The organism is Fibrobacter sp. UWOV1 (assembly GCF_900142495.1).
Taxonomy (GTDB): domain Bacteria; phylum Fibrobacterota; class Fibrobacteria; order Fibrobacterales; family Fibrobacteraceae; genus Fibrobacter.
Genome location: NZ_FRBA01000003.1, coordinates 115,343 through 173,013, shown reverse-complemented (window position 1 = coordinate 173,013; position 57,671 = coordinate 115,343). Strand labels below are relative to the sequence as shown.

Below are 57,671 nucleotides of genomic sequence, written 5' to 3'. Positions count from 1 at the left end.
AGGATACCGCCAAAAGGCAAATCAAAGCAATCAGTGAAACATTTTTCATACGCATATAAAATACAAAAATTAGTTAGAAGAACTTAGTTGGTAGAACTTAGAGATTTCATCCTAAGCCTTAAACTCTAAGTTCTAAGCTCAAAGATCTAAGTTCTAATATATGCGGAATATGGTAATCCACATAGGGAGCGCTATCGGTGGTCGGATTCACGAAAACCGTAGTCCAGCCGCGGCGGTGCGCAGGTTCCAGGTTGCGAAGACCATCATCCAGCAACACAATGTCGCGTTTGTTCTCGGGCATTTCTAACCCCATGGTAGGGAGCTTTTGCGCAAGCCACCTTTCCATTTTGTCGTAAGCACTTTCGTGGGGTTTTCCTTCCCAGCCGAGTAACTTCAAGTCAAACACGCCGTCAATCGCCGAATCAATCCCCATGTGCGACATGCCCGCCTCACTCCAGTCGTGGCGGCCATTGGTAAATACAAAATGCGGACCCTCCAGGCTTTTCAACAGGGCCAGTTTTTCAGGAGCCTTCTTGGGGTAAATCAAGTATTCCGGCTCATGGATGAAGTCGAAAAATTCGTCGGGATCGGTACCGTGCATCGCCATCAGCCCAGCAAGCGTCGTTCCGAACCGTTCCAGGTAATCGGTACGCACCTTATGGGCCATTTCAAAATCGCAGCCGACCGTTTTCTGCACAAACAGTGAAATGCGGTGGTCCAGGGAATTCAGCACGCACCGTTCTTCGGCTCCGTATAAGGTCAAGTCGTAGTCGAACAGCCAAACCATAGGGAACTAGTAACCCATGGCAAGGCCGCCAATCTGACGCGCCAGATACGTTGCGTAGTTATCTGTCATGCCGCTCACGAAGTCGAGCACCTGGTGGTACGCTTCGGCAACGGTCACACTCTGGCCAATTTTCGCTTGACCGATGAGTCGTACAATGCGGTCGGCGCGGTAGGAATTGTTGCCGTTCAAGCGAAAATCGTAAACGCCGTTAATAAAGGCATCGAGCACCGTTGCAAGCGTGGTGTAACTACCGACTTCGAGTTCAGTCTTGCGGCGGTCCGGGTAAATGCGTTCCACGCCCAAGCGCTTTGCAATGCGGATACCTTCCATTACGTCGGAACGGGACAAATTCGTCAAATGCTTGACACGTTCGCCGCTCATGATCGCTTCGTAGTTATTCACGAAAGTCACGGCCACATCGTCAATCAGATTCTGAATGGCAAGCCCGCGCACGCTGCTCAGAAAATCGCGGAAGTTCTGACCATTTTCGCGGTATTCGCGGTCAATGTCTACATCTGGTCCGCACAAGTAGCTGAACATGCCGCGTACATCGCCGTAGCTCAAAATGCCAAGTTCAATGGCATCTTCCACATCCAAAATGCTGTAGCAAATATCGTCGGCGGCTTCCATCAGGTATACCAGCGGATGGCGCACCCACTTGCCCGTTTCCACTTCGGGAATGCCAAGCGTGTAAGCGGTAACGCGGTAAAGGTCTGCCTCTGTCGCGAACAAACTTGTAGGCGAACCGAACTTGGCAAGCTGCGGATACTTGATCATGGCACCGAGTGTTGCATAAGTCAAACGCATACCACCGTCCAAAAAGTGATATTCCAGCTTGCTCAAAATGCGATGGCCTTGAGCATTGCCATCAAAGTTTTCGAAATCAGCCATTTCGGTATCATTCAGGTCGCGCATTGGGGCAGAATTGCGGTTTTTGCGGAACCATTCGCGAATGGCGGCTTCGCCGGCGTGGCCAAAAGGCGGGTTGCCAATATCGTGGGCCAAGCATGCCGACTGAACAATCGTTCCGAAGTGGTATTCGTTGATGTACTTGGGCAGATACTTTTTAATCAGGTGATACACCGTAATGGCAAGGCTTCTGCCCACGCTCGATACTTCGATGCTGTGAGTCAAACGGCTATGCACATGGTCATTCACCGAGAACGGGTGCACCTGGGTCTTGCGGCCAAGACGCCTAAAAGCCGTCGAAAAAACAATGCGGTCGTAATCGCGGTGAAAGTCAGAACGGTTCGGGTCCAAATCGGCAGGGTGCCCGTAACGCGTCGCAGAAAGCAGAGTATCCCATTGAAGCATGGGTAAAAGATAGAAAAAAGAAGTAGACAGTAGGAAGTAGGAAGTAGACAGTAGACTGTGGGCAGTAGGCAGAATGATGAGCGATTAGGATTTTCGTAAGCCGAGATACGCAATTACCATCGAATCAACCACCACAAACACAGCGAGCCAAATCGCCGACCCATTCTGGAATCCATAACTATGCAAGCCCACACCAAGCAAGTTCACCCCGAACCAACAGAGGAACGTGACAATCACATTGAGCGCATTCAACAAAGCAAACACCCGCGGCGAGATAATCTTGCCCGCCCACAAATGGAGCGAGAGCAGCGCCCAGAGAATCACAAATAGCGCACCGCATTCCTTCGGGTCAAAACCCCAGAAACGGCCCCACGCAAAATCGGCCCATACGCCCCCAAGAAGCGTTCCAAGAACCGTAAACACCATGCCAAAAACGAGCGTTCCATACATCAGCGAAAAAATCGGAGTCTGCTTTGCTTTTCGGTAAAGCACCAAATGGGCAACCACCCCCGACAAAATCATCGAAGCAAAGCCAAGCGCAATCGCAAACACATGAACCGTCAGGAACACCGAAGAGTTCAACACATTCGGAATCGGTTGGAATGTATCGCCCGGTTCCAGCACGAACTTGGCAAAGAACAAAAGAGCTGCAGCCATAAACGTCACGGGAATCATCAAGGTATAAGTGCGACGCTTACAGAAAATAAACGCTCCCGATTCAAAAACCATCAGCATCAACGCCACCAGCATCACAATTTCGTACAAACTAGACATTGGAGGACGGGCAGCAACATAAGCGCGCATCGTAAACAACGCCGTCAAAATGACTGCTGTAACGATACACACTATATTGGCTACAGCATCTAGCTTTAAAGAACGGAATACCACATTCAGCGAAGAAAGAATACATGCCAGCAAAGCGCCCACAAAGGCAAATAAGGCAAGATTCAGCCAGTGGTACAAAACTTCAGCCTTTAACCGGCGAGGGTATACATTGGAATGCGTCAGGGAATGCTTAGCGATAATCGAAAACGCTGTACGATCCGCAACCGATTCATACAGAAGTACATTTGAATAAAGACGCCGCATTTCGGCAGTCGCCGGCAAGTCATCGTTGCGCGTCGCATAAAGTTTGAGGATATCTTTCAACGGGGCCAGCTCCGCATAGCTCACGTAACGTTTTTGATGCGGCAAGCGAAGAATCACGGACACATCGCTACGGAGTACCTTGAACAAGTCATAATTTCTGGCCGTTCCGGGTGTGACAAGAATATGGCGAACCACATTTGCCGCCGTATGTTTCTTATAGGTCACACGGCCGCTCAAGTCGTCAAGAAAGCCTCGCGCAAAAGAATCAAAGGGACGCACCGCGTTTTCAACCAAAATCGGAGTATCCGAATGCAAAGCCTCCCAAATCGGGACCGGGCGCTCCGAAGCATGAGCGTCCATGGGGAAAGCCGCAAGAATGGCCACAAAGGACAAAGCCTTAAGCACTTCTAGCTTTTTTGACGTCTGCTTACAACGGACCTTTATCGCATAATGAACAAGCGCCCCTAAAAGGAACAACGCCATAAACGCATAAGGCACAAAACGCAAGGGGTCGTAGGTTGCCTTGTACAAATCCACCGACGTTCCCATTACATCGTCTACCCTGCCATGATAATGAACCGAGTAAGCATATTCTTTTTCATTTACCTCGACCGGAGTCACTCTCAAGCTGTCATCGACGGCGAAAAAAGAAACCGTCGCGTTGGAAATAGACACATCTCGATACCCGTTGTATTCCCGCTTGATTTCACTTTCGGCAATTCCGCCAACAAGCAAAACCAGCAGCGCGACATGCATTATCCACAGTCCCACATTCTTCAGTCCGCGAGGCATGCGGAACAAGAGCGACGCGAGGACATTCACGGCAGACAATACCACAAGGCCTTTAAATGCCGGCAGCGGAATGACACCTAAAATCCAAATGAAATAGCTACCAAAAAAGCGATCCACCGCGAAAGATGCCGGAAGTCCGGCAGACTCGGCATGGGCCTGCGCCAATACGCCCCAAAAAGTCAGCAGCAAAAACGCCACCAACAGCACGGCCGTAAACTTCAAGGATGCCAATTTCTTTATAACGACGAGGCTTCTACCCATACGAACTTACTTTCATCCAGTTTCTGTTCGCCATCAAAGCGATAGGCCACCAATCGACCATTTCCGCGGTATCCGGCTACACTAAAATCGAGACAGCACACATTATCACGAATCAATTTCGGGAGTCCCGTCAACCAATAATGTCCAAAGAATACGGGGCGTTCGCTTTCGCCGTAAAAATTCCGCTGACGTACTTGCGGCAAGACTTCCGCCTGCACATCCATCGAAACTCCGGGCTGGAAACTCAGCTCGCCGAAGCTTACCTTTGCCGGGTTCACCCACCAGGCAATACGAGTCTTGACCCGGCGTACCCCTTCGGCATCGGTAAAGTATTCGCCTACGGGCAAGGGCATTTCGGGACCCTTCAAAAGCGTACTCATGGGCACAAAAAGGCTGTCTTCATATTCAAAATCTTCGTCATTGGCGCGGGCAATGAGTTCATCAAAATTGCAGTCGGCAAAGCAGGTAATGCCTTCACGCCTTAACGCCGCAACGGCATTGACGTCAAAACAGGCATGTTGCGCCCTGAAAGATTCTGTTTCCAAATAAATCGGCAGCGTTTTCACGAAATCAAGCGCATCCAAGAATTCCTGCTTACGCCCCACAAAAGAGGTCACCGTCCGCGAATGGATTGCAATCTTGTTAAAGCTGTGTTCGCGTAAAAAGCCGTCTTTAAAGCGGTGCAGAAAATGCCCACCACCAGCGCCATTCTTTTGCCAGAACGAAAGCATATTGAATTCGTGGTTGCCCATTAACGCAATCGCCGACCCGGCATCGCGCATGGCACGCACCAAGTTCAACGTTTCGCGCACCTTGGGCCCGCGGTCTACATAATCGCCCAAGAAAACCGCCGACCGTTCGCCGCCCGGATACCGGAACGCACCTTCGGACTCCACATAGCCAAGCTTTTGCAGCAGGGCGCGGAGTTCATCGCAGTGTCCGTGAACATCGCCGATAAAATCAAGGGAATTATTCATGCCTTGCAATATAACTAAATTCAAAAAAGGTATCTTTGCAAACATGAATTTCTGGGACCTGCTCACCTCTACCAAGATCCAAGGCTTCATCGAAGAAGCCTTTTCCAAGCGGCTAGATGCGTTGCAAGTTTCCACCTACCTGAATAAAGATGGTTTCAGCAACGAAGAGCGAGCCGCCATTATGGACTACATGGCACTTGTTCCCAAGTTCCGCGAAAAATTTTTCGGCGACGCCAAACAAAAAAACGCATTCTTGCTATGTGACAAGCTTGCCCTGGAACAAAGTACCGCGAAGGATATCGGCCGCTGGAAGGCAAACCTTTGGCCAAGCGAAGGCTCCGTTAACGACCTCTGCTGCGGCATGGGCGGCGATAGCCTCTTCTTGCCCGAAACCCTTAAGGTTACCGGCTTCGACCTCGACGAAGACCGCCTTTCCATGTACCGCTACAACATGCAGGCACTCGGCAAGACCGTAGGCACCCAGTGCTGCGACGTGCGCTCGGTCGAAAACGGGGCCGACTACTTCACCATCGACCCAGCCCGTCGCGCCATCGAAGGCGAAAACCAGCGTGACTTGCGCAATCTGACCCCCACGCTCGAAGAAGTCGTTGAAATCAGCAAACATTACAAGGGCGGCATGGCCAAGCTCCCGCCCGGATACCCGCCGGCCGAAATCCCCGACGGCACCGAGATTATATATATAGGCGGCCACAGCGACTGCCGCGAATGCCTAGTGCTGTTCGGCGCTCTCGCCAAGAATCCAGACGCCGTACGCGCCGTTATCGTGGACAAATCGGGCAAACTCCTTGCTGAATGGAGCCGGCCCCGCAACCGCGCCGACGAAACGCTGGACGACGACCTTCAAGAAAAACTTGACAAAAATGATTCCCTCGAAGGCAAAGACCGTACTTACCGCACCGCCACAAGCAAAAGCGATTTGCCCCTCGGCGACATCAGCCAGTACATTTCGGAGCCGGCGCCGGTTCTCATTCGAAGCCATCTCTTTAACCAGGCAGTTCTCACCTGCGACCCAAGCGCGCACCTGATTTCAGAAGGAATCGCCTACGTTGCAAGCGCCGCGCCGCTACCGGTCCCCGGGTTTGCCTGCTACGAAGTACTCGCCCACACCGAAATTGCAACAGGTGCCGTGCGCGCCATGCTTAAAGAGCACGACATCGGCAAGATTACGCTCAAGCTCCGCGGCGTAAAACTCGACCCTGATGCCGAAATCAAGCGTTTAAAACCCAAGGGCAAAGAATCTGCCATATTATTCTATACCCGCGCTTATGGTGAGAAGGTTGCTATACTTGCAAGGAGAACCGAGCCATGAGCACACTCGTGTACACTCGCTCCAAATTTTTAAACCACTTCTAACCGTCTACTTCCTACTGTCTACTTCATTATGTCCGTTAAACTCGAAGAATCCTGGCTGAACCTGCTCGCAGACCAATTTGAGCAGCCCTATTTCAAACAAATTAAAGAAAAACTCATGCAAGAAAAGGCTGAACACCACGTGGTTTACCCGCCGGGATCCCAAATTTTTGCAGCACTCGATTTTTGCCCGGTCGACAAGGTCAAGGCGGTCATCATCGGCCAAGACCCCTACCACAACCCAGGCCAAGCTCACGGACTTTGCTTCTCTGTACCTATGGGAATCCAACCGCCGCCCTCGCTCATCAACATTTTCCAGGAACTGCACGACGACCTGGGGATCAATCCGCCCCCGCACGGGAACCTGGAAAGCTGGGCACACCAGGGAATCCTTTTGCTGAACGCATCGCTCACGGTTCGCGCGCACATGGCGGCAAGCCACGCCGGAATCGGTTGGCAGCAATTCACCGACACGATCATCAAGCGCCTGTCCGAAACTCGCGAGAACCTGGTATTTTTACTTTGGGGTAGCTTCGCCATCAAAAAGCAGGAACTCGTCGCCAAGAACCGCGGCCATCTGATTTTAACCGCCCCGCACCCGAGCCCTCTTTCGGCTTACCGCGGGTTCTTCGGTTGCAAGCATTTCAGCAAGGCAAATGAATATTTAAAGAGCAAAGGTCTCGAGCCCATCGACTGGAGCATCAAGTAGATGTGGAATGAGTAATGTGAGATGAGTAATTAAGCATACAGAAATGTAAAATTAAATTTTTCATTCTACATCACACATTACACATCACACATTATACGCATCCCGCTGTCTTCTATTTTTCTATATTACCAGCCATGAATCGAAATAATACTTTTGGCCGTTTATTGGTTTTTATCGTACTTGGCCTGATCATCGGCGGTATCCTTGGCGAATGCCTCGGTATGCTGTTCGGTCAGCTTGGCGAACTGATGAATGCTGGTGGATACAACAACGTCGTCCACAACTTCTTCGTTTCGTCCTTTAACCTCAACATCGGTTTTGCCGACAGGCCCGAACCGGTGATCCTTGACCTGTATCTCGTCAGGTTTGCCTTTGGTGTTGGCATCAAGCTGAACGTGGTAAGCGTTATCGGCATGATCCTCGGCATCTACATCATGAAATGGTCCGGAGGAAAGTAATGGAGACCATCCAAGAATTGAGCGACAAGCTCGCAAACGGCAGCAAGACTGCCGTGGCCCTCGCTGAAGAATCCCTCGCAAAGATTGAATCTACCAAGAATTTAAATGCATACATTAGCGTATTGAACGAACGCGCCCTTCAAAAGGCTGCTGAATCCGACAAGCGTCGTGCAGAAGGCAAAACTTTGGGCGCCCTCGACGGTATCCCCGTCGCCGTGAAGGACAATATGTGCATCGAAGGTACGCGCACTACGGCAGCCTCCAAGATTCTTGAAAACTTTGTTGCCCCCTACACCGCTACCGCTATCGAAAAGCTCGAAGCCGCCGGCGCCGTGATCGTCGGCAAGACGAACATGGACGAATTCGCCATGGGTTCCAGCAACGAAACTTCTTATTTCGGCAAGGTCGTGAACCCCCTCGACGAGTCCCGCGTTCCGGGTGGCTCCAGTGGCGGTTCGGCCGTAGCCGTGGCCAGTGGCACGGTCGCCTGTGCGCTCGGCTCCGACACCGGTGGTTCCATTCGTCAGCCCGCCGCCTGCACAGGCGTTGTGGGCCTCAAGCCCACCTACGGCCGCGTATCCCGTTACGGCCTGTTGGCTTACGCAAGCTCTTTGGACCAGATCGGTCCCTTCGGTGCAACCGTTAAAGATGCCGCCACCCTCCTCGGCGCTATCTGCGGCATTGACCCGCACGATAACACCACCAGCACTCGCCCGACCGAAGACTTTACCGCAAAGCTTGATGCCGGCGTGAAGGGCAAGGTGATTGGCGTTCCCAAGGAATACTTTGGCGAAGGTCTCGATGCTGAATGTAAGGCGGCCATTGAAGGCATGCTGAAGAAACTCGAAGCCGAAGGCGCTACCCTCAAGGAAATCAGCCTCCCGCACATCAGCTACGCCGTGTCCAGCTACTACATCATCGCAACCGCCGAAGCAAGCTCGAACCTTAGCCGCTACGACGGCGTTCGCTACGGCTACCGCAGCAAAGAAGCCCGCAAGCTCTTTGACCTGTACGCCAAGTCCCGCAGCGAAGGTTTCGGCAAGGAAGTCCAGCGTCGCATTCTCCTCGGAAGCTACGTTCTTTCTGCAGGCTTCTACGACGCCTACTACGTGCAGGCCCAGAAGGTCCGTCGCCTGATTACCGACGACTTCAACAAGGCATTCGAAAGCTGCGACGTAATCGCAAGCCCCACCATGCCGGGTCTCCCGCTCAAGTGCGGCATGAACGAATCCGACCCGATGGCCGTTTACCTCAGCGACATCTACACCGTGAGCCTGAACCTTTCCGGTCTCCCGGGCGTAAGCGTGCCGTGCGGCATGGCCGGCGGACTCCCCGTGGGTCTCCAGTGGATCGGCAAGCCGTTTATGGAAGCCGACCTGCTCAGCGTCGCCGCTGCAACGGAGCGCTTGAACAAGTAATTGCGACGTAATAAAATTTAAAGACCTGTTCTTCGGAACAGGTCTTTTTCGTCTGCTAAAAAACGATCTTAAATCTCGCAATCTTTAATTGCTGAAAGCGAACCTGCCGAATACGCCTTCCGGATGCATTCGGCAACGGATTCTGCAAGATCAATAACTTCTTGCGGGATAGCAATGGAGTCTCCATCGCTACCGCTGCTATCAACAGTATTCGCCTTGACAATAGAATCAGCTACAGCTTGGGCAATTGAATCGGCGACCGCCTTTTCTTTGGCTCTGCGTTCTTCGGCCGCTTCATAGACTTTCGCCGGAACACGATTCAATGCGACACCATTCTTGCTCACGACTCTGACAAGGCCGTCGTGGACGCCGTAATAGAACGCCGAAATATTGCACAAGTTATACGAACTGTCAGTCGCATTGAAAACTACAATATCGTAATACGTGGAATCCCCCACTTTGAGGGAATCCTTGAAACTCAGCTTATAGCCATTCTCTGTCGCCGGGAAAACAGGGTCGTTGAAGACGAGTCTTTCGCTCTGCGCCGGATTACAAGTAACGACGATGGAACCATCACCCAGGCCCGGATACACCTGCAGTCGCACATCAATAGCAGACGCAAGAGCCTTGGCGACATAGTTCATCTCAGGATTGACTTCGGTACCGAAATCAACATACTGACTGATCTTGTCGACAAAGTTGACAGTATCCGCCAAATAGATGACAGAATCTTCGCTAAAGCCGTTCTTGGAATCCAGCAACATCTGCACATCCTTGGAAAGTTCCGAAGAACTATCATCATCACCACAGGCCCAAAGGAGCGACAAAAAAGCAAGGAAAAGCACCTTTTTCATTAGTCGTCCTCCTCGTTGATTGCGATGTAGCTACCGTCTTCCATCTCAATTTTCAGAATGCCCGTCTTCGTCTGGTAATACAACTTGGCACTTGATTCAACAGTCTTTGTCTGATAATCACTCTTATACGGCTGTTCGTATTTGCGCCCCTTGGCAACAGCGACATCGGCATACGCGACTCCATTTATTTCCATCTTTTCGATATACGACGAATCACGTACATAGGCCAGAGAATCCTTGCCATCAGCATTGATCAAAGCCAACTCTTTTTCTAGTCTCTCGGGATTCCTGAGCGAAAAGATATACTGTCCGAACTTCACCGTTATAGATTGATTCAATTTATCATCTTCATTGTAGTAGAAAGTCGTCGTTTCTGCAGAAAGAGAAATGGAATAGATGGGATACGCCGATTCCAAAGTTGTATTCAAATGCTTTTGGCACGCATCGTCAATAAAGTTGTCCCTATCGGTAACCGCGAACGAAAACAGATAACCGTCCGAATGCTTAAACGGGATGGTCTTTCCTTCTTTATAGCCACCAAAATCTGCCTGATATCCCTTGATTTTTGAAGTGTCGCTACACTTTTGAAAATTAGGTTCCGTAGTTGATTTTTCGGAGCATGCACATAAAAGTCCAAGCGTAGAACAAATCAAAAGCAATGATTTAGTACAAAATTTCATCATATCACAATTATATATTATTTTCGACAATGTATGTACAAAAAATGCCCCCGGATTTTCTCCGGAGGCATTTTCTAAACGCTCATCGAAAGCGGAACTAGTCTCCCGTACGGTAGTTCGGGGCTTCCTTCGTAATCGTCACATCGTGCGGATGAGATTCGCGGAGGCCTGCGCCCGTAATACGGACGAACGTTGCCTTCTTGTAGAGTTCTTCGAGGTTTGCTGCACCGGCATAACCCATAGCAGAATGGATACCGCCAATCAGCTGGTAAACGGTGTCACGGAGCGGTCCCTTGTACGGAACGCGGCCTTCGATGCCTTCGGGAACAAACTTGCGCGGCTCCTGAACGCCACCCTGGAAATAACGGTCGGCAGAACCGGCCTTCATCGCACCGAGGGAACCCATGCCGCGGTAGCTCTTGTAGCTACGGCCATCGGCGAGAATCACTTCGCCCGGAGCTTCTTCGGTACCGGCAAAGAGCGAACCCACCATCACAGCGTGACCGCCAGCAGCGAGAGCCTTCACGATGTCGCCAGAGAACTTGAGGCCACCGTCAGCGATAATCTTCACGCCGACCTTGCGGGCCATCTTGCCGCATTCCACGACAGCGGAGAACTGCGGGTAACCGACACCAGCCACGATACGGGTCGTGCAGATAGAACCCGGACCGATACCCACCTTGACGATGTTCGCACCGCACTTGGCGAGTTCTTCGACAGCTTCCGGCGTGCAAACGTTACCGGCGCAAATCGTGAGCTTTGGATATTTCTTACGAACGGTCTTCACCATGTTACGCACACCGATGTGGTGGCCGTGAGCCGTATCGATAATGAGCAGGTCAACACCGGCATCCACGAGAGCAGCGACGCGTTCAAGAGTATTTGCAGAAGTGCTGACAGCGGCACCGACGAGCAACTGGCCGTTCTTGTCAAGGCTAGCGTTCGGGTTGTTTTCGCGCTTCAAGATGTCAGTCATCGTAATGAGGCCCTTCAAGGCACCGGAAGCATCCACCAGCGGGAGCTTTTCAATGCGCTTTTCGGCGAGAATTTCCTTCGCCTTGGCGAGGCTCACCTTCGGGCTTGCCGTTACCGGATTCTTCGTCATCACGGTGCGAATCTTTGCGTTCATGTCGCTCACGGTGCGCAGGTCGCGGCTCGTGAGCATACCAACGAGCTTACCCTTCGAAAGAATCGGGAAACCGCTCACCTTGTTGCGGGCGCGGAGTTCAAAAGCGGCGGACACCGGTTCGTCGGCATCGAGCGTCACCGGATTGGTGACGATACCGGATTGCCAACGCTTGACCTTGCGGACTTCTTCGGCCTGGTCTTCGATAGACATGTTCTTGTGGATAATGCCGAGACCACCCTGCAAAGCAAGGGAAATAGCGAGCGGAGCCGTCGTCACGGTATCCATAGCGGCACTGATTATAGGAATGTTCAGCTTGATATTGGGGGCGAGCTGGGTGCTCACATCCGTCTGAGCCGGAAGAACAGAAGATTCAGCGGGAACAAGGAGGACGTCGTCAAACGTCAAAGCTTCTGGCAAAAGTTTCATATAGTACCTCTTTTGCGCATAGAATATAGTAATTTTCAAGCGCAAATCCTAGCTCAAAAGCGCTATAAATATGTAAAAAAGAGCGTTTTAGCGATGAGCAGCGTCAAAGTCCCCCTATTTGCCGTTATAGCGTTCCATGCACTTTTCGATGCCGAGCTTGAAGTAGCATTCCACAAGCGCGGGCACTTTTGCAATGGCCTCTTCGAATATGGGGCGGTCTTCGGGCGAGAACTTCGCAAGCACCCAGTTGCTGAGGTCAAATTTCGGAGGACACTTGCCCACGCCGAAGCGGATACGCGGGAACTTGTCGCCCACGTGCTCAATAATGTTGCGGAGCCCGTTCTGGCCACCGTGACTGCCGTCCTTGCGGCAACGGATACGGCCTACATCCAAATTAATGTCGTCGCTGAATACGAGCAGGTGGTCCGTTTTCACCTTGTACCATGTCATCAAGGCCTGCACGGCTTCGCCCGAGAGGTTCATGTACGTCTGCGGCTTAGCGAGCAGGCATTCCTCGCCCGCGATATTCACCTTCATAGTGAGCGCCTTGTGCTCGCTTTTCCAGTCCTTGTTCGGGTCGGCCAGCTTTTCGACAGCCATAAAGCCCGCATTGTGGTGAGTGTTAGAGTACTGAGTACCAGGATTTCCGAGACCGACTATAATGTACATGCCCCAAATATAAAAAAAAGACGCGGTTTTACCCGCGCCTTTTTTTGCTTCACAACATAAGACTCTAATTAAATCGTCTCGAAACTCTTTACGTCGGCGCTGTAATCCACGCCTTCGATGTCAAAGCCGTTCGTCGCCAAGAAGTCGTGGCGGTAGCCTTCGAGGTCACCCACCTGCGCCAAGTTTTCTTGCGTGATGGTCGCCATGCGTTTGTTCACTTCTTCTTGCACCTTCGGGTCGAGTTCCCAATCGTCAATGCGAATCAGGTGATTTTCGTCCGTCGGAACGGCGCAGCCCGTATACAGACGTTCGTTCATCAGGCGTTCCATCTGCTCGATGCAACCTTCGTGGCACCCCTGTTCCTTCATCACCTTGAAAAGCACCGAAAGGTACAGCGGGATAATCGGAATCACGGCGCTCGAACGCGTCACCAGCCCCTTGTTCACAGACACATAAGCTCCGCCCTTCAAGTCGCGTTCAAGTTCTGCGTTCAATTCGCGCGCGGTTGCTTCCAAGTGCTTCTTGGCACCGCCAATGGTACCGTCGCGGTAAATCGCATGAGAAAGTTTCGGACCGATGTAGGAATATGCCACCGTCTTCACACCTTCGGCAAGCACGCCGGCATCCTTGAGCTGACGCACCCAAAGCGCCCAATCTTCGCCGCCCATCACCTTCACGGTGTTCGCCATTTCTTCTTCGTTGGCGGGTTCTGCGCTAATCGTGCTAATTTTGCCCGTCATGCAGTCAATCGTTGCACCCGAGAAAGTTTCGCCAATCGGCTTCAAAACGCTGCGGTAAAGGGTTCCGTTATCCGGATCCACACGCACGCTCGATGCCACGCTGTACACCAACAAGTCTACCTTGCGGCCCATCTTGTTGAGCGTATTGATCACGTTCCTTCGCATTTCATGGGAGAATGCATCGCCATTAAAAGTCACCGATTCAAGCCCCGCTTCATGAGCGAACTTGTCAAAGGCCATGTTGTTGTACCAGCCGGGAGTTCCCGTTTTCTGTCGTTCGTCGGAACCTTCTTTTTCAAAAGACACGCCAATCGTTGCAGCACCGAATTCAAAGGCTGCAGAAATGCGACTAGCAAGTCCATAACCGGTCGAGCATCCCAATACCAGAACCGTCTTCGGAGCTTCTTTCGGAGTTCCGCGTTCAGCGCGCTTCTTTTGTACGTATTCAATCTGGCGCTTCACATCCATGGCGCAGCCTTGGGGGTGGGCATTCACGCACATATTGCTGCGGATCATCGGCTCAATCACCATAAACATTTCCTTTTGTTTACATTTTTCGCGGCCAAATCTAGAAAAGAATGGATTTTTTTGTACCCTTTTGGAGCCCTTCCCTTGTTTTTCGCAAGGAAAAGATATTTTTGTAAGCTTTTTGACAGATTCAACAATCGAAAAGGCCGCTATAGAAAAATTTTATTATTTTACAGGCCTATGAAATTCCTGATTCAACGCGTTTTGAACGCCCAAGTCGATATCGACGGCGAGACCGTCGGAAAAATCGGCAAGGGCTACATGATCCTTATCGGAGTGGGCGAAGGTGACTCCAAAGAGGTCGCCGACCGCTACATCCGCAAAATGCTTGCGCTGCGTATCTTCGCCGACGAAAACGGAAAGACCAATCTTTCAATCAAAGATGTCGGCGGCGAACTCCTGCTGGTTTCACAATTTACTTTATACGCAAATTGCAACAAAGGAAACCGCCCCACGTTCAACGGAGCCGGAAACCCCACCCTAGCAAGCGAGCTATATGATTATATTATAGCGGAATGCAAAAAGGAGATTCCAAACGTGCAAACAGGGCGCTTCGGCGCCGATATGCAAGTGAGTTTAACCAACGACGGACCGTTTACGATTATGTTGGAATAAGCTATATTTATGCATATGAGTGAATTTTTGCATAAATATAGCGTCGGCCCAGTGGTGCCCCAAACCTTTACGAAGGATTACGGGGACGAGGGTTTTAAGCTCGAAAGTGGCAAGACCCTTCCGGCGCTGACCATCCGTTACGAAACGTACGGAACGCTAAACGCCGACAAGAGCAATGTTGTCTGGGTGTGTTCTCCACTTACAGCTGACGCACACGTTGCCGGCTACTATACCGAAAACGACAAGAAGCCCGGTTGGTGGGATGCCCTGATTGGCCCCGGAAAACCGGTCGATACAGACAAGTTCTTTGTCGTGTGCAGCAACATTTTAGGTGGTTGTAAAGGCACCACAGGCCCGGCAAGCATCAACCCGCGCACCGGCAAGCCTTACGGCAGCACCTTCCCCATGATTACCATCGGCGACATGGTGAACGCCCAGCGAGAACTCGCCAAGGGACTCGGCATCGATCAGCTCTGCTGCGTGATCGGCGGTTCCATGGGTGGTTTCCAGGCCATGAAATGGGCCATTTACTACCCGGACCTTGTTCGCCGTTGCATCGTGATTGCAAGCTCTCCGCGATTCAGCAGCCAGGCGCTCGGTTTTGAAATCGTCGCCCGCGACGTGATTACCCAAGACCCGAATTTTAACGGCGGCGACTACTACGAATCGACTCACCCCGATGTCGGCCTTTCGAACGCCCGCAAGCTCGCCCACATTACCTACCTCAGCGCCGTGGGCATGGAACAAAAATTCAAACGCGCCCAAGACCAAGAAAGCCGTAACCACGCCGTCACCTACAGCACACCTTTCGATTTGAACCTTCCGCTCGAAAGCTACCTGCGTTATCAGGGTGCGAAGTTCGTGGATCGTTTTGATGCCAATAGTTACTTGCACATCGCTCACGCCACCGACAGTTTTGATCTCGAAACGGAATACGGCTCATTAGAGTCCGCATTCAAAGGCGTGAAGGCGGAATTCCTGAACGTGAACCTGAGTACAGACTGGCTTTTCCCGCCGCACGAATCGCGCCGTATTACAAGCGCTCTCTTGAATGCAGGTAAAACGGTTACAAGCCTTGAGCTCGACACTCAATTCGGCCACGACGGTTTCCTTATCGAAGTCGGCGACCTCGGCAAGGCTGTTGGCCGTTTCCTCGACAGTAAGATTATTCCGACCAAAACCGAAACGCAGGTCATGCCTGTTTTCCACGACACCGAAGATTTCGACTACATCGGAAGCCTGATCAAGGAAAACAGCAAGGTGCTCGACCTCGGCTGCGGTAACGGCGAACTTCTCGATTTCTTGAACAAGAAAAAGCATGTTGAAGTTCTCGGTATCGAGCGCAACTTCAAGAGCATCATGGATTGCCTCGAAAACGATGTGCCCGTGATCCAGCGCGACCTTGACGAAAGCGGCATTCGCGATTTCAAGGACGGCAGCTTCGATTACGCCATCATCAACCGCACCATTCAAGAAATCCGCGACCCGGTGGCTCTCTTGAACGAACTTCTGCGTGTAGCCAAGCGCGCCATCGTGACCTTCCCGAATTTCGGTCACTGGACAACCCGCGGAAGTCTGATGCTGCACGGACGCATGCCGAAATCCAAGGAATTACCGTACGAATGGTATGACACGCCGAATATCCGCCTCTTGACGGTGAAGGATTTCCACACCCTTTGCGACAAGGAAGGTTTGAAGATTGAGACCATCAGCTACCAGAACGAACACAAGCTCAGTAAGTTCCTGACCGCGATCGGTTTCGCAAACTTCGGCGCAGAACATGTAATTGCAATGGTGACCAAGAAATAGTTGCAACGTCATTGCGAGGAACGCAGTGACGAAGCAATCTATTAATGAATGCAAAAGGATCGAATATGGCTATTTTATCGATGACGGGGTTTGGAAAAAGCGAGTCCATGTACCAGGGCGCAAGCTGCGTGATTGAAGTCCGCAGCGTAAACAACCGCTTCTTGGACATCTCCTGCAAGTTGCCCAAGAACCTTGCCTACCTCGAAAACAGCTTCAAGAACCAAATCAAGGACAAACTGGTTCGCGGTTCGGTTATCTTTAGCGTGACGCTCGGTGCAGGCACCGGCGGAAACATTCCGGTTTCCTATAACGAAGCTGCCATCGCCAAGTTCGTCGACATCACGCGCACCATGCAAAAGAAGTTCGGCATTACGGGCGAAATCAAGCTGGAACATGTGCTGGCACTCCCCGAAGTGCTGCAGTTTACCGATGCCGACGCCGATTCCGACGCTCTCGAAAAGCACTTGGCCGCAGAACTCGACAAGGCTCTTGACCAGGTAAACGAAATGCGTGCCAAGGAAGGTGCCAATCTCGCTCGCGATCTCGAAGGCCGAGTGAATCACCTGAACAATGTTCTCGACAAGATCGAAGTGCTTGATCCGCAGCGCATCGAAGTCTGGAAAGACAAGTTCAAGGAACGCATCAACGTGCTCTTGAAGGATTCCGAAATCGACGACGTCCGCCTGCTGCAGGAAGCCTGCATCATGGCCGACAAACTCGACATTCACGAAGAAATCACGCGTTTCCGCAGCCACAATAAGTTGTTCCTGAACGCTCTCAAGGAAGGCGGTGCCCAGGGCAAGAACCTCGGATTTATTCTGCAAGAAATGGGCCGCGAAGCCAACACCCTCGGCACCAAGTGCCAGAGTGCCGACATCGCCGCCCTTGCCATCGAGCTCAAGAACGAAGTCGAATGCATCCGCGAGCAATCGCTTAACATTGCTTAATCGCGATTCATTTCAAACCATTAAAAAAGGCGCCATTCGGAGCGCCTTTCTCTTTTTTATTCTTAAATCAAACTAGTCCTTAATGCAACGCAAACTGGCGCCGTATTCCGGATTGAACTTTTCGAACTTGGCAATGTCCTTGTCGTAGAAAAATACGAGTACTTCGCCTTCAGCCGTCCAGAAGAAAGCCTTCTGGCCAGCGGCTTCGAACTTGCGTTCCTTCAGCGGGACATCACTCTTGGCAAAGTGTGCGCCACCGGCCTTGGCTCCGAATCCAAGTTCATCCTTGCCATTGCCGTAATTGTTCGTGCCCTTGATCGGATCCCAGCCGTAACCAGCCTTCAGCACGGTTCCAACCTGTTTTTCCTTGCCCGCAAAAGCAAGCAACTCATTCCATTCGGCCTTAGTCGGCATATGGAAGCCTTCAAGGCAGGCCTTCTTTGCATTTTCAAAATTGTACAGACGGCCCCAGTGATTGCATTGGGCGCAAAGGGAACCCGAAGCTGTCGCATAATTCATATTTTCTGCGGTCCAAAGCTGCGAACCAATGCGAATCCATTCGTAAGAGTAACCATCGCGCGGGTCCTTATAAGAACCGCTTGTTGCCGGTTCGCCATTTTCGTCGAAGTATTCACCGAAAGCAATCTGCTTGTTCTGCTTGTATTCAGCCTTAGACGCCACCTTGCCATTCTTGTGGTAGCGAATCACCGTGCCTTCGATATAGCCGTCGACATAATTGTATTCCGCTTCAGGAATACCGTCTTCATAATATTCCTTCACCACCCCTTCGCGACGATCATTCACGTAATTGGCTTCACGCTTCACGTTACCGTTTTCGTAGTATTCCTTTTCGGGGCCTTCTTTCTTATCTTTGACATAGGTCGTCTCGATACGGATTTTCCCGCTAGGGTAATTTTCAACGCGAACATCTTCGCACGCGCTAAAAATCATGGCAGAAGCGAATACGCCCGCAAGAACCACCGGACGTACCATGTAATTTAATTTGTTCATATTCCATTCCTTTATTTGTAACCTATCCATACCCCAAGACCGCATTTAAATTCGGATTTTTCCTGCGGTTGCAAGGAGTCCCAGCATATAAAGCATGCCATCGTAATAGCGCCAAAAGCGGTAAGGCACCGAAAGTGCCGCCAAATCTTTCACGAACGGCTTGATGCGCGGGTCATCTGTCGGCAGCACCTGAGTGGCCGCAGCATTCATCGCAATCACGCCCGGCGTCGCATTACGGCCCGGACGCGGGAAATCGCCGCCATCAATGGCGTAGTCCGCCAAGTAAGGGCGCTTGCCATTAAAGAAGTTGAGAATTTTTTCGCAAATTTGCTTTTCGCATTCGTGCCCACGGAACAGCGCATAGTCAAGGCTCAAATTCATTGCCACACGCCAAGCATCACCACTAAAGCAATCGCTTTCGGGGTACCATGGAGTCGCACGCGGAGTACCATCATATTCGGAATATTCACTGCAAAGGCCCGTCACCGGGTGAGCGGCCTTTTGAATGTACTCCAAGCTGTTGTTTGCAATGGTGAGCCAAGTCTCGTCGCCTGTGGCCTCGGCAAAGGCGCGGTAGAACGCAATGGTATTGTAGCTCGGGTCGGTAAAGTCGTTACCCAGCACCGGCGAGAACTTCACCAGGTTGCGTTCCGGATCGATAATCGGGCCCACAATTCCGTTATTCGGCTTGTTGCGCATCCAGTTAATCAAACCCACTGCTTCGTCCTTGAGGTCAGGACGGTTAAACCTTTCGGCTGCAATCAAAAGCGCCATGGCAAAGTATTCTTCACCATCGGGGGCCGCCCCCGGATCCATCTTGCTAAAATCTGTTGTAGAAACCTGCCAGGCAAAGTAGCCCACATGCGGGCCGTCATCGTTTCTCAGGTAACGCTTGGTAAAATTCCAAAGTTTGTCAAACTGACGTTCATGGCCCGTGAGCGCTGTAATGTACATGCCATAGCTCATGCCTTCGGAGCGGATATCGTCATGACCGATATCGATGATATAGCTCATGTCGTCGGAGGCATCAAAGCAGACTCGTTCATCAATCGGGTCCCCTTCGAATAACTTGCTATAGGCATTTTGTATAAGCTGGTTTGCAAAGTTCGGTCCGTAACCAGCTTCAACAAACATATCTCGCGGTGTCAGTCGTTCCATCATAATCCTTTAAGTTTTTTTACCACAAACCACCTATTCCATAAGATAAATAATTTGTATTTTAGCTGTATAAGAATTACAGAGATATGGAGTCATTTATGACAGATATGCTGATTTTGGGCTACGGCCCCGCAGGTATTTCAGCAGCCCTCTATGGTTTAAGGGCCGGCCTTTCGGTCCAATTGATCGGTAAAGACGGCGGTGCGCTCGCCAAGGCCCACATGATCCAGAATTACTATGGTCTTGAACAACCATTGACAGGCGAACAGCTCCTGGAAGTAGGCCACAAGCAGGCCTTGGCCCTTGGTGCCAAAATCATCGATGACGAAATCACCGACCTCATGTTTGACGGCCAAGGATTTTCAGCAAAAGGTCTTGTCGGCGAATACCACGGAAAAGTTTGTATTATGGCTACAGGTGCCGCCCGCAACAAGCACCCCGTAGCGGGCATGACAGAACTCGAAGGCCACGGCGTGAGCTACTGCGCCGTATGCGACGCATTCTTCTACCGCCAGAAAAAGGTGGCCGTCCTTGGTACAGGCGAATACGCCCTCCACGAAGTCCAGGAACTTGCGCAAGTCGTCGCAAGCATCACGCTTCTTACCAATGGCGCTCCCTTGACAGCATCATTCCCGCCCAACGTACGCATTGAATCTCGCCACCTGCAATCTTTGGTGGGCGAAGGCCAGTTCAAGGGCGTCCGCTACGAAGACGGCATTGAAGAAGAATTCGACGGACTCTTTGTAGCCCTCGGAAGCGCAAACGCTACCGACCTTGCCAAGAAGGCCGGCGCAGGCTTTGACGGCCCAACATTGGTTCTCGACAAGGATTTCCAGACGACTCTCCCTGGACTCTTCGCTGCAGGCGACTGCACCGGAGGAACTCTGCAAGTAGCCGTTGCCGTAGGCGAAGGCGCCAAGGCAGGGCTCGCCGCTATCAAGTATTTAAGGGAGCATAGGGCCTAGATCGAATTTAGATTCGTTCAGTTCTAAATTCGATCATGCGTCGTATCACTCTACTTACTAACCCCGACAAATGTAATTTGCGGTGTGCGCTGTGCTTTTTAAGGCAACGCGGCATAGTCTCTTATTCCGGCGAAATGCCTTTTGAAACCGCCAAGGCCGCTATCGAAAAGTACGCCGCCGAACGCGACGAAGCCGGCAACCTGTTGCTAAAAGAAGTCATCCCCTCCACCATGGGGGAACCTCTACTTTATTCAAAATTCGAGAATCTGCTACACCTTTGCGAAATGACAGGCGTCAAGATGAATCTCACTACTAACGGGACATTCCCGGGCAAGTGGGGCACTCCGTCGGTCATGTTCGAACTGGTTCAGGCCTGCAGCGACATCAAAATCAGCACGCTTGCCTACGAAATGGGCGGATTCCTCCGCAATCTTTGGCGTGAAAATGTAGAGAAGCTTATTGAATGCCGCAAGCGCAGACTCGATTCCAGCGCCACGATTTCTCTGCAAGTGACTTTGCACCGCGAAAATCTCAACGATTACAAGGACCTTATCGCCTGGGCCGAAACGGCCGGCGTCCAGCGAATCAAATGGAATCCGGCTGTATTCATTCCAGATACATCGGCAATTCTCGAAAGGCGATTCAAACTCAACACGCAAGAACTTGAATCACTCCGCCACGAACTTCTCGAAGGCACACTCCATTCGGACAAAATCAAGTACGAAGGTTCCCTGTTCCTGGAAGATCCGACCGAAGACTGCCCCATGAGCGGTTCATGCACCAAATGTCCTTTTACAGACGAGACATGGATCTGGCCCGATGGTCACGAAGACCATTGCCCGAATCCCAAAAGACGTTGGAGTAAATTCTAGCGGCCGCCGACCAAAATCTGGTCGACCTTAATGGAAGGCTGTCCCACAGTCACAGGCACATGTCCAGAACTAGCACCACAGACACCTGCGGCTACTTCCCAGTCTGTACCCACCATGCTAATGCGTGGCATGATTTCGTGCCCCTTGCCAATCAAGGTTGCACCGCGCACCGGTTCGCAAATCTTGCCGCCGCGAATCACATAGCCTTCGTCAACGGCAAAATTGAATTCGCCTGTTGCCGGATTCACCGAACCGCCCGCCATGCGTGCAGCATAAAGACCGTTGTCAACGCTTGCAATCATCGAATCGAGCGTATCTTTGCCAGGAGCAATAAAGGTATTGCGCATGCGGCTCACGGGCGCGTACTTGTAGCTTTCACGACGGGCCGAACCCGTGCGGGCAATTCCGACTTCCTGGGCTCCCACGCGGTCGCTCATGTAAGTCTTCAAAATACCGTTTTCAATCAAAGTCGTACGCTGGGTCGGAGTACCTTCGTCATCGAACTTCAGGCTCCCCCACACGCCTTCCATGGTGCCGTCATCAATAGCGGTCAAGCAGGGTTGGCCAATCGCTTCGCCAAGTTTACCGCAGAACGGGCTTGCGCCGCGACGGACCGATTCCGTTTCGAGCGGATGTCCGCAGGCTTCGTGGAAAATCACGCCGCCAAAGCCATTGCCCATCACCACAGGCATCTGGCCGCCCTTAATGTAACCCGCCGAAAGCATGCGCAACAAGCGTTCCGTCGCATCGGTTGCCAAAGCCTCGGGCGAATAATTTGCTAAAAGTTCATAACCACCCAAGGCGCCAGGAGCCTCGTGCGTTGTCAATCTTTCGGTTCCGTCGGACACCGTTACGGTCACATTCACGCGCAGGCGTGCACGATTCATCGACAAATTCAAGCCTTCGCTATTCATGAGCGTAATGTTCGAGCAGGAATCTGTCACCGAGGCGCCCACTTGCACTACTTTATCCGAAATCTTGCGGGCCGTCTGGTCCGCACGGAACAAAAAGTCTTGCTTGACAGCCTGGCCAAGCACCCGCGGATCCTTAAAGGCTGCCACATTGTAGTCGGCCACGCGCTTTTCGGGAGCAAATTCCACCGGAGTATAGCCCATCTTGTCGATACGGCCAAAGGCAAGCGTCTTCACGAGTTTCACAAGCGCGTCTTCGGAATCATCGCTCGTAAAGCCATAAAGCACCTCGGTTCCGTAAATCAAACGAATTCCGATACCGTATTCAGTGCCTGCAGTCGCAGACTCAATCTGGCTCGATTTGAGCCCGAGCATCGAACTGCGGGTTTCTTCTTCGTAAATTTCGACAAAGTCTGCACCGGCACTCTTGCCTGCTTCAAAAATCTTGACCGCAACAGAAGTGTTCAACTTACACCTCGCCGTTCATTTTCTTGCGCACAGGGATTCCTGCAGCAAGCATTTCTTTCTTGATTCCGGGAACAGTGTAATCACCAAAGTGAACCATCGAAGCCACCAGGGCCGCATCGGCAGAAGTCTTGCGGAACAAGTCCACAATGTGGGCCGGAGTTCCGGCACCGCCGCTAGCAATCACCGGCACCTGCACCGCACGTGCCACCTGGTCGGTAATATTCAATTCATAGCCGTTGCGAACGCCATCGGTATCGATTGCATTCAAGCAAATTTCACCGACACCCAAGTCCTCGGCCTTCTTGGCCCATTCCACGGCATCGATGCCCATCGCCTGTCGGCCACCGCGAATATACACTTCGTAGCCACTTTTGAATTTGTCAGAAACGCCAACGAACTTCGCATCCATGCCCAAGACCACGCACTGACGACCAAAGGCCTTAGCGCCTTCGGCAATGATTTCGGGGTGCAACACAGCAAGGCTGTTCACGCTCACCTTTTCGGCACCGGCCAAAAGGGCTTCATGCATATCATCCAAGTTACGGATACCGCCACCCACCGCAAACGGAATAAAAACACGGTGTGCAATCTGGCGAATCATTTCCATATCGCAAGGGCGGTTTTCAGCACTTGCTGTAATATCGTAAAACACTAATTCATCAACACCGTCAGCGCTATACTGCGCCCCCATTTCAACCGGGTCACCGATATCGATATTACCCTTAAACTTGACACCCTTCGTCACCTTACGGTTGCGGACATCAAGACATACAATCAATCGTTTCGTCAGCATGAGAATTACAGATTGCGGTCGATAACGCCTTTAACGGTTGCCTTCGGTACGGCACCAACCACATTGCCCACTTCCACTCCATTCTTGAAGAGTTTCATGTTAGGAATGTTCGTAATTCCAAAGCGGGCACAGATATCACCCACACCATCGTCATCCACATTAATCTTTGCAATAATTGCTCGACCGTCGTATTCATCGGCAAGTTCATCGATGATGGGGCCCATCATCATGCACGGACGGCACCAAGTTGCCCAGAAGTCCACAAAGACCAGCTGGCCCGAGGATATCACCGAATCAAAGTTTTCAGCAGTCAAATGAATTGCTGGCATACAAATCTCCAATTTTTTTTCTAAAAAATAGAAAAATGAGTTAGAACGCGAAGCCGAACGTATAGTTCAAGTCATAGCCCGAGCCCACGGTAGCAACTTTATCGATATCATCTTCGGCCTTACCCGAGGCTGAATAGTGAGAATAAACATAGCCGATGTCAAACGACGTCGTAAAATGACCGGAACGGAACTTATGCCCGAGATAAAAGCCAAAGCCAAAGCCATTCGCATGGGCACTGATATTATCCCTAGAATTACCGTCATAAGTGTATTCCAAGCTCACACGGTCGTAATTGAAATGTCCTGCCAGATACAGACCGCGATGTCCCTCATTAAAGTAAAAACGCAAGCCTTCCGAAATACCGAACAAAAAGACATCAAGATCTTCATCACCATCCGAAAAATCAGCCCAAATCAAATAAGGCCTGGTAATCAAGGAAACGTGGCTAGCCAAGTTCCCTTCGATAGTCAAGAAAACGGACGGAATATCAATCAGTGACAAGATGAACATCGATATCGGGTGAATCGAGACCGCAAACAGCGGCTCGTCATTTTCGGTATGGTTGATATTCATCACCGGCGTATCCTGTTCCTGGGCGCCAGAGGTATAGGCGTAAGGATCATCTGCGACCTGTGCTGTAGCAAAAGCAATCGCGAGCATGGATACCGAAAGAATTTTCTTGATCATATTTTCTCCATCTGACTTAAATTAAAACGCAAGTACGATGCCTGCCGCCAAGAGACCGACGCCCAAGGCTCCAAGTCCAATGGCTACCCCGCACTTGGTATCACCGCTGTCATTCAATTCATGGTTATCTTTGACCATCTGGCGCGTGTCGTCGCTATCGAATGCAGACAAATTCTCATATGCATGCTTCTTGTCGGCAGCCTTGCTCCAATCGCGTTCAGCCAGGTACCACATGACACCTCCGGCAATAATAGGGATAATGGAACCCCACAAAAGCCCGCGACCGATACGCCTCTGGCTACGTTCCTTATTGAATGCATTCTGCTCTTCGATAAATTCAAGATCGTCCAGCACGGGCGTCATGTCCACATACACCAGGTTCGGCATGTACGGCTTGATTTCCGTCGTCACCGTAGTATCGCGGTAGCCCACCTTTCTAAAATGAATCGTAGCCCTGACCTGCGGCTTTACGTTATCCACCACCACGTCGGTCATGTGGTCAGGCATCCTGTTCAGCGAAGGTTCCTGGTTCACGTAGACTTCGGCTGCTTCCGGGTTCGAATTGAGCGTCAAGCGGGTCGAGGGGCGAAGCACAGGAATCGTCACCTTGTTTACGCTATCGGCATTAATTTTTACAACGGCAGAGCCCCACCATTCTACGTCCTTCAACACCTTCATCACCGAAATCGTATACTTGCCCGGTTTAATATTCTTGATCGTATCCGGAGCCACAATTTTCAGCGGAATGCCGTTGACATACAAGGAACATGCCTCAGGCTGCGAAACCACCAGCAAGTTGGCATTTCCCGGCGGATACAGTTCAATTGTTTCTTCGACAACCTTCACTATGGGAACCACATAGTTCGAAAGCGAAAGGTCGATCATCACGTCGTCTTCCATATTGTAGAGACGCTTCAACTCGTACCTGAAAATCTTGATGTAAGGATTCTTCTTGGCTGCGGCAATACTGTCCTGGATTTCGCGTTCACGGATTTCCTTTTCCATCTTCGCGATTTCTTCCATCTTTACGCGTTTGTCTTCTTTCGCCATTGCCGTCGCAAGATCGTCGTCGGCACCATCATCCACAGGAGCAGCCTCTGCCTTACTTGTATCAGCCTGGGCCGCCATTGAATCCTTGACCGCATCGGTCATGATGATTTCGGCGGACTTCGCATTCAAATCGACTTCTTCGTTTTCGTCTTCCGCCTGTTCAACCTCCTGGCCATTGCTTTCTTGCAAGGCAATCGCCTTCTTATCGGTAAGGCGTTCAATATGGCGCAGTTCGGCTTCAGTCGGCTTTTTCAAGTAGACCGTATCGTTTTCGATCTTTACAAAAATGGCTTCCAGTTCCGAGGAATCTCCGTTCACCCAGTAACGCACAGGCACTTCACGCCATTTCGGAGCCTCTTCCGAAGAAGAGGACGGTGCCTGCGAGGAGGACGACTGCACCACCGCAGAAGACACAGCCTGCCCTGACACGGAGTCAACCTGTGCAGCAGGTTGTTCAGCCACGACATCGTCGGCAAAAGCGATAACACTAGCCAACGCAAAAAAAGACGAAAAAACAATTCGCTTAAACATATTGTAAAGATAAATAAAAATTTGCGGAAAAGTCTCTTAGACCGCTATTTTTCTTTCACTAGCTTGGCGCAATAAATGGGGCCGCGACCTTCAGAACGGTCCGGCAGAATATGTACGCCAAATTCAGTGCGGTCGGCACCGGGCAACAAGTTTTCAATCGCCTCGAAACGCATCGAAGGCCTTTTTTTGAGAATCTTCCTGACCACGTCGTCATTTTCCATAGGCGAAAGCGCGCAGGTACCATAAACCACGGTTCCGCCCGGCTTGAGTGCATCAACCGCCGAGGCCAGGAGCGCCCCCTGTTCTACAGAAAGCCTCTTGACTCGCTTTGCAGACCACACTTCCAAATGCGCCGGAGAATTCAGCACATGCCTGTCCGAAGAACAGGGCGCATCCAGCAAGACCTTGTCAAAACATTCTTTCTTATGGAGTCCAAACTTCATGCCGTCGTAACCCGTCACCTTGATCACGGAACGCCAGCATTCGGGCAAGGAATTTTCGATCACATGCTGCAGGCGCAAGCGGCGATCCGGCGAACGGTCGTTGCTTTGCAAAGACCCTTCGCCTTTAAGCATCGACGCAATCACAAGTGTTTTTCCGCCCGGTGCGGCACACATGTCAAGCACGTCATCACCCGGCTCTACGCCAAGAGCTTGCGCCGCAAAGACCGATGCCTCGTCCAAAAAATACGGTTCAAGTCTATCACCAAAATGCAATTCTGTTGCGTAGCCCTCTCCCTTCAAGGATTCAAGCAAAGCCGGCCAGCGTTCGCCAAAAAGTTTCTCGTAGTAGTCGAAAAATTCCATAAGCCAAAAATAAAAAACTCTCTGCTCAGGGGTATGAGCAAAGAGTTATATCGTTGAGCTACCAGGATTCGAACCTAGACAAACAGAGTCAGAATCTGTTGTGCTACCATTACACCATAGCTCAATTCGCCCCCAAAGTTAGTAAAAGAATTTCACTTCGGCAAGGGGTTATTTGAAAATATTTTGATTAGGCGGGGTGTAAGTCATGCCCTGAACCTGCTGGGTACCGCCTTCAGGCAGAGATACCGGAGTAAAGGTCACGAAATAATCCGTCGAAACGTCCGAAGCACGCAAGGTAGCAATCACTTTCGGAATACCCGAATAGAGCACCACCTGCTGGGCTCCCGAAGGCAAGTCGGAAAGTCTCAGTTCACTGCAGGTCGCATCGCGAACAAAGTGCGAAGTACCCTTGATGCCAACAACCACGCTGTTCACCATGCAGTCGCTGGATTGAGTAGTATCTTCACGATCCACCACCAGAGACACGCGGCTAACCAAGGTCGAAGGACGAGACAGAGTTACATCCTTCACTTTCAAGGTATCCTTCAAGTTTTCAATATCTTTCTTGGTCAAGTAGCGGGACACGCCAGCCTGTGTCACCAGGTCATCCTGCAGTTTGCGGAATTCGAAGCGGAAGGAATCGCCCGGCAAGGAATCCGGAAGCGGCAACCACCAGCGACCAAGACTGTCCGTCGTGGTCTGAACTTCGAACTTCATCGAATCGCCTTCGACAAAATTGAAGCCGTAAATATCCTTAATCAGCATTACTTCGACATCGGCGCAAGGATTGCCATTCTTGCAAAGAACCTTACCTGAGAGACGGGCCACATTCTTCGCTTCCTTTTCGGATTCCTTGATCAAGGAATCGGCACCAGTCGTCGTACTCCAGACAATCGGACCCGAGGTAACAGAATCGCCGGCCTTGATCTTGCCGAGATCCAGGGTACGGTAGATAAGGCTATCCGCAAAGCCAAGAGACTGCATGCGGGCAACCATCATGGAATCGCCCGGGAAGATTTCCACGGACCATTCGCCTTCAGGAATCAACATCGAGAAACTGTCTGCCGCGAACACGTCGTTACAGAACGGAGTTCCCGAAAGGCAAGTCATAAAATGGCCGCCCACGGAAACTGCAGAATCTTCCACTTCTTCAAAATAGAGCACGCTCGTTACGACAGCCGCCTTGGCAAGCTGGATGCTGCCGTAGGCCTTCGCCTTCAAAGTCGTGCGCGGCAAGTAGAACACTTCAACCGCCGACGTATCGATAACCGCCAGCTGGAAGGTATCCGACAAGGCGGAATCAAAAGAGTACACGCCATCGGAATCGGTCAAGACTTCGATTTGTTCGGGAACATGCAAGACACTATCGTAAACAGCCATGCGGGCCATACGGACCATGGCATCCGATGCGGGAGTTCCGTCAACGCGAAGAACCACACCCGATACAGCAAGTGTATTGCCTGTATCCGTCACCGTACCTGCAACCTTTTCATTACTGCAACCAATCAAGGATACTGCAAGCGAGGCGAGGCAAGCTAACAACGAAAACTTCTTGTTCATTCTTCCTCCTCGGTTTCTGGCGGCAGGTCCACCTTTTCCTTACTCAGCGGGAAAAACTGGATATTCATCTGGCACACCATGGTTTCACCTTCATCCGAACGAATAATATCGACCACTTCCTTACGGAACAAGTCAATCTTACTAATAATGCGTTCGAGACCTTCAGCAGAAACGCTCATTGTCATACAAGATACATTTCTGCGTTCGGTACTGTAATGATCCAGGGCATCTTTACCGAGGTCCATCATCTGTTTCTGGAACTGATGAACAAAAAGCGACGAGATTTCGGAGCCGCTAAAGATAGCCTTGTTAACCGAGCGATAAAAACCTTTTTCGTCCAGTTCAATCAACTGCATCGACAAGAGCAGCTGGATAGCCTGCTTTGCCTGCGGAAGAGTGATACGGGGATTCAGGAACAAAGCGAGTTCCTGGATATTCTTCGGGCCCACGTTCAAGACGGACAACGCCTCGCGGACCGCCACGTAATACCACTTACTGTAGTATTCCTGCTGACTCTTGGTCAAGGACTTGATGGCGCTCGGAAGAAGCGCGGACATCTGCTCGAAGATTGCCTGCTTAGACGCCGGCGTGGTGGCATGCGTAAAGTCCACCATCAGCGTGAAGTAGCGGCCTTCCTTTTCATTCAGGCCTAGAGCCGCAATAAACTTGGGCAACATCTGAGGCGTAAGCGACTTGCGCCCGCGGACCAAGTCCAAATAAAAGCCCGACGAGGAATACCCCGCCTTCTTGGCAAAGGACCTGTAGGAAAAGTATCGCTGCACGGACTTCCGGTAGTCGTAATAGTCCTGCAGGAACTTTCGATAGTTGTAGTAAGCGTATACGTTCATCGATCTAAATATACTTTTTTTGTCAATTTTTGGGAACACCTTATTTCAGAATTGTTTTGTAAATTCCCGTAAATCTTGCAAAAAAAGAACAATCCGTGAACACTTTTGAAAAAAAAGGTGATACGCTTGCCGATTTTTTTAGATATATTCAAGGAACACCCAATCCCATCCTTTGGACTTTCGTCTGGAAACAGGCGAAAGTCCTTTTTCTTTACCAACCCATTTCATTTTTCTAAATTTGGCGCTATGAATAGCACTATGCCAAAAATCGCCCGATTTCTTAAAGAATCCACCTTTAGGCTTTTACGCATCGCAGGCATCTTGGTCGTTATATATATAAGTATGGTTTTCTACCTGGCTCTCACCGAACGCAGGAACGCATTCCCAAGAGCAATCTATCATAAAGAAGCAAACGAAGCGATCCAGGGCAAAGCAAAACCCCTCACCTGCACTCTCGAAGACGGCTCCATCCTAAACGGTTTTACTCTAGGCAACGAAAACGATCCCGTCATGCTCTATTTCCCCGAAGCCGACGAAGACGCAGCGCAATTCCTTGCACAAGTCGATTCCCTCCCGGGAACAAATATCGTCGCATTCAATTACCGAGGCTCCGCCCAGAACAAGGGAACACCCAGCGAAGACACGTTCGAGAAAGACGCAAGGCAAATCGCAGAATGCGCAGCACAGGTGAACGGCAAATTCCCGCAAACCCTTGTAGGGCGCGGCATGGGAGCCATCTCGGCAATTAACCAACACTCGAATAACAAACAAATTATCTTAATCGATCCCATCTTCGATATTGCCGATGCCATTCACCAAAAGTACGGATTTCTTTATCCTAAATTCTTGATTCGCACAAACTTCAAAGTATCCATAGACAAGCTAAAAAAAGCACAAAATAACACAACCGTACTCTTCGATAAGAAACAGTTCGAAGAAAGAACAAAGGCAGAATATTCCAAATTGGAGGGGGCCAAGTTTATTGTTCGAAATGGAGAGAGTTTGCAAAAAGTGTTGATTTTATCACAAAAACGCAATTTATTTTGATAAAATTTGACAAACGTTGTGTGAAATTTCGCACAAAAAAAACTTTTTGGGAACAGATTTTAATGTTTTTTTCTTATCTGCATTGATTTTGTTTGGGAAAATTATTAGTTTACCTTGAAAACCACAAATAAACAAAAAGAGGTGTTTATGGATACTATCATTGTAAAAATGGATATTCGCGGTTTTCTGCGTTTTCCGGACCAAGCCATCAAGACGATGAAACTTGACAAGATGGCGAAGCAAGAAAACTCCAAGAAAGGGGAAGTCATCGAAATCGGTCCATACGCCGATATCGAGGTCGACCCTGTGGGTAAGCGCGTAGCGATTACGCCCACCAAGGAAGCAAAGACCACGTCTTTCCGTTTCATTGTTGGTGTCAATTCTACAAAGTCCAAGTTCCTGTACTTCAAGGGCGCCCTGAACGCCATCGGCGAAAAGATCGTCACCGGTCCGTACGAACTTGAAAAGGAAGGCAACAAGTACATCTTCACGAGCAAGAATTCTACCAAGAAGAAAGGCCCGTGGAAACTGATTGCCTGCCGCAATTCGATCGCAAACAAGACCATGCTCTCGATCGACTCCCGCGGAACCATCATTTTCGATCGTCACACCAGAGATGCAGTGAACACTCAGGTGAACAAGACCATGATTGCCGATTACGATCGCGCCAAGAAGGTCTTCAAGCTTTCCTTCAGCAAGGACAAGGGCTTTATCAACGTGCGCACTATTGCTAGCCACGCCAACGCCTCCTTCATGGGAACCTTCTCCTCTCACGGTTTGGCGCTCCCCAAGCAGAGCTTCCGTACCGAATGCAAGGTCGAAGGCAAAACCATCACGTTCAGCGTAGCCTCCCTGGTCGCTGAACAGAAAGCTGCAGAAAAGTCCAAGAAATAATTAGTCGGAGTCTCTTATGATCGACATTCTCAAGTTGTTTTATACGACGCACTATAATTTGGGTGCACTGGCGATTTTGTTTGTCCTTCTCTTGATTTTCTTCTTGACCAAGAAGAATTACAAGGGAGCAATCATCGTCGTCGCCATCCTTATAGTCTACAATGTCGGAATCTATAAAAGGACCGAAGGTAAGTCCTGGACCATCGAAATCGACCCGCCTGAATCCGCTGCTGTGAACGATGGATACGGCAACTACACCAAGCCGCAGCCGATCAAGATGACCTTCTCCGCTACTCCGGAGAAATGGACTATCACCGACGAAAAGGGCGAAACCCATCACTGGTGCTGGCTAGACGACATGTGGGACAAGGTCGCCAATACTGACGTCGTCGCCTGGATCTGGGGCGAAAACGCCAGCAAGAAGATGATGAAATCAACGGAAACCCGCGCGAACAGCGCCGGAAACCAGGATTAATCATTAAAATTCAGAATATCAAGCTCACCTGCTTCCATCCGGAGGTAGGTGAGTTTTTTCATCCAGTCACCGGCAGACGCCACAGTCCCGTTTTCGACATTCCAAATGCCCGAAATATGGTGATGTCCCAGAATGCAGTAGGAGCATCCCGTCTTTTCGAGCATACAGTTTGCCCAATGCAGGTATTCTTCCATCTTGATAATGCGGGACTCACCCACCTTACGGCTGTTTCTGCCCACGAATCGGGCAAGAGCCATCCCCCAATCCGGATGGAGTTGGCGGAAAAGGAATCGATTCAGCGGAAAATCAAGCACGCGACGGAACAACCGGTAACCGAAGTCGGATTTTGCAACGCCATCGCCATGGCGGAAATAGACTTTTTTTCCCTGAATATCGAGTTTCAATTCCTTATGAGTCAAGACACCCAGTGATTTCGGGAAGAAATCTCCATAGGCAAAATCGTGATTTCCCTGCAACAAATGGACTTCGCAGCCGGATTTTACCAGTTCCCGCATGGCAAAGAACAAATCCATATGATTACGGCAAACGTAATCATTGTATTCGTACCAGAATTCGAACAAGTCGCCCACGATTACCAAATGCGAAGCCTTGCCCTTGATTGATTCCATAAAACGGACAAGGGCCTGCTCACGATTCGGGACTGAGCCAGGCGGGTTTACCCCGAGGTGCGCATCAGATATAAAGTAGGCGGACGAATTCATCGAAACGAAATATAATTATATTTATAGAAATGAAAATATTTACGCCAAAATCGTTGATGTTCATGGCATTCGCAGGCTTTTTCGGCATGCTTTTTACGGGTTGCTCTGCAAGCCTCACCAAGTACGACTTACAAGATTACCCTAAAACCATCCCGTTTTTTGAGCCTATCACGATTTCTTACGCCGGGACGACTTCCGTTTTGGACACAAACTTGCAAAGAGCGTATTCCTTTGCAATAGACACTTTGAACTACCCCATGGAAAGCTGCCGCGGTGTCGCCCACATCGATGCAAGCGTCACACCCGATGGAGAGGGCAGTTCCTGGAACATCGGCGCAGCCTTCATTCCCTTCTGGCCAATGCTTCCTGTTAGCGAAACATGGCATTACCACATGGAAGCCCGAATTTTCTGTCACGGAGCCTTAACCTTCAAAGTGGAATTCGAAGAAAGCGAACATGTGAAAGCATTCTGGTATGGACGTATGCGCGCAGACCTCGTAAACGATGCCTCGCAAGAAATGCACCGCAAGCTTTTGGAACGCCTCAAGTTCGAAACCCGCCTTGTCCGTAACACCGATCTGAATTTAGCACAAGACTTTTAAAAAGCATTTTCACCTTTCTTTTTCTCGTAACTCAGAACTATTAACTAATAATATGCACACACTCTATATTGTAGCGACCCCCATCGGGAACATGGAAGACATCACCTACCGGGCCGTGCGGACATTAAAGGAAGTTCCGCTGGTGCTTGCCGAAGACACACGCCACACGCGAGTGCTCTTTGACAATTACGGCATCAACACGCCCATGGAAGCCTACCACGACTTCAATAAAGAGAAGGTGACCCCCAAGTACGTAGAATTCCTGAAAAACGAAGGCGATATCGCCCTAGTAAGCGATGCAGGCACCCCCGGAGTCGCAGACCCGGCTTTCAACCTAGTTCGCGAGTGCGTCCGCGAAGGAATCGATGTCCGCGCCATCCCTGGCCCTTGCGCCATGATTACCGCACTTGTTTCAAGCGGCATGCCTACGGACCATTTTTGCTTTCAATACTTTTCGCCCAAAAAGAGCGCCCAACGCATTCATCTGCTTGAAAAGCTAAAAGACGAAGAAGCGACCCAGATTTTCTACGCAAGCCCGCACAACATCGACAAGTTCGTCGAAGAAATCGGCCAAGTCTTTGGCGAAATCAAGATTGCACTGATGCGTGAACTCACCAAGAAATTCGAAGAACACCTGATTGGCACTCCATCCGAAATCACGGCACACTTCAAGGCTCACCCGCCCAAAGGCGAATTCGTACTGATTTTCAATCCCCAAGACAAGAGCGGACTGTAGTGGAATGTGGAATGTGGAATGTGGAATGTGAAATGTGGGATGTGGAATGTGGGATGTGGAATGTGAAATATGTTGAATAAGATTAAAACTCTCCCGAAGATTTTTTGGATTTACGTAGCGGTTCTTTTTATTGCAGAAGTGATTGTTTTTTCGCTGCGTCCCGACAAACCGGGGCTTTACACGCAGGCTTTGCAAGTACTCCCCCTCGCAGTAACGATTCCGTTTCTGTTTTTCAAAGACACCCGAAAAAATTTCAAACGCACGCTTTTCACGTTCGCAATCGTTTCTTTTGCATTCCTTGCGCTTGACTACAACATTGGCGACTTGAATAAAATCGGACACGCCGGTCTGATTCAGATTATCCTGACGGCATGCCCCATCGGCATTTTCTGGATTACTCTTTTTGTCCGTTGGAATTACAGACATATCAAAACTCGCGAATCGCGCACGCCCTTATTTCTTTCCTGTTTTGCATGGGGCCTGTTCGCACTCGCCTACCCACCCATGCCCTTGGGCCCAGCAGCTTTACTGTTGCTTGTTCCATGGTTCATCGTCCTTAACCGATTCACCCGCGGTCAAGCCATGTTCGCCACCTTCTGGTCGGGCATGCTTTACAACACCATCAACTACTACTGGATTTACAACGTCATGCACGTGGAGACTGCTCCTTCGGGGCTGATTCTCCTCGGACTCTTTTTGCTGATAGCCTTCTTTAGCGCCTACAACACATTAGCCGGATTCGTGTACACGCTTGCAAAAGAAGCCCCAGCCAAAATCCGCATCGTATTGCTGATACTTTTCCCGATCTTTTACGCAGGCCTTGAAATGACCCGCACCTATGGCGACTTCGCCTTCCCGTGGAGCCACTTGGGCTATGTTTTCGGTAACAGCCTTGAACTTTTGCAGATGCTCCCCTATATCGGAATTTTTGGCTACACGATTTTGGTCATCGCTTCGAACCAAGCCGTAGCCCAGACACTTTGCAAAGTTCAAGACATCAAAAAAGCAATCCCTGTTCTAGCCGTCCCCCTTTCCATTTTTGTAGTGTTACTCATTCAAGGCAGTATCGTCTTGTCTAAAACCGAAGCCCAACCGTTCTACAATGCAGACGCCGAAGGCAACCCCTCTATCGCCCTTGTACAACCAAGCATTGCACAGGGTGCCAAATGGAGCAAGGAACGTTTCGATAACATTGTCAACAAGACTCTCGGCATGGTCAACGACAGCATTAAGGAACATGCTGACCTTATCGTGCTTGCCGAAACCGCAATCCCCGACCACATTCGCAGGCAGCCCGGCATCATTGAACGCCTGCACGAAGTCGCAGACAGCAAGAACTCTCAACTTTTAGTAGGCGCACTCGACTACCGTCGCAATCCGCGCGGAAGCATCCGTAAGTTCGATGTCTACAATGCCTCGTTCCTGTTCACTCCCGGCGATTCTCACTTCCCGAAGCGCTACATCAAAAAGCACCTGGTGCCTTTTAGCGAACGAATTCCGTTTGACGAAATCTTCCCGATTTTAAACTATGTGGATCTTGGCGAAGGAGACTTTGTCGCCGGTAAAGAAACCCCCGTCTACCAGCCGTTCCTGTGGACACCCTACATTTGCTACGACGCCATTTTTGGCGACCTGGTGCGCGAAGCGATCCGCGAAGGCTCCCGCCTCATGGTCAACATTACCAACGACGGCTGGTTCGGCCGGAGCACCGCCCCTTACCAGCACCTGAACTTGATCCGTTACCGCGCCATCGAAAACGGCATGCCGGTGGCACGCCTCGCCAACAGCGGTGTTTCCGCATTCATCGACCAGTACGGCCACTACGACGGCAATACCGAAATATTCACCGATCGCGTTGTACAAAGAAAAGTGCCGCTCAAGACCCGCGACACTCTATACAGCCGTATTGGCGACTTTGTTGAAATGTTCTTGCTGTGCTTTTTCGCAGCCTACCTGATCGCAACGCTTTTGCTCTCTTTTATCAACCGCAAACGCGGCTAGAACAAAAGTAGAGGCGGCCAATGTCCTGCCTTGGGGCGTTCCTTGAATTCCACCCCAGGCATAAATTCCTTGAGTTCCAAGGTCATAGCCGGCGGAACGGCACCATCCATGCGACCATATAGGACCTGTGTTTCAGCCGTAATAGGAACAGGCGCATCAATTCGGTTCTTTGCAATATACGAGAGTCCCTTATACAAGGCTTCAGGATTAATCGCCTTGGCGGCTTTCATCCAGTCATCTTGCCATTCACCAAATTCATTTTCGATTAATTCATAAAAAGCATTCAAGGTTGCATCGACCGCGGTTTTCGTCTGGTGCGCAATAAAAGACAAATTTTCGTTATTCCATTCACTGTGATCGGAGCAATAATCCGCATAAGGCGAAAGGAGAATCCATTTCTGGTTCTTGGGGCGATTGTGAGCATTCTTTAAAAGAACGAAAGCTCCCAAGCCCCATCCAACAACGGTAGACGCCTCTGCAATACCAGGCAAACCGTAAACATCATCAAGAACAGACACCATCTTTTCGTATGTCACGAAAAGGTGTTCTGCATCAGGCGCAATGCCGACCAGATCGTCTTCCCATATCCCCATATCCGAGGCAAAATCCGGAAGCCATGTCCATTTCTCATTCATAATCCAATCCTTTTGTTCTGTTCGTAACCCAATCCTAAATATATAGAGTTTTTTTTGAATAGAACACTTATTACAAAAAAAAATTAAAATCTTCCTTTTTTCATATTCCAATCAAGAATATTCCATTTCGTAAGACATAAATAAACTTTGTCGTCAAAATCGTATGAAAAAATAAGTTCACGCTCATCTTTTTGGAAATAAACTTTATATTTTCAAAGTGATGTTTCTATTAAGGCGTTTTTCCATACGTATTACACTCCTTTGCCTGGGGCTTACGCTCGGGGCAATGGCAGAAACATCTTTTGAAGACCAAAGATTTCCTCAGAAGCCCAGTGAAGGTCAGATTTACGACGACAATCACCTGCTGAACGCTTCCGAGACACAACTTTTTAACGATCTCGCCCAAATATTCCATCAAGAAACAGGAATCGAGCTTACCTGCGTGCTGATAGACGACATCGGACACGCAAACCAATTCGAAAAAGGGGACAAGTACGCAAAGTACACCGCCGAACAATGGAATCTCGGCAAAGAAAACGGCGAAGGCATCATGATTTTCGTCGCTCAAAAGCAACGCTGGAAAAACATCGTCGTCACCCCCAGTCTCGAAAAAATCTACAGCGAAAAGAAACTGGCCAAGGTTCAACAAAAGACACTCCTTCCCGCCTTCCGCGAAAACAACTACAGCGAAGGAATCCTTTCACTTTCGTACGCACTCGCTAAAATCGGCGCCAAGGCAAAAGGCAAAAAGCTTAACATCGACGAAACCCCGTACAAGCTTAGAGAAAACAGCGTCTCCTCGCTCATGATTCTATTCATCCTCTTTGTTTCGTTCCTGTTGCTGATGGCAAAGTTCAGCGGCGGGCGCGGCAACGGAATCTTCTGGTTCCTGTTCGGCGGCGCCATCAAGAACAAGAAGAAGGACGAACCCGAAGTCGGATTCGGTGGCGGATTCGGAAGCAGCCCGCGAGGCTTTGGCGGTGGATTCGGAAGCGGTTTTGGCAACAGCGGATTCGGAAACCGGAATTCCTGGTGAGGTTAACATGAAAAAGAACCTGAGCATCGTAGAACTTCAAAGATCCAACTGGCCGGGCATGCTACAGCAAGCTCTGGGCGACAACCTGATTTCGGCGTTCATTCACGGCGATTGCCTGGTCGAAGGATTCAACGCGCTCGAAAGCCCCTGGACCGTAAGCTTTATCTTGCGAGACAACTCGACTGCAAGCATCAAGCCCCTGCAGAACCTGTTGCGCGAAGCCAAGAAAGAAAACATCGAGTTCCGCTATTTCTTTACGCTTAAAGAAATCCAGACATCCGAAGACGTTTTCCCGCTGGAATTTTTGCATATCGCCAACAGGAATGTCGCCCTCGCCGGCGCAAAGCCGCTGCCCAACTACCAGCCGAATGTGGAATGCCTACGCCTGGAATGCGAACGCGAATTGCGCGGACTTTTGATTCACCTGCGCGAAGCCTACATTTACCTGCAGCAAGATCGCAATCCGCTCGGATTCTTTGCTCGGGCCAATGCGACTCTCCTCCCGATTATGTACGGGGTCTATTACTTACTTCACAAGACCTACCCCGAAAACCACCAGCAAATCTTTAGCGCCTACCCTGCGCTCCGCGCACCAATCAGTAGCCGGAACGAAAAGGCTTTCATCGAGAGCATAAATAGCTATATTGCGACCGTCACTGAAATCGTAAACCAGGTCGACTCCATGGATGCGGTTTAATACGGGATTTTTAAATGATTTGCAATAGCATTCTAGGCACCATCCATCACGGCACCTACAAGAAGGTTATCGACGTCCTGTTCGAACGTCACGAACTCAAGGAACATTCTATCCGCCGCATCGCCCGTGACGGAGTCGAAATTGAAATCGACATCAACGAAGACATGCAAGAAGGCGACATCCTGGTCGAAACGGACCACTACGTGTACGCCGTCAAAATTCATGTTCCCAACCCCCCAAAAGAAAATCTTGACCCTGTAAACAAGGTCAAGCATTATCTATAGCGATTCCGGATATCTGAATTCAGATTTCGGAATTGAATACAGACACCCTTTTTTCGTACTACTATTTGCTCAGCATTTTTCCGTTGAGCGTCGCAATCCAGTGCCTGTTCATGGCCTTAGACGGAATTCTCAGAGTCGTGAGTCCCTTATTGATACGAGTCTTGAACAAGACTGATCCGTTCAGGTCCACAAGGGCAAAAGTACCGCCCAAGCTCGTTTGAATTTCAAGATAATCGCCATTTACAGTAAAGAAGTTCGTCGGAGAAAGTCTGCTGAAATCATCCAAACCGACATTCATCGGAGGAGGTTCTGTCTTGTTTTTCTCGTCATTCTGCCAGTCCGGATCATGAATGACGGGTTCCGTTACAATCGGATTGGCCGGTTCCGAGAATCCGAGTTGCTGGTCCATCCAGGCAATTCTTTCTTTCATTTTCTTGCGAAGATGTTCAAATTCGCCATCCCAAGTAGTAGCATTATAGCCGCCCATAGCCATTCCAAAGCCGCCACTCTGGCTATTGCAGTACTTCATCGGCTCCGGATCAGGATCGTTCTGGCCACTAGCCTTGCCCAAGTTCGGCCAACGCTTGAAGTTTCTGTCGGCAGCGTTCTTCAAATAGATTTTCATGGAATCCAAGTATGCATCCATCGTCTTGGTGTGCCATACACCGCTACGGAGTTCCGCCCAGCGCTTCTTCAGTTCGCTCTGGTAATGGCTGTCTTTCCACATTCCCAAAAGCCAGTTCGGAGCTTTCAGAGAACTTCCCATACCCCACATGCCACCATTACCTGATTTCTGGCTATTTTCGATTTGCCAACCGGTAACGCCGGAACTTCCAAAGCCGTTTCCACCGCCGCCAAAGCCCCACATACCACCCTGGCCGCCTTGGCCACCGCCATTTTCAGGCTGGCTTCCGTTACTCATGGCAAGGTTAAAGTCCCATGCCGGGCCAAGCGTCACCTTACCGCCCTTACTGTCCTTGGGCTTGTGCAAGAAGAAACTGCACCAGTAAGAGTCCGCATTGTTGGTAATTTCTTCGTGCAACACGTAATCGAGTGCCGAAGTCATGTCCACATAGTTTTCGTATCCGCTACCGTTCTTGCCGTTCTTGAACAAGCCTTCAAGATCGTTCAGGTATTTTTTCAGGTATTCTTCCTGGGCCTTCTGGATATTTTCCTTTTTCGGGTAATGCAAAATGACGTTCAGGCCGTCCGAAGTATTGAAGCCTTCCTTTTCGATGGGACCGCTGCCTGCACCACCCGTATTGGTACCCGTCTTGTCGAATGCCCAAATGTAACCGCCGGTAACGCTGTCGCCCGCGACATCGGTTTCTTTAAGCTTGCTCACGTTCACACGATACTTGCCGCGCTTAATCTTTTCGAGAAGCACGTACACACCGCGATAAACACCGTTGATGTACAAGTCAAAATGCCTGCTACGGGGGCTATAATGCCCGGCCTGCCTAAAGAGCCAATGGGCAAGCGCATTACGCATCATACTCTTGTCTACATACGGACCGTGGAACACCCAGTCGTCACCAGGAGGGAGCCCAAACAGGCTCACGTCCATGCCTTCGCCTTTTTCGTCGCGGACTTCCACGCCATAACCAGGCTTCGGGAACATGGCCGAAGACTGACCACGAACCTTGATACCGATATCATAGCGTGTGCCCTTGGCACTGTCAGCCACATTGTTCGTTTTTCCGTCCAGCACCTTCATGGTTGCAGGAATCTTTTCAGTGACCTTGTTATCGAGGCACTTGCCCTTGGTGTCAATAAACACTATAGGCAAATCGTATGTCTGCGCAAATGTAAATGACGCAAATAGCGCCGTTGTAGATATAATTTTAGCCCAATAGCCCATATAGCCTCCAATCTAGCTATAAAAAAAATAGATTAAAGTGTGTAAAAATTAATGTTAATTTTAGTTAATGTGTTGTGTAAAACAACAACATGAAAAACGTTATTATTTGACCTTTTTCTAGAAATTTTGCCGTTTTACCATCCATTTTCATTCATTTTTCGCCATTTTCAGCACTAAAGCCATAATCATCTTTTCGTTTAAGAAGTGTGTAAAAATAAAATCGTCCACAATGGACAAATCACAATGCGGGAATTTACTTCCCGAAAAAGAGCTCACCCGCAACCAAAAGCGACTTTCCAGCATCTAATTAGCATGGAATTTTTGTATAATATTAGTAACCTTAGACTATAGGAGGTAAACATGTTTACCGGTTTAAAGGCTGAAAAAAGTTTAGCATCTCCATTTACAACCAAGCTCGCTTGGCTGTGGTTTTTACTTGCTGTCATTTTATGTATGCCCTCATCTGTTCGTGCAAACGAGCAATTCACTGCGGCGGAACTCGACACTCTAGTTTCGACCATTGCGCTCTACCCCGACCCGCTCCTGGTGCAGGTACTGGCGGCTTCTGTTCATGGCGATGAAATTCCGGGAGCTGCCGATTGGGCAAACCAGAACAAGCACCTCAAAGGTCAGGAACTCGCCGACCGAATCAAACTCGAAGACCTTCCCTACGACGAAAGCGTCCAGGCCCTGATTCCTTTCCCGACGGTGCTTGCCACCATGGCCAAATACCAAACGTGGACCGACCAATTAGGCGATGCCGTCGCCACCCAAAAAGAAGCCGTGATGGATGCCGTTCAACGCATGCGTAGCGCCGCCTACAACCACGGCCACTTACAAACTAACGAGCAGGTCAAGGTCATCAAGGAAAAGACTATCATCATCGAACCTGTACAGAAGGAATATGTGTACGTTCCGGTTTACAACCCGCACGTCGTCTACTACGTTTATTCGAACGGCTACCCGGGACTCCGTTACCGCACCGGCGTATGGGTAGGCTCTTACTACGATTACTGGGGCTGGGGCACAAGCCGTTTTGAATGGGACACACACCTAATTTACGTGCATGACTACCGCTGGTACCACAACAGACCCCTGCCGCCTCGCCATCCACGTCATCACAACCCACCTCCGCCGCCAAGGCACAACCACTACGTGGCGCCCACAAGACACGACTCCTATACGCCTCCTCCGAGCAGACCCGTAAAGGTTCCCATGAACCACAACACCGCTCCGAGGAGCAAGGCCGAAATTCATCATTCCGCTGCCCACCCGAACACGATTGCAACAGTCAAAACTACCAAAGACAATTACTGGCAAGAAGACAACAGCAAAAACAACAATCAGGGTTTTGGAAACATCAAGACGACCCGTAGCAGCCAGAAAAACTACGACGATTCCCGCAGTAGCCGCAACAACAACAGCCGCAGTAACGGAAACAGCAACCGAAACGGCAATAGCCGCGGAGGTTTTGGCAAAAGCATGAGAAAATAACAGTCATTTTACTATATTTTCCGGCGTTAAAAACTAAAGGATTAACCATGGAAATCCCTGAATCTTCGAATTTTGTGCAGGACATCATCGTTAACGACCTCGCCACGGGCAAACGCAAGAGCGTGCACACCCGTTTTCCGCCGGAACCGAACGGTTACATTCACATCGGTCATGCCAAGTCCATCTGCCTGAACTTCGGTACTGCAAACAAGTACAAAGACTTCGGCGGCATCACGAACCTCCGCTTCGATGACACGAACCCCACCAAGGAAGATGTGGAATACGTGGACTCCATCCGCGAAGACGTGAAGTGGCTCGGCTTTGAATGGAAGGGCGGTGAATACTTCGCCAGCGACTACTACGACCAGATTTACGCCTTTGCCGAAAAGTTAATCGAAATGGGCAAGGCCTACGTAGAAGACTTGACCCGCGACGAAATGCAGGAATACCGTGGCAACGACGCCGGTAAGCCCAGCCGCCCGAGCCCCTACCGCGACCGCAGCGTCGAAGAGAACATGAAGCTGTTCCGCGAGATGCGCGACGGCAAGTATGCCGACGGCGAAAAGTGCCTGCGCGCGAAGGTGGACCTTTCGAGCCCGAACATGAACATGCGCGACCCGGTCATCTACCGCATCAAGCACTGCACCCACCACCGCACCGGTGACAAGTGGTGCATCTACCCGATGTATGACTTTGCGCACCCGCTTAGCGACTGGATCGAAGGCATTACCCACTCCATCTGTACGCTGGAATTCGAAGCGCACCGCCCGCTGTACGACTGGTTCTTGATTGAACTGGGCCTGGACAATCGCCCGCAGCAGATTGAATTTGCCCGCCTGAACCTCACCTACACCATGATGAGCAAGCGTAAACTTTTGGAACTGGTGCAGACGAAGGCCGTGATGGGCTGGAACGACCCGCGTATGCCGACGGTTTGCGGTTACCGCCGCCGTGGCTTCACCCCGAGTTCCATCCGTGAATTCTGCGACCGTATCGGCGTTTCCAAGGCCGACTCCATGGTCGACGTGAACCTCTTGTACTTCTGCATCCGCGAAGAACTGAACCAGACTGCAAACCGCGTGATGGCCGTGATTGACCCGGTCAAGCTCGTGATCGATAACTGGGAAGCCGGCAAGGTGGAAATGATCGAAGTGGAAAACAACCCGAACGATCCGAACGCAGGTACCCGCCAGGTTCCGTTCAGCGGCGAACTCTACATCGAAGCCGACGACTTTATGGAAGAACCGCCGAAGAAGTACTTCCGCTTGAAGCCGGAAGGCGAAGTCCGCCTGAAGGGCGCCTACTTCGTGACTTGCAAGAGCGTCGAGAAGGATGAAAACGGCAAGGTCACCGTGATTCACTGCGTTTACGATCCACTGAGCAAGGGTGGCGAAACTCCCGATGGCCGCAAGGTCAAGGGAACCATCCACTGGGTTTCCGCCGCTCACGCCGTAGACGCCGAAGTGCGCCTGATCGACAACCTCTTTACGCTCGAAGACCCCTCGGCAGTTCCCGAAGGCGAAGACTGGCACGACTACCTGAACCCGGATTCCATGATCATCAAGCAGGCCAAGGTGGAACCGAGCCTCGCCAACGCCAAGCTAGAAGACCGCTTCCAGTTCATGCGCCAGGGCTACTTCTGCCTCGACAGCGAAGATTCCAAGCCGGGTCACCTGGTGTTCAACAGAACGGTTGGTCTGAAGGATAGCTTCAATCCGACGAAGTAAATTCGAATTACGAGCCCACACAGCGTTATAAACAAATTAACAAGAACGCTTCGGAGCAAATCTGGGGCGTTTTTGCATGCATTTTGCACTTTTAAGCACCCTTTTGTAAATAAAAAAGCTACATTCAATACGATAAAGCATTCGAGGCGCTTATGGAAAACGCAAAAAAGACCATCAACCTGTTCCTGAAGAACAAGTATAGTCCGAACGAACTCAAAGCCGAGCTCTACAAGGCGGGTGTCGCCGCCATGGAAGAAGGCTGGACCTTCATGGACGCCAGTTTCCAGCTCGGCGGCAAGGCCCGCGACGACGGCATGGACGGAGAAGAGGTCGAACAGACCCTTCGCCGCGCGTTCTCCGCCGAAAAGCGTACGGCAGAGCGCCCTCAGGAACAAGTGGCTCCGGCGCAGAACGCCGCCCCGGCTGCGGAAGGAGCACCCCAGGCACAAGCTGCGGCCGCCCCGCAGGCGGTTGCCATGCCAATCATCACGCCGCTGTCGGCGAACATGATTTCCATGGAACAGATGCTTGCCATGGGTCTTGACACCCAGTCCCTGGAACTATTGCAGAACTTCAAGATCGACCCCGAAGCGCTTTCTATTCCCTGGCCTGCCGCCGACTGGCGTAAGGACCTCGCAAAGCTTCTGGAAGCCGCATTCGATCCCGAAGAAACGATTTCGTTCAAGGTATCGAATACCCCGGACAGCACCGAAGAACTCGTATCGAACATCATTGGACAAGACGACTCGATCAAGAAAATCATGAAGAGCCTCGACAGTCCCGAAGGCGCCCTCCTGTGCATTAACGCCGTGAAGGGGGGCGACAATGTCTCGGACGAATCGTTCCGCTACCGCTATGTGGTGGTCGATAACCCCAAGATGTCCTTGGCCAAGCAGCTCGCCTACTACAAGGCCCTGAACCTTCCCTGCGCCGCCTTGGTGAACACAGGCGCGAATTCCGTGCAGGCATGGGTCAAGATTTTTGCCAACGACGAAGAAGAATATAACGATCGCGTTGACTTCCTTTTCAAGACGCTTGATTCCCAGGGATTCAAGGTCGACCCGAGCAACAGTAACCCGCACATGATGGTGCGTATGCCTGGCGTGCTCCGCGGCGGTAAGCAGCAGTACTTGATCGGTCTTGAACAGGGTGCCAAAAACTTTAAGGAATGGCAGGAATGGGTGGAATATTCCCTCGACGGAAAGCCGCTCATTGAACTGGCAAGCGATACCGAAGAAGCTCCCAAAAAAGACCAGACGATTGTTGAAAACATGCTCCGTGCCGGTGAATTTTTCTTGTTCACGGCACCTCCGAAAAGCGGTAAGTCCCTCGCCCTTATGGACTTAGGTCTTTCTATCTGCTATGGCGAAGACTGGTTCGGCAATTCAACATCGTCTAGCGATGTTCTGTTCATCAACTTCGAACTGACCAAGTCCGTGTTCCTGAACCGCCTTTACCTGTTGGCCGGCAAGCGCAATCTGAATGCGAGCACCCCGAAGTTCGGCTTCCTGAACTTGCGCGGTACGGCTCTTTCACCGATCGAAACAGCTCAGCTTATCGCCAAGCGTATTCAAGGTGCCAAGCGACTCGAAAACCACGATTACCGCGTTGTCGTAATCGATCCGATTTCGGCCGTATTGCATAACCCGAAGTCTACTCGTTTGAATGGCGCTCCGCACCAGATTTTGATGCAGATGGTCGACACCATAATCGCCCTCACAGGGTGTGCAGTCGTGTCGTCTTGCAACCTGGACGAATACCCCTACCTCGAAGCCCGCGCGGACTCGCTCATCAAGCTTTCACCGGTGGAAGGCAGCCTGAACCTTTACCAGATCAATGGAACCTTCCGCGAATTCCCGAAGATGCTCGCCCGCGAATGCTCTTGGATTTACCCGAGATTCCTTGTTTAATTCAGAATTCGGATTTCGGAATTACTCAAGTAGGAAGTTGCCTAGCCACGAATGAGTCGTCCTGAGCAAAGGGCTATGCCCGAAGTCGAAGGGTCCAAAGATAAAGTAAAAGTAAAGAATTAAAAATGAAGAACAATTTCAGAAGCACAAACAATCGCGCATGCGGAAATTCCGTACGTCGTAACAAAATTCAAGACAAAGCCCCGAAAGCCGAAAAGCCTGTACGCAAAGCAGCGCTGACTTTTGAAGATATCAAACAGCAGCTTGCCGCATGGGCCGAAAACGAACGCATTCCCGGTAAGTTTCAATCATGGTTTACAGCAGATGCTAATCCAGAACATTCCGACTGGCGCATTATCAAGACTTACCGCGGCCAGCAGGAATCGCTTTCGATAGACGCTCCCGCCCGCGGTATGGATGTTCCCGAACTTGTCAGCCGCATTTTTGAACAGGTCAAGAAAGAACACCTGCATATCTTTAAAAAGGCTCTCCGCCAGATTTGGTTCCGAGCCGTCGGTGACGGACGTTATGCGATACTCGTTCAGGTCAACCTGAAGGGCAGATTCTCTGCTCACGGATACAAGACCTTCGTTGATTTTATACAAAGAAACTGCCCGGAAGTCATCAGCTGTCACCACATTCAGTGCATGCCCGACCAGCCTTTTGATCCGGCCGGAACGATTCCGATGAAGGTAGAAGCCAAGAGCGCTTTCGGAAGCGACTTTATGCCCATTGGCGAAACCGGAATCAGCATGCATGTGCTGGACTGGACGCCCCGAATTCATGACGCCTGGATGGGACTCCCCAAACGTATCGAAGACGCTATCCACCCGAATGCCGAGGACAGTTTCTTTGAATTCTATTCCGGAAGTTCCTTTGTGAGCGCAACTCTTGCAAACCGATTCAAGAGAGTCGTTTCGATGGACTGCCGCGAATACGCCATGATGTCGTCGCGCTTGAACGCACGCAACACCGTCGATGACAACATGAAATTCATCCGCAGTCACGTAGAACAGGATTTCTTTGGCAAGTTCTTCAGCAAGCCCGAAAACGAGGGCCGTTGGACATTCTACTTCAACCTGCCCGGCGACGAACCGCTTGCACAAGGCGTGGCACAGGCAGCCGCCCTTTCGAGACCGGAACGTATTCTCTTGCAGACTTCGAACCTTGAAGTGGCCGCGCGCACCATCAAGCAGTTTAGAAACGAAGGCTACATGTTGCGCAAGAATATCCCACTGTACCTGGAACCGGGCTCCGGAAAGTTCGAAATTCTGTTCCTGTTCGTACCTGACCGCGTAGGAATCTTGGGACAGAATCCGGCACAAAAACAGCGTTCCAGGACGATCCAACGCCCGCAAGAACGCGTTTCTAGCCGAAAAACGCAAGAAATTCCTCATTTTAGCCAAAAAGCCCCTACTTTTAAGCAAAGAAAAGGTTAAATTATTGATATAACAGCCTGTAAAGGGATTATTATGCGACTTTTGAAATGTGCATCCATCTGTCTGGGACTTTCCGCCTTGTTGGCCTCCGCCTACATTGTCAAGGAAGGCGATACCCTTTGGGACTTGAGTGACGAATTCCTCAAGGACCCCTTTGCCTGGCCAGACCTTTGGGAAAACAACCGCCACATCGAAGACCCGCACTGGATTTATCCGGGCGACTCCATTTACCTGGGCGATTCCATTCGTGAAGGTAATGTTCTTCAGGTCGAAAAGAAGAACAAGTATCCCTGTAATGCAACCATCTCGGATTCCGCGCTCCCCAAAGGCAAGGGTCTGACAGTCGCTAACGCCGGTTGCGATGATGGCGACGAACGCAATAGCGATTTCGAAGGCATGCTCGGCAACCTGCGCGACAAGGACAAGAAGGCCGTCAAGAAACCCAAGGCAAACGACGAATACTACTACAAGCAGCGTCCGGCCCCCAAGATTTTCAATGGCTACTACCAGATGCACGCCCCCGAAATCTATACGCTGGATTCCTTGAAAAAGGACAAGCGCTTTGTGTCGATCAAGTCGGGAGAAAAGAAAGAACCCCTGATTCACATGCCTGAAACGGAAGTAGTCGTTGGTATCGGCAAGAAGACGAACTCCAACCTGAAGCGCGGCGACCTCGTGGAAATCGTTGATGCTAAGGCAATTAACGTTCCTGCAGCCAAGGGCAGCAGCTTTGACAAGTACGCGTTGCTCCGCCTTTCCGGCATTGCAAAAATCACAGCCATCGGCGACACGCTTTCCCGCGCAAAGATCGTGACGACCTTCCGTGAAATCAAGATTCACCAGGCCAAGGCAAGGCTCAAGGAACCGCTCAAGACCCTGAACGTGTCCGGTTACAGCAAGGTCAAGGAAGCCAAGTTCGACAACCTGGCCATGATCCGCTATTCCATGGACCCAATGCTGATTATCGGAGCATACTCGTATGTGCTTATCGATAAAGGCCTTAACGAAGGTTACAACACGGGCGATGCCGTCGCCATCTGGGAAGAAGACAAGACCGACGAATCGCTTCCACCCCGCCTGATAGGCCGCGGTATTATTGCCAGAGCGGCAGACAACGAATCGAGCGTTCTCATTCGCGAAATCTATTCCAACAGCAGAAGAATCGAAGTTGGACACAGGGTATCGGTGACTCACCGTGCACAGATTGTCAAGTAAGATTCTCGCCCTAAGTCCACAAATTCTGTAGGGACTGGCAATGCAGGTTTCACGTAATAATCTGCTGTTCGTCCTTTTATTCGCGGGAGGAATTGTCCTCCCGACGGCGATTCTTTCGTTCCTGAGTTTTAGAAATATCCAGAACGAAATATACCTGTCGCAAAAGAATTTCGATGAAAACCTGAACGCGTTCCAGAACGAAGTGGAAGAAGCGATAGAAAAAGAGCAGGCCAAGATTTACCAAGAAACCAAGGCGGCATCGCTATTCCTTTATGAGCAGCCGCAAGGACTCCTGGACTTTGGGCACGCTGCCGAATTCAAGTCGGTAGAAGGCCTGGACGCCATCTTCTTGTTCAACAACGGGAACTTGATTTACCCCGACATGACTTCCAAGAAGTTCTTCAAGTCGTCCAACTTTTCGAACAGCGTTCCATCTGCCCTCGACAAGAAACTTTATCAAGTGGAAACGAGCGGCCTAAAAGACAGCATTGCCCAGAAGATTTACTTGGAACAGCGATCACGGAGTTTAAGGCCGACAAGCTTTTTCTTCGAATCCAAGGAAGAACAAATCCAAAATATTCTTGGGTTGATTCGCTTTTACTACAAGAACAAGAAATACGACGAAGCTTTGCACCTGCTTGAAATCCTCGAAAGCAATCCGCACCAGCAGGGCTATTTGCACGCCGACTTGACTTACGCGGTCTACCTACTGCACTTTGAAATCTTGGTATTCCAGAGAAAGCACCAAGAGGCTCAAGACTATTGCCTTTCTGTATTGGCTCAATTCCTGGACAAGCAAAATATCGACGACATTTCTTCTTCCAGGTACTTCTTTGAATCGGCCTTTACGCGAATTCTGTCGTTCGAGAACCTGTCGCAAGAAAAGCGCGAAGCCTTCTGGAACCTTCGCGAGAACTTCAACCGCCAACTGGGGTACATGGACATCCTGTATTACAACAGGGACTTGTTCCAAGAAATCTTGAACGACGACGTTTCTTCGAAGGAAGGCATCCTTTACAAGAACACCGAAGAAGTTACTTTATTCAAAATGTCGTACCCGTACCTTTCGGGCGACCAGGTGGTGATTGCGGTCATCAACAAGGATGCATACAAAGCACGACTCCAGAGCAAGCTCAAGACTGTCGTACAGAGCTACAAGAATATCCCCTTCTCGATTACCGAAAACAGCGACAAACTGCTTATGGGCGAAATTCCGGAAGGCGCTCCCATTATTGCGCAGCACTATATTTCAGACGCGTTTGAATGGGAGTTCACCTTGTACGAAAAAGACATGCAGGACATTCACAAAGAAACGAGACACCGCATGTTCCTGATGTACGGGCTTATGCTTTTTGCCCTCATCACCGTTATTTTCGGTTCATTCTTCATGTTCCGATTCATTACCCAGGAACGAAAACTTTTGGCCATGAAGGCAAACTTTTTGTCAAGCGTTTCGCACGAATTGAAGACTCCCCTGACCTCGATCAAGATGTTTGCCGAAATGATGGCCCGCGGGCGCTTGCAGCGTGCCGAAAAGGTGCAGGAATATTCCACCCTCATTGGCAAGGAAGCCTCTAGACTCGAAAACCTGATTGGCGCCATTTTGAATTACACCCGAATGGAACACGGAACCGGGGCCTTCAAGTGGGAACGCCTCGACTTTTCTATTTGCGCCAAGAAAGTGTTTGACGCCGTAGAAGATATCGGCGTCGAAAAGGGACTTACCTTCTACACGCATTTTGAACCCAACGTATTCGTGATGGGCGACTACACGGCGCTTTACAGTTTGGTCCAGAACTTGATCGACAACGCCATCAAGTATACCGAAGCTCCCGGAGATATCAAGGTCGATGTCAGGAGCGATAGCGAATGGGTCATATTCTCGGTGGCAGACACCGGCATTGGCATCGCTGCATCTGAACAAAAAAATATATTTAATGATTTTTATAGAGTGGGTGACGAAATGACCCGAAGCACCAAGGGCTCCGGGCTCGGCCTTGCAACCGTCAAGCGCGTTGCCGAAACACACAAGGCGACAATTTCGTTGGTCAGCAAGCCCGGAAAGGGTTCTACGTTCACCGTCAAGTTTAAAAAGGCAGAATAAACATGAACTTCAAAATACTCATCGTAGAAGACGAAGAAATCATCCGCTTGGGCCTCCAGGACAATTTTGAAATGGAAGGCTATACCGTAGAAACGGCCTGCGATGGTGAAGAAGCTATTGCCAAGGCGGATTCCTACCAGCCCCATTTGGTGCTATTGGACTTGATGATTCCGAAAAAGAGCGGCTTTGAAGTTTGCCGTTACATTCGCAACAAGCATCCGGATACTTACATCATCATGCTCACGGCAAAAACCGAAGAAACGAGCAAGGTGGCCGGGCTTGAAATGGGCGCCGACGACTACGTGACAAAGCCGTTCTCGATTCTGGAACTCCTTGCCCGCGTCAAGGCATTCCGTCGCCGCATTGAGCCGCAAAGCGGTAGCACCTCGGTTCAGGTTCCCGAAGTGCTCGAATTCGCAAACATCAACATTAACGTCAAAAAGTTCGAAGCCACCAAGGGCGGCGTGCCTCTCGACTTGACTACCCGCGAATACCTGATTATGAAATTCTTCTGGGCACACCGCGGCGAAGTGATTTTGCGCGAAACCTTGCTCAAGGAAATTTGGGGCTACACCGACGAAAATATGCCCTCGACCCGAACTGTCGACAACCACATAGCAAACCTTCGCCGTAAAATCGAAGACGACTTGGACAACCCGAAGTTTATTATCTCGGTGAGAGGCGCCGGCTACAAGTTTGATGCATAGGAGTAGGCAGAATTCAGCTGGCTGAACTTAGAAAACGATGACAGGCAAACGGTTAAACATAGGTTCCTTCACAATGATTCGCACGGCGTTGACGCTCGTGTGGTTATGCGGGCTTGTATCTTTTGCCTCAGCCGAAAAGATGGAAGCGACCATTCAAGAAGCGCTTTACCTGTTCGAACTGAAGGGAGAAACTGCTGACGCGATCAAGTTGCTCGAAAAAGCCGCCATGCAAGGCGACGAAGACGACAAGGAAAAGGCCTATTTTTACCTCGGCAAAATCCAGGAACTTGCAGACAACAAAACTTCAGCCAATTTCTACTACGAGCAGAGTTTGGCAAGAACAAACGAAGTGGCAAAAGCATACTGGCTTTCGGAACGCGAAAGCGCTACCAGCAGCAAGCCCGAGGCATTGTTGAAAGCCCCGATTCAATTGAAGAGCCCGATCCAGAGGACCTTCGGTAAGGATCCGACATTCTTGCTTTTGAATGACGGTTCCATCTGCAAAATCAAGGACGACCGCCTCGAAAAAATCGCAACGGCTCCAGCCAACAAGCAAATTTTCAATATCGACCGCCAGGGAATCTGGTACCAACCCATTGACCAGGACAGCCTAGTATTCAAGGCTTTCTATGCCAGCAACCCGAGCAAGAGCTTTCCGATTACAAACATCACGCACCTTGTAGTCGAAGGCAACAGGGCGATTGTCCAAAGCGAAAAGCAGCTTTCTATTTTGAATAACAAGCGCATCGTAACGCAAGTCGCCGACAAGTACAGCGGCTGCGTGCCCGAAGGTTTCTTTTCGCCCACCAACGAATTCGTCTTGAACTGCACCGACAATGCGCTTCACTTTATTTCGTCGGAAGACGGATCGACCAAGAAATCCATCGCCCAATTTGACGTGATTCAGGATGTCCTGATTGACAAGAACATGCTCTTCCTGGTTTCGGGCAATTACCTTTACGGCTACATTCCCAAGGCAAGGACTTCCCCGCTTTGGAAAATTTCGGTCAGCAACATCGAAAGCATGTTCCCGTTTGAACGAGAGATTGTTCTGCTCGAAGCTTCGGGAAGAATCTCCTTGATTGACAGAAGAACCGGCATGATTCGAAAAACGATCCGAAGCGACGCTTCTTCTATCCACCCGCTAGCCAAGGGAACACTTGGTTTATTCTCTGGCGAAGGCGCCATTACTGCAGTCGATACCATTCTGAATCCGCTGTGGCATTTCAACTTCACAAAGCCCATTGAACAAGCCCCTATTTTCACGAACGGAAATCTCTACTTGTACTTTGGCGACCGCAAGTTGGTTTCGCTTTCGCCGCATTACTACGGCAAGAAAGTCCTGCTTTCCGAGATTCTTGCACAACAGGCGGCTGACCTCGCCGAGCACGAAGAATGGGATGACCTGCCAAGCGTTCTGGATTCCCTGTTCAAGCTGGAACCTGGTAATGCCGAGGGCTGGTTCTTTAAAGCATTGTACCTTGAACAGAACAGCAACAACGAGCGCGAAAAGCAAAAAGCATGGTCCGAAGCCGTCAGACTTTCGAGCAGCAATCCGCAAGCGACCCAGTTGATTCTGAACCGCTACAGCAAGGCCATCGGCGCAAAGTTCGTGACGCTGCTTCCGATTTCGCCCAAAACCCGTTACCCGCAATTCTTTAGCGGCAAGCGCAACCTGTACACGATCGACCCCGCCGCTGACAGGCTATTCACTATTAACGCCGAAACCGGCGAACTGCGTTCTGCCAAGTACATTGGCGCACTCGACAACAGCCCCGTTATCGACAACGACGAAAACACGCTGGTCATTGCTTCGGGCTACAACATTTCGATTTACGACCTGAACAGGGATGTTTCCCCCGCCAATTTGCAACTTCCGGGAAAAGCGTTCAAGATGAACGTGACCGAGAACGCGATTTACATTTCGACATGGAACGGTTTTTTGCTCAAGATTCTGAAACCCGACAATAAACTGGCCTGGTCGAGAAAGATTTTCTCTGTACCCTTCTTGCATTCCAAATCGGACAATACGATTTACGCCTGCAACCTGGAAGGCGAATTTGTCGCGCTCGATGACGAAGCCGGACAAATAGAAGAAAATTCTGCCCGAAAGATCCCCGGGCAGATTTCGCACTTGCTCAGCACGGATTCCATTATCGCGGTCGCAAGCGGCAACAAGCTTTACCTATTCAACCTGAAGAAGAAAGACGCCACCCCGCTCCAGATTCTAATGGAAAACGCGGTGTCTTCTTTGCAGGTGATTACGGATCACGGCGAAAGGAAATTCCTTGTTGGCCTTTCGGACCAGTCCATTTTACTTTACTCTGAAGCAGGCGCCCCGCTGTGGAAATTCAACGGTAAGAACGCTGCGTTCCCAAGGCCCTTCGTGAAGGATGGTTTCGCTTGGATTGACCAAGGAAACGAAGTTATCGGCATTTCCTTGAAGACGGGTAAAAAGGAGCGGAAATACAGCACTCCGGGCGGAGCCGGCACACCGTTTATACTAAATCATACTTTGTTCAGCGCCTCTCCAAAGCGTTTGCTATACGGATTCACGCTATAATCCCGAAAATGCCCTGAAAAAGGGTGTTTTTCTTATCTTGTAAACAAATTTTGGTGGTTTTTTTGTTAAAAACACACTAAATTTATGATATGGATTATGGGAATATAAAGAATTCTTTGGGATGCACGGTTAAACATCGTGCTCGATACTTTTTCACTCTGGCATCCGCTCTTGGGGCGTTCTTCGTTATCGGTTGTAACGAAGAAACCAAACCTGCTCAGGACAAGGTTCAGTCGGAATACGAACGCAGCGAGACCCTGTATATCGGTGGTTTTGACTGGACGCCGCCTTCTTCTTTCAACCCGTTGGATTACAACCCCAACTTCCCCATCGACGGCAACAGCCGCATTACCTACGAGTCGCTGCTGACGTACAACCAGTTGACCGGCGAACTCGAGCCCATGCTTGCCGACAGCTATACCAGTGACGAAGACAAGATTACGGTTCACCTGGACACCAAGGCGCGTTGGAGCAACGGTTCCCCCGTTACCGTCGACGACGTTCTTTACACATTCAAGATTGACTCCTTGCTGCCCACGCCGCGTCACGGCAACTGGCAATTCCTGAGCGAAATCACCAACGATGGTGGCAACAACATTTCGTTCCATTTCAGCAAGAACAAGAACCCCTTGATTATCTTGAATGCCATTGCCGAAACCTCGATTCTCCCGAAGGCCGTATTCGAGCCGCTCATCCAGGGGGCGAAGTCCGGCAAGACCTACGACATGAACCGCATTGCCGAATTCAAGAACGATTCTATGCCGGTGGTTTCGGGACCGTACAACCTCAAGACTTATTCCCCCGACCAGATTGTCCTGGAACGTAACGACAAGTACTGGGGCAACTATAAGTTCAGCGGAAAGAAGCCCTCTCCCAAGTATATCATCCATTCCCTGTACAACAGCAACAACCAGTTCAACAGCGCCATGACCAAGGGTAACTTGGACATTTCGTCTGTGTTCCTGCCCCGTATTTGGGAAAAGGCCAGAGACAGCATTCGCGCCTGGAGCCGCAACGAGCCGTACCACCTGCCCGGTTCCATCACGACTCTTTTCATTGCGCACACCCGCACTCCTTTTGATGATGTGGAACTCCGTCGTGCCATGATGCACGCCATCAACTTCGAAAAGATCAAGGCTCGCGCCATTTCGAACTACACGCCGGTGATTCAGCCCGGGTTTATCTTGCCCTTCGGAACCGAATCCAAGTATTTCAACAAGGAAGATGCAGACAAGTACGGATATTCCTACGATGTTGAAAAGGCCAAGGAAATCCTTACGAAGGCCGGCTACAGCTGGGACGATAACGGTAGGCTGATCGACAAGAAGAAACAGCCCGTCCGTAGTTTCACCATTGAATGCCCGCAGGGTTGGACCGACTGGGAGGATGCCATCAAGGTCATCGTCGAATCCCTCAATGAAATCGGTCTTGCCGCCGAAGAAAAGTTCGTGGACTACAGCGTGTGGGACAAGAACCTGCGCCTCGGTACATTCGACCTTGCCATGAAGACCCAGACGGCCGAACTTTCGGCAGCCTCTCCGTGGAACCGTTTTGACCAGGTGATGGGCTCCGTCTCTTACAGACCTATTGGCGAAGAAGCATTCGCCAACCAAGGCCGCTACAAGAACGAAGACGCGGACAAGCTGCTGGAAAAGATTCCTGCTCTCACCGACGAAAAGGAACTCACCGAAGCCTACCGTGCTTTGAACCGTATCTTCATGGAAACGATTCCGGTACTTCCGATCATGTACCGCCCCACGCAGTTCTACCAGTTCTCTACCAAGCACTGGACGAATTTCCCGACCGAAGAAAACCCGTACGCTCCGCCACAGAGCCTTGTGGTTGCCGCTGGCGTGAAGGGTCTCTGGAAAATTGTACCGCAACCAAATGCGAAGTAAAAAATCCGGATTTACAGCTTTTGAAAACGCCCGTCTACAGGGCGTTTTTCTGTTTTCAGCCCACAAAAAAACTATTTTTAGTTCGATACTTCTTAATGGAGGCCCCTATGGGTAAATCTCGTTTTATTTTGCCGAATGCGTTTACCAGCATGAATTTTCTTCTGGGCGTTTTTGCCATCTGTTGGGTGACCGGCGCATTCAGTTCCTTTACAACTTCTGACCCTATTCGCACCGGTGCCTATTTCATTATCTTGAGCGTCCTCCTGGACAAGCTGGATGGCTTTGCCGCCCGTCTCGTGAATGCAAGTTCCGAGTTCGGCGCCCAGTTCGACAGCCTTGCCGACCTGATTGCTTTTGGCCTTGCTCCGGCCTTTACAATTTTCTTTGCCTATAAGACCCTGTCCCCGGAATGGTTCCAGGCCAACGGCGCACTCCTGATTGTCACCTTCTCGATTTACGTGCTCTGTGCCGCCATGCGCCTCGCCAAGTACAACGCCTGCGATAGCGACACCTACCACCACCATTTCTCGGGACTTCCGTCCACCTTTGCAGGAGCAATCAACGCAATCCTGATTGTGTACCTGAAGGCAAACGGCCTGTTCGAAAATTCCGAAAGCCCCATGATGTTCGTCCCCGTTCTGGTGATGCTCGTGACCGGACTTTTGATGGTGAGCCCGCTCTTCTTGCCCAAGCTCCAGCCGCGCAGGAACCAGCTGTTCAACATCGGCCAGGCTATCCTTATTGTAATTACCTATATCTGCGGATTCCTGTTCATTTCGGAAAAGGTCCCGTTCATTCTGGAATACCTGCTGATTCTTTGCTCCAGCTACCTGGTGATCGGCTTTACGGTAGGCCTTGTCCAGCGTAAAAAGATTATCGAAAACGCTGAAAAGAACAAGATCGAGGAACGCCGCTAAACGGATTCAAGCCACAGCGCAAACGAAAGCGCGTAGCGGTCAAACAAAGCCTCTAAAGACATTCTCGGAAGTTCCAGGGTGATACACTCTGGACTTTTTTGTTGTTTACACCAAGTGCCGAGGCTACCCGGCGTAGGGTATCCAATGTCGGCGTGCCAAGGGACCCCGAAGGCTTCGCACAGCGATTCAACCATGGGCGTGCATACGGGAGCGTCGACGCAGGCCATAGGCGCATGCATCGAAAGGATTGCCTCGGGAGAAAGCTTTTGGATAAGAGCAACAAGGGCGGCTGTCTCCGGTTCGCTTCCGGGAGCATTCCCCGTCGAAAGAAACGTGTCGCGCGGGGCCTCCAGAATCGAACGGGTGCCTACAGGATCCTTGCTCCAATTGGAGGTCGGGAAATTGCGGTTAAGGTCTACCCCATTGGCGTTTCCTCGGGTGCCAAGAGTCATGCCATCGGGATTGGCGCAAAGGACAAAGGCGACCGATTCAAAAGGCTTTTCAAACGCCCGAAGCACGCGACTCAGCAAGAACGTGGTTTCAGGTTCTTCGCCGTGGATACCCGCAACAACCAGCAAGCGGCACTTACCGGAGCACGGAATGTAACGCAAGGATGCGCCAAGGGCGGAGCGTCCGTAAGTAGCAAATGGAAGAGCGAGAGTTGAGCGCATGAGACTATCTGAAGTTTGATGTGAAAAGCGTAATGTGTGAAACGAGTCATTTCACATTACACATTCCACATTATAAAAAATAGGGGTAGATATAGTTTTCGGCAAGCGATTCGAGATTGTCGAGCAAGGCGGACTTACAGGCAATATCGGTCTTTTCGTAAAGGGCGCGGAGGTCTTTCAGCGAGAAATTTTCAAGGTACTTGCGCGAGGTCGGCAGGTGCGCGATGTGCCACTTTTCGGGCTGGATTTTACCGCGGCCAGGTACGAACACGCGCTCGAAGCCGAAGGACTCACCCGCCCCGATCAGTTCCGAGAGTTTTTCATGAAAGGGGCGGAACATGCCGTCACATTCGGCAGGCGTGAGTTCTACCTCGTAGCCGGTGGGGCATGCATTGCCATCGACCACGTCTAAATCGGTCCCCAAATGGTGACGGCTTGCGCCAGGGAGCGCCGACCAAGTTAAAATTGCATAC

At 50.5% G+C, this 57,671-nt stretch carries 53 protein-coding genes and 1 tRNA gene (2 of these 54 running past the window's edge); 28 read left to right on the top strand and 26 right to left on the bottom strand.

Annotation, left to right across the window (positions count from 1 at the left end; all coding sequences use genetic code 11):
- The 5 genes from BUC02_RS06425 to BUC02_RS06405 form a co-directional block, all read right to left on the bottom strand.
- Positions 1-49, bottom strand: partial view of a hypothetical protein gene (locus BUC02_RS06425; protein WP_073320285.1) — the 5' portion only. 1,067 nt of this gene lie to the left of the window's left edge; 49 of the gene's 1,116 nt are visible here — the first part of the coding sequence; the start codon lies at positions 47-49; the stop codon falls past the left edge of the window.
- 69 nt (positions 50-118) lie between these two features.
- On the bottom strand, positions 119-787 hold the full coding sequence (locus BUC02_RS06420; RefSeq protein WP_073320282.1) for an HAD family hydrolase: 669 nt from the start codon (positions 785-787) through the stop codon (positions 119-121).
- Between the two features lie 6 nt (positions 788-793).
- On the bottom strand, positions 794-2,101 hold the full coding sequence (locus tag BUC02_RS06415; protein WP_073320280.1) for a deoxyguanosinetriphosphate triphosphohydrolase: 1,308 nt from the start codon (positions 2,099-2,101) through the stop codon (positions 794-796).
- Between the two features lie 84 nt (positions 2,102-2,185).
- The gene (locus BUC02_RS06410) at positions 2,186-4,243 is read right to left on the bottom strand and encodes a cytochrome c biogenesis protein (RefSeq protein WP_073320277.1); all 2,058 of its coding nucleotides are present in this window, start codon (positions 4,241-4,243) and stop codon (positions 2,186-2,188) included.
- Positions 4,219-5,220 (bottom strand): metallophosphoesterase, encoded by a 1,002-nt coding sequence (locus BUC02_RS06405; protein WP_073320275.1) that lies wholly within the window; start codon positions 5,218-5,220, stop codon positions 4,219-4,221. Before BUC02_RS06405 ends, BUC02_RS06410 begins: the two co-directional genes overlap by 25 nt.
- Before the next feature lie 43 nt (positions 5,221-5,263).
- Between BUC02_RS06405 and BUC02_RS06400 the strand changes: the two genes are divergently transcribed.
- From BUC02_RS06400 to gatA, 4 genes are all read left to right on the top strand, one after another.
- Positions 5,264-6,550 (top strand): THUMP-like domain-containing protein, encoded by a 1,287-nt coding sequence (locus BUC02_RS06400; protein WP_073320655.1) that lies wholly within the window; start codon positions 5,264-5,266, stop codon positions 6,548-6,550.
- Between the two features lie 72 nt (positions 6,551-6,622).
- Positions 6,623-7,300: a uracil-DNA glycosylase gene (gene ung / locus BUC02_RS06395; protein ID WP_073320272.1), complete on the top strand. Its 678-nt coding sequence runs from the start codon at positions 6,623-6,625 to the stop codon at positions 7,298-7,300.
- Positions 7,301-7,434: 134 nt separating this feature from the next.
- The gene (locus BUC02_RS06390; RefSeq protein ID WP_073320269.1) at positions 7,435-7,758 is read left to right on the top strand and encodes a DUF4321 domain-containing protein; all 324 of its coding nucleotides are present in this window, start codon (positions 7,435-7,437) and stop codon (positions 7,756-7,758) included.
- Complete coding sequence (gene gatA, locus BUC02_RS06385; protein WP_073320266.1) at positions 7,758-9,176, top strand: Asp-tRNA(Asn)/Glu-tRNA(Gln) amidotransferase subunit GatA; 1,419 nt, start codon at positions 7,758-7,760, stop codon at positions 9,174-9,176. Before BUC02_RS06390 ends, gatA begins: the two co-directional genes overlap by 1 nt.
- 68 nt (positions 9,177-9,244) lie before the next feature.
- Here the strand turns inward: gatA and BUC02_RS06380 are convergent, their stop codons facing one another.
- The 5 genes from BUC02_RS06380 to fabV all read right to left on the bottom strand — a co-directional run bounded on the left by BUC02_RS06380 (position 9,245) and on the right by fabV (position 14,205).
- On the bottom strand, positions 9,245-10,030 hold the full coding sequence (locus BUC02_RS06380; protein ID WP_073320263.1) for a hypothetical protein: 786 nt from the start codon (positions 10,028-10,030) through the stop codon (positions 9,245-9,247).
- The gene (locus tag BUC02_RS06375; protein WP_139261045.1) at positions 10,030-10,713 is read right to left on the bottom strand and encodes a hypothetical protein; all 684 of its coding nucleotides are present in this window, start codon (positions 10,711-10,713) and stop codon (positions 10,030-10,032) included. Before BUC02_RS06375 ends, BUC02_RS06380 begins: the two co-directional genes overlap by 1 nt.
- A 94-nt stretch (positions 10,714-10,807) precedes the next feature.
- Positions 10,808-12,265: an IMP dehydrogenase gene (gene guaB, locus BUC02_RS06370; RefSeq protein ID WP_073057830.1), complete on the bottom strand. Its 1,458-nt coding sequence runs from the start codon at positions 12,263-12,265 to the stop codon at positions 10,808-10,810.
- 114 nt (positions 12,266-12,379) lie between these two features.
- Positions 12,380-12,934: an aminoacyl-tRNA hydrolase gene (gene pth, locus BUC02_RS06365; protein ID WP_073320257.1), complete on the bottom strand. Its 555-nt coding sequence runs from the start codon at positions 12,932-12,934 to the stop codon at positions 12,380-12,382.
- A 68-nt stretch (positions 12,935-13,002) separates the two neighbouring features.
- Positions 13,003-14,205: an enoyl-ACP reductase FabV gene (gene fabV / locus BUC02_RS06360; RefSeq protein WP_073320652.1), complete on the bottom strand. Its 1,203-nt coding sequence runs from the start codon at positions 14,203-14,205 to the stop codon at positions 13,003-13,005.
- A 177-nt stretch (positions 14,206-14,382) separates the two neighbouring features.
- Here fabV and dtd point away from each other — a divergent pair, with 177 nt between their 5' ends.
- The 3 genes from dtd to BUC02_RS06345 all read left to right on the top strand — a co-directional run bounded on the left by dtd (position 14,383) and on the right by BUC02_RS06345 (position 17,573).
- Positions 14,383-14,817, top strand: coding sequence for a D-aminoacyl-tRNA deacylase (gene dtd / locus BUC02_RS06355; protein ID WP_073320254.1), 435 nt, complete (start codon positions 14,383-14,385; stop codon positions 14,815-14,817).
- 27 nt (positions 14,818-14,844) lie between these two features.
- A complete protein-coding gene (locus BUC02_RS06350) occupies positions 14,845-16,626 on the top strand; it encodes a homoserine O-acetyltransferase MetX (protein ID WP_249268910.1) in 1,782 nt (593 codons plus the stop codon).
- Between the two features lie 65 nt (positions 16,627-16,691).
- Complete coding sequence (locus tag BUC02_RS06345; protein WP_073320251.1) at positions 16,692-17,573, top strand: YicC/YloC family endoribonuclease; 882 nt, start codon at positions 16,692-16,694, stop codon at positions 17,571-17,573.
- A gap of 72 nt (positions 17,574-17,645) precedes the next feature.
- On the opposite strand, the gene BUC02_RS06340 is transcribed toward BUC02_RS06345, so the two are convergent.
- Together BUC02_RS06340 and BUC02_RS06335 are read right to left on the bottom strand one after the other, a co-directional pair.
- Complete coding sequence (locus tag BUC02_RS06340) at positions 17,646-18,584, bottom strand: FISUMP domain-containing protein (RefSeq protein ID WP_254794126.1); 939 nt, start codon at positions 18,582-18,584, stop codon at positions 17,646-17,648.
- Between the two features lie 45 nt (positions 18,585-18,629).
- Positions 18,630-19,745, bottom strand: a complete 1,116-nt coding sequence (locus BUC02_RS06335; protein ID WP_073320248.1) for a glycosyl hydrolase family 8 — start codon at positions 19,743-19,745, stop codon at positions 18,630-18,632.
- A 95-nt stretch (positions 19,746-19,840) separates the two neighbouring features.
- Here BUC02_RS06335 and BUC02_RS06330 point away from each other — a divergent pair, with 95 nt between their 5' ends.
- Positions 19,841-20,707 (top strand): NAD(P)/FAD-dependent oxidoreductase, encoded by an 867-nt coding sequence (locus tag BUC02_RS06330; protein ID WP_073320246.1) that lies wholly within the window; start codon positions 19,841-19,843, stop codon positions 20,705-20,707.
- Positions 20,708-20,841: 134 nt separating this feature from the next.
- Complete coding sequence (locus BUC02_RS06325; RefSeq protein WP_073320243.1) at positions 20,842-21,579, top strand: hypothetical protein; 738 nt, start codon at positions 20,842-20,844, stop codon at positions 21,577-21,579.
- Here BUC02_RS06325 and BUC02_RS06320 read toward each other — a convergent pair.
- The 9 genes from BUC02_RS06320 to BUC02_RS06280 form a co-directional block, all read right to left on the bottom strand.
- A complete protein-coding gene (locus BUC02_RS06320; protein WP_073320240.1) occupies positions 21,576-22,958 on the bottom strand; it encodes a TldD/PmbA family protein in 1,383 nt (460 codons plus the stop codon). The two genes, BUC02_RS06325 and BUC02_RS06320, sit on opposite strands and share 4 nt — an antisense overlap.
- Before the next feature lies 1 nt (position 22,959).
- Positions 22,960-23,751 carry an imidazole glycerol phosphate synthase subunit HisF gene (gene hisF, locus BUC02_RS06315; RefSeq protein ID WP_073320237.1) on the bottom strand — a complete coding sequence of 264 codons (792 nt, stop codon included), beginning with the start codon at positions 23,749-23,751 and terminating at the stop codon, positions 22,960-22,962.
- A 5-nt stretch (positions 23,752-23,756) separates the two neighbouring features.
- Positions 23,757-24,080, bottom strand: a complete 324-nt coding sequence (trxA, locus tag BUC02_RS06310; protein ID WP_073320234.1) for a thioredoxin — start codon at positions 24,078-24,080, stop codon at positions 23,757-23,759.
- A gap of 40 nt (positions 24,081-24,120) precedes the next feature.
- Complete coding sequence (locus BUC02_RS06305; protein WP_073320231.1) at positions 24,121-24,768, bottom strand: DUF3575 domain-containing protein; 648 nt, start codon at positions 24,766-24,768, stop codon at positions 24,121-24,123.
- A 21-nt stretch (positions 24,769-24,789) separates the two neighbouring features.
- Positions 24,790-26,349: a hypothetical protein gene (locus BUC02_RS06300; RefSeq protein WP_073320226.1), complete on the bottom strand. Its 1,560-nt coding sequence runs from the start codon at positions 26,347-26,349 to the stop codon at positions 24,790-24,792.
- A gap of 44 nt (positions 26,350-26,393) precedes the next feature.
- The gene (locus tag BUC02_RS06295) at positions 26,394-27,155 is read right to left on the bottom strand and encodes an RsmB/NOP family class I SAM-dependent RNA methyltransferase (RefSeq protein ID WP_073320223.1); all 762 of its coding nucleotides are present in this window, start codon (positions 27,153-27,155) and stop codon (positions 26,394-26,396) included.
- A 53-nt stretch (positions 27,156-27,208) separates the two neighbouring features.
- Positions 27,209-27,279, bottom strand: a tRNA-Gln gene (locus BUC02_RS06290).
- A gap of 44 nt (positions 27,280-27,323) precedes the next feature.
- Entirely contained in the window at positions 27,324-28,715 is a 1,392-nt protein-coding gene (locus tag BUC02_RS06285) for a hypothetical protein (RefSeq protein ID WP_073320220.1), read from the bottom strand.
- The gene (locus BUC02_RS06280) at positions 28,712-29,563 is read right to left on the bottom strand and encodes a TIGR02147 family protein (RefSeq protein ID WP_073320217.1); all 852 of its coding nucleotides are present in this window, start codon (positions 29,561-29,563) and stop codon (positions 28,712-28,714) included. Before BUC02_RS06280 ends, BUC02_RS06285 begins: the two co-directional genes overlap by 4 nt.
- Positions 29,564-29,809: 246 nt before the next feature.
- Between BUC02_RS06280 and BUC02_RS06275 the strand changes: the two genes are divergently transcribed.
- The 3 genes from BUC02_RS06275 to BUC02_RS06265 all read left to right on the top strand — a co-directional run bounded on the left by BUC02_RS06275 (position 29,810) and on the right by BUC02_RS06265 (position 31,979).
- Complete coding sequence (locus tag BUC02_RS06275) at positions 29,810-30,610, top strand: alpha/beta hydrolase (protein WP_141225600.1); 801 nt, start codon at positions 29,810-29,812, stop codon at positions 30,608-30,610.
- Between the two features lie 147 nt (positions 30,611-30,757).
- Complete coding sequence (locus BUC02_RS06270; protein ID WP_073320211.1) at positions 30,758-31,504, top strand: hypothetical protein; 747 nt, start codon at positions 30,758-30,760, stop codon at positions 31,502-31,504.
- A gap of 16 nt (positions 31,505-31,520) precedes the next feature.
- Complete coding sequence (locus BUC02_RS06265) at positions 31,521-31,979, top strand: hypothetical protein (RefSeq protein WP_073320208.1); 459 nt, start codon at positions 31,521-31,523, stop codon at positions 31,977-31,979.
- On the opposite strand, the gene BUC02_RS06260 is transcribed toward BUC02_RS06265, so the two are convergent.
- A complete protein-coding gene (locus BUC02_RS06260) occupies positions 31,976-32,701 on the bottom strand; it encodes a UDP-2,3-diacylglucosamine diphosphatase (RefSeq protein WP_073320205.1) in 726 nt (241 codons plus the stop codon). The genes BUC02_RS06265 and BUC02_RS06260 overlap by 4 nt on opposite strands.
- A gap of 29 nt (positions 32,702-32,730) precedes the next feature.
- Between BUC02_RS06260 and BUC02_RS06255 the strand changes: the two genes are divergently transcribed.
- The 3 genes from BUC02_RS06255 to lnt all read left to right on the top strand — a co-directional run bounded on the left by BUC02_RS06255 (position 32,731) and on the right by lnt (position 36,040).
- A complete protein-coding gene (locus tag BUC02_RS06255) occupies positions 32,731-33,303 on the top strand; it encodes a hypothetical protein (protein ID WP_073320202.1) in 573 nt (190 codons plus the stop codon).
- Positions 33,304-33,355: 52 nt separating this feature from the next.
- A complete protein-coding gene (rsmI, locus tag BUC02_RS06250; protein WP_073320199.1) occupies positions 33,356-34,039 on the top strand; it encodes a 16S rRNA (cytidine(1402)-2'-O)-methyltransferase in 684 nt (227 codons plus the stop codon).
- Positions 34,040-34,108: 69 nt separating this feature from the next.
- A complete protein-coding gene (gene lnt, locus BUC02_RS06245; protein WP_254794125.1) occupies positions 34,109-36,040 on the top strand; it encodes an apolipoprotein N-acyltransferase in 1,932 nt (643 codons plus the stop codon).
- Here lnt and BUC02_RS06240 read toward each other — a convergent pair.
- A complete protein-coding gene (locus BUC02_RS06240) occupies positions 36,037-36,675 on the bottom strand; it encodes an alpha/beta fold hydrolase (protein ID WP_073320196.1) in 639 nt (212 codons plus the stop codon). The two genes, lnt and BUC02_RS06240, sit on opposite strands and share 4 nt — an antisense overlap.
- 286 nt (positions 36,676-36,961) lie before the next feature.
- On the opposite strand from BUC02_RS06240, the gene BUC02_RS06235 reads away from it, so the two are divergent.
- From BUC02_RS06235 to BUC02_RS06225, 3 genes are read left to right on the top strand one after another with little or no spacing between them, the layout of a single operon-like run.
- Positions 36,962-37,711, top strand: a complete 750-nt coding sequence (locus BUC02_RS06235) for a TPM domain-containing protein (RefSeq protein ID WP_073320193.1) — start codon at positions 36,962-36,964, stop codon at positions 37,709-37,711.
- Positions 37,712-37,718: 7 nt separating this feature from the next.
- The gene (locus BUC02_RS06230) at positions 37,719-38,408 is read left to right on the top strand and encodes a hypothetical protein (RefSeq protein WP_073320190.1); all 690 of its coding nucleotides are present in this window, start codon (positions 37,719-37,721) and stop codon (positions 38,406-38,408) included.
- A 14-nt stretch (positions 38,409-38,422) separates the two neighbouring features.
- Positions 38,423-38,692 carry a hypothetical protein gene (locus BUC02_RS06225; RefSeq protein ID WP_073320187.1) on the top strand — a complete coding sequence of 90 codons (270 nt, stop codon included), beginning with the start codon at positions 38,423-38,425 and terminating at the stop codon, positions 38,690-38,692.
- Between the two features lie 61 nt (positions 38,693-38,753).
- On the opposite strand, the gene BUC02_RS06220 is transcribed toward BUC02_RS06225, so the two are convergent.
- Positions 38,754-40,553 (bottom strand): CotH kinase family protein, encoded by a 1,800-nt coding sequence (locus BUC02_RS06220; protein ID WP_073320184.1) that lies wholly within the window; start codon positions 40,551-40,553, stop codon positions 38,754-38,756.
- A gap of 453 nt (positions 40,554-41,006) precedes the next feature.
- Here BUC02_RS06220 and BUC02_RS06215 point away from each other — a divergent pair, with 453 nt between their 5' ends.
- The 10 genes from BUC02_RS06215 (at position 41,007) to BUC02_RS06170 (ending at position 56,527) form a co-directional block, all read left to right on the top strand.
- Positions 41,007-42,047, top strand: a complete 1,041-nt coding sequence (locus BUC02_RS06215) for a DUF3300 domain-containing protein (protein WP_073320181.1) — start codon at positions 41,007-41,009, stop codon at positions 42,045-42,047.
- Between the two features lie 47 nt (positions 42,048-42,094).
- Positions 42,095-43,774, top strand: coding sequence for a glutamine--tRNA ligase/YqeY domain fusion protein (locus tag BUC02_RS06210; RefSeq protein WP_073320178.1), 1,680 nt, complete (start codon positions 42,095-42,097; stop codon positions 43,772-43,774).
- 152 nt (positions 43,775-43,926) lie between these two features.
- Positions 43,927-45,684, top strand: coding sequence for an AAA family ATPase (locus BUC02_RS06205; protein WP_073320175.1), 1,758 nt, complete (start codon positions 43,927-43,929; stop codon positions 45,682-45,684).
- Positions 45,685-45,809: 125 nt separating this feature from the next.
- Positions 45,810-47,123: a hypothetical protein gene (locus tag BUC02_RS06200; protein WP_073320172.1), complete on the top strand. Its 1,314-nt coding sequence runs from the start codon at positions 45,810-45,812 to the stop codon at positions 47,121-47,123.
- 33 nt (positions 47,124-47,156) lie between these two features.
- Entirely contained in the window at positions 47,157-48,338 is a 1,182-nt protein-coding gene (locus BUC02_RS06195; protein ID WP_073320169.1) for a LysM peptidoglycan-binding domain-containing protein, read from the top strand.
- A gap of 40 nt (positions 48,339-48,378) precedes the next feature.
- Positions 48,379-50,442 (top strand): sensor histidine kinase, encoded by a 2,064-nt coding sequence (locus BUC02_RS06190; protein WP_073320167.1) that lies wholly within the window; start codon positions 48,379-48,381, stop codon positions 50,440-50,442.
- 2 nt (positions 50,443-50,444) lie between these two features.
- Positions 50,445-51,149: a response regulator transcription factor gene (locus BUC02_RS06185; protein WP_073320164.1), complete on the top strand. Its 705-nt coding sequence runs from the start codon at positions 50,445-50,447 to the stop codon at positions 51,147-51,149.
- A 73-nt stretch (positions 51,150-51,222) separates the two neighbouring features.
- A complete protein-coding gene (locus BUC02_RS06180) occupies positions 51,223-53,712 on the top strand; it encodes a PQQ-like beta-propeller repeat protein (RefSeq protein WP_073320161.1) in 2,490 nt (829 codons plus the stop codon).
- 89 nt (positions 53,713-53,801) lie between these two features.
- Positions 53,802-55,610: an ABC transporter substrate-binding protein gene (locus tag BUC02_RS06175; RefSeq protein WP_073320158.1), complete on the top strand. Its 1,809-nt coding sequence runs from the start codon at positions 53,802-53,804 to the stop codon at positions 55,608-55,610.
- 107 nt (positions 55,611-55,717) lie between these two features.
- Positions 55,718-56,527: a CDP-alcohol phosphatidyltransferase family protein gene (locus tag BUC02_RS06170; protein WP_073320640.1), complete on the top strand. Its 810-nt coding sequence runs from the start codon at positions 55,718-55,720 to the stop codon at positions 56,525-56,527.
- Here BUC02_RS06170 and mpaA read toward each other — a convergent pair.
- Entirely contained in the window at positions 56,524-57,198 is a 675-nt protein-coding gene (gene mpaA / locus BUC02_RS06165) for a murein tripeptide amidase MpaA (RefSeq protein WP_073320155.1), read from the bottom strand. The two genes, BUC02_RS06170 and mpaA, sit on opposite strands and share 4 nt — an antisense overlap.
- Positions 57,199-57,268: 70 nt before the next feature.
- Positions 57,269-57,671 carry the 3' portion of a M15 family metallopeptidase gene (locus BUC02_RS06160; protein WP_073320152.1) on the bottom strand. Its footprint extends 272 nt past the window's final position, so the window shows 403 of its 675 coding nt (coding positions 273-675); its start codon lies beyond the right edge, outside the window; the stop codon is at positions 57,269-57,271.

What these genes read in the sequence shown, in the direction of transcription:
- BUC02_RS06420 (WP_073320282.1), bottom strand. Translation starts at nt 787, where the DNA reads ATGGTTTGGCTGTTCGACTACGACTTGACCTTATACGGAGCCGAAGAA.
- BUC02_RS06415 (WP_073320280.1), bottom strand. Translation starts at nt 2,101, where the DNA reads ATGCTTCAATGGGATACTCTGCTTTCTGCGACGCGTTACGGGCACCCT.
- BUC02_RS06410 (WP_073320277.1), bottom strand. Translation starts at nt 4,243, where the DNA reads ATGGGTAGAAGCCTCGTCGTTATAAAGAAATTGGCATCCTTGAAGTTT.
- BUC02_RS06405 (WP_073320275.1), bottom strand. Translation starts at nt 5,220, where the DNA reads ATGAATAATTCCCTTGATTTTATCGGCGATGTTCACGGACACTGCGAT.
- BUC02_RS06400 (WP_073320655.1), top strand. Translation starts at nt 5,264, where the DNA reads ATGAATTTCTGGGACCTGCTCACCTCTACCAAGATCCAAGGCTTCATC.
- ung (WP_073320272.1), top strand. Translation starts at nt 6,623, where the DNA reads ATGTCCGTTAAACTCGAAGAATCCTGGCTGAACCTGCTCGCAGACCAA.
- BUC02_RS06390 (WP_073320269.1), top strand. Translation starts at nt 7,435, where the DNA reads ATGAATCGAAATAATACTTTTGGCCGTTTATTGGTTTTTATCGTACTT.
- gatA (WP_073320266.1), top strand. Translation starts at nt 7,758, where the DNA reads ATGGAGACCATCCAAGAATTGAGCGACAAGCTCGCAAACGGCAGCAAG.
- BUC02_RS06380 (WP_073320263.1), bottom strand. Translation starts at nt 10,030, where the DNA reads ATGAAAAAGGTGCTTTTCCTTGCTTTTTTGTCGCTCCTTTGGGCCTGT.
- BUC02_RS06375 (WP_139261045.1), bottom strand. Translation starts at nt 10,713, where the DNA reads ATGATGAAATTTTGTACTAAATCATTGCTTTTGATTTGTTCTACGCTT.
- guaB (WP_073057830.1), bottom strand. Translation starts at nt 12,265, where the DNA reads ATGAAACTTTTGCCAGAAGCTTTGACGTTTGACGACGTCCTCCTTGTT.
- pth (WP_073320257.1), bottom strand. Translation starts at nt 12,934, where the DNA reads ATGTACATTATAGTCGGTCTCGGAAATCCTGGTACTCAGTACTCTAAC.
- fabV (WP_073320652.1), bottom strand. Translation starts at nt 14,205, where the DNA reads ATGGTGATTGAGCCGATGATCCGCAGCAATATGTGCGTGAATGCCCAC.
- dtd (WP_073320254.1), top strand. Translation starts at nt 14,383, where the DNA reads ATGAAATTCCTGATTCAACGCGTTTTGAACGCCCAAGTCGATATCGAC.
- BUC02_RS06345 (WP_073320251.1), top strand. Translation starts at nt 16,692, where the DNA reads ATGGCTATTTTATCGATGACGGGGTTTGGAAAAAGCGAGTCCATGTAC.
- BUC02_RS06340 (WP_254794126.1), bottom strand. Translation starts at nt 18,584, where the DNA reads ATGAACAAATTAAATTACATGGTACGTCCGGTGGTTCTTGCGGGCGTA.
- BUC02_RS06335 (WP_073320248.1), bottom strand. Translation starts at nt 19,745, where the DNA reads ATGATGGAACGACTGACACCGCGAGATATGTTTGTTGAAGCTGGTTAC.
- BUC02_RS06330 (WP_073320246.1), top strand. Translation starts at nt 19,841, where the DNA reads ATGACAGATATGCTGATTTTGGGCTACGGCCCCGCAGGTATTTCAGCA.
- BUC02_RS06325 (WP_073320243.1), top strand. Translation starts at nt 20,842, where the DNA reads ATGCCTTTTGAAACCGCCAAGGCCGCTATCGAAAAGTACGCCGCCGAA.
- hisF (WP_073320237.1), bottom strand. Translation starts at nt 23,751, where the DNA reads ATGCTGACGAAACGATTGATTGTATGTCTTGATGTCCGCAACCGTAAG.
- trxA (WP_073320234.1), bottom strand. Translation starts at nt 24,080, where the DNA reads ATGCCAGCAATTCATTTGACTGCTGAAAACTTTGATTCGGTGATATCC.
- BUC02_RS06305 (WP_073320231.1), bottom strand. Translation starts at nt 24,768, where the DNA reads ATGATCAAGAAAATTCTTTCGGTATCCATGCTCGCGATTGCTTTTGCT.
- BUC02_RS06300 (WP_073320226.1), bottom strand. Translation starts at nt 26,349, where the DNA reads ATGTTTAAGCGAATTGTTTTTTCGTCTTTTTTTGCGTTGGCTAGTGTT.
- BUC02_RS06295 (WP_073320223.1), bottom strand. Translation starts at nt 27,155, where the DNA reads ATGGAATTTTTCGACTACTACGAGAAACTTTTTGGCGAACGCTGGCCG.
- BUC02_RS06285 (WP_073320220.1), bottom strand. Translation starts at nt 28,715, where the DNA reads ATGAACAAGAAGTTTTCGTTGTTAGCTTGCCTCGCCTCGCTTGCAGTA.
- BUC02_RS06280 (WP_073320217.1), bottom strand. Translation starts at nt 29,563, where the DNA reads ATGAACGTATACGCTTACTACAACTATCGAAAGTTCCTGCAGGACTAT.
- BUC02_RS06275 (WP_141225600.1), top strand. Translation starts at nt 29,810, where the DNA reads ATGAATAGCACTATGCCAAAAATCGCCCGATTTCTTAAAGAATCCACC.
- BUC02_RS06270 (WP_073320211.1), top strand. Translation starts at nt 30,758, where the DNA reads ATGGATACTATCATTGTAAAAATGGATATTCGCGGTTTTCTGCGTTTT.
- BUC02_RS06265 (WP_073320208.1), top strand. Translation starts at nt 31,521, where the DNA reads ATGATCGACATTCTCAAGTTGTTTTATACGACGCACTATAATTTGGGT.
- BUC02_RS06260 (WP_073320205.1), bottom strand. Translation starts at nt 32,701, where the DNA reads ATGAATTCGTCCGCCTACTTTATATCTGATGCGCACCTCGGGGTAAAC.
- BUC02_RS06255 (WP_073320202.1), top strand. Translation starts at nt 32,731, where the DNA reads ATGAAAATATTTACGCCAAAATCGTTGATGTTCATGGCATTCGCAGGC.
- rsmI (WP_073320199.1), top strand. Translation starts at nt 33,356, where the DNA reads ATGCACACACTCTATATTGTAGCGACCCCCATCGGGAACATGGAAGAC.
- lnt (WP_254794125.1), top strand. Translation starts at nt 34,109, where the DNA reads ATGTTGAATAAGATTAAAACTCTCCCGAAGATTTTTTGGATTTACGTA.
- BUC02_RS06240 (WP_073320196.1), bottom strand. Translation starts at nt 36,675, where the DNA reads ATGAATGAGAAATGGACATGGCTTCCGGATTTTGCCTCGGATATGGGG.
- BUC02_RS06235 (WP_073320193.1), top strand. Translation starts at nt 36,962, where the DNA reads ATGGCAGAAACATCTTTTGAAGACCAAAGATTTCCTCAGAAGCCCAGT.
- BUC02_RS06230 (WP_073320190.1), top strand. Translation starts at nt 37,719, where the DNA reads ATGAAAAAGAACCTGAGCATCGTAGAACTTCAAAGATCCAACTGGCCG.
- BUC02_RS06225 (WP_073320187.1), top strand. Translation starts at nt 38,423, where the DNA reads ATGATTTGCAATAGCATTCTAGGCACCATCCATCACGGCACCTACAAG.
- BUC02_RS06220 (WP_073320184.1), bottom strand. Translation starts at nt 40,553, where the DNA reads ATGGGCTATTGGGCTAAAATTATATCTACAACGGCGCTATTTGCGTCA.
- BUC02_RS06215 (WP_073320181.1), top strand. Translation starts at nt 41,007, where the DNA reads ATGCCCTCATCTGTTCGTGCAAACGAGCAATTCACTGCGGCGGAACTC.
- BUC02_RS06210 (WP_073320178.1), top strand. Translation starts at nt 42,095, where the DNA reads ATGGAAATCCCTGAATCTTCGAATTTTGTGCAGGACATCATCGTTAAC.
- BUC02_RS06205 (WP_073320175.1), top strand. Translation starts at nt 43,927, where the DNA reads ATGGAAAACGCAAAAAAGACCATCAACCTGTTCCTGAAGAACAAGTAT.
- BUC02_RS06200 (WP_073320172.1), top strand. Translation starts at nt 45,810, where the DNA reads ATGAAGAACAATTTCAGAAGCACAAACAATCGCGCATGCGGAAATTCC.
- BUC02_RS06195 (WP_073320169.1), top strand. Translation starts at nt 47,157, where the DNA reads ATGCGACTTTTGAAATGTGCATCCATCTGTCTGGGACTTTCCGCCTTG.
- BUC02_RS06190 (WP_073320167.1), top strand. Translation starts at nt 48,379, where the DNA reads ATGCAGGTTTCACGTAATAATCTGCTGTTCGTCCTTTTATTCGCGGGA.
- BUC02_RS06185 (WP_073320164.1), top strand. Translation starts at nt 50,445, where the DNA reads ATGAACTTCAAAATACTCATCGTAGAAGACGAAGAAATCATCCGCTTG.
- BUC02_RS06180 (WP_073320161.1), top strand. Translation starts at nt 51,223, where the DNA reads ATGATTCGCACGGCGTTGACGCTCGTGTGGTTATGCGGGCTTGTATCT.
- BUC02_RS06175 (WP_073320158.1), top strand. Translation starts at nt 53,802, where the DNA reads ATGGATTATGGGAATATAAAGAATTCTTTGGGATGCACGGTTAAACAT.
- BUC02_RS06170 (WP_073320640.1), top strand. Translation starts at nt 55,718, where the DNA reads ATGGGTAAATCTCGTTTTATTTTGCCGAATGCGTTTACCAGCATGAAT.
- mpaA (WP_073320155.1), bottom strand. Translation starts at nt 57,198, where the DNA reads ATGCGCTCAACTCTCGCTCTTCCATTTGCTACTTACGGACGCTCCGCC.